Origin of the sequence: Bacillus sp. FSL W8-0519, assembly GCF_038005585.1 — a bacterium.
In the GTDB taxonomy this organism is placed as follows: Bacteria; Bacillota; Bacilli; order Bacillales; family Bacillaceae_G; genus Bacillus_A; species Bacillus_A paranthracis.
The window spans coordinates 2,521,421-2,579,091 of sequence record NZ_JBBOTL010000001.1 but is presented as its reverse complement, the minus strand read 5'-3'; the positions used below and the strand labels follow the sequence as shown (position 1 = coordinate 2,579,091).

The window sequence follows — 57,671 nt, the reverse complement described above, 5'->3', positions numbered from 1 at the left end:
TTACTAGCAATGCAATTATTACTGAAAGTGTCGTATACAACACTGTATATTGTTTTCTTATCGCATTCTCTTTCTTTCCGTTATGAAACCATAAGATAAGCATGAATAGAATAGCCACATATGCAGCACTATTTGTAATAGCAATCATTACCTTATCTAAGAGTACAGATGTACCTGCTAAATTGTTTATCCATTGAAATACTGCGTAATTCACATTACTCTCTCCTTATAATTTCTTATTTCACTTGAAATTAAGATACAAGTTTACTTGATTTACACAGTATACAACATTTACACACATTTAGATTTTCACTTTATTCATGTTACTATTTTTCATTTGACAATTATGTAACTATTTACACGCATTAAAAATATATATGATGGAAAAACCTTTAAAATCATATAACCCACTAACTAAAAGTGTATATATTACATAACATATACATATAAAAACATAGGTTATTAAATCATATTTTTATTCCATACGTAGAGCGATATTACCAAACTGTTCTCCCTGCTCCATACGTCTTAACGCTTGAATCGCTTCTTCCAACGAATAAACTTTATCCATAATTGGTTTAATCTTATATTTCTCTATAAACTTAATCATTTCATTAAATTCTTCACTGCTACCCATAGATGTCCCCATAATATCGATTTGATTATAAAATAACGCTCGTAAAGGTAATTCAATTTTATCTCCGGAGCTTGCACCAAAATTAACAATTCTCCCATTCGGTTTTAATACATCAAAGTATTTTAAGAATGTTGCTGGACCTATACTATCAATTATTAAATCTACTTTCCCTCCGCATAAACTCTCTTCCCAATTTCCAGAACTATTAAAAGAAAAATCTGCGCCATATGCTTCGGCAAATTTTCTTTTGTTCTCTACCCTTGAAGTAACACTTACTTTTGCGCCAATTGCTTTTGCAAATAACATAGCAAATGTCGCTACACCGCCGCCTATCCCAGGAATTAAAACATGTTCCCCACGCTTTAATCTACCCTTTGTAAAAAGCGCTCTATATGCAGTTAGTGCCGATAAAGATAGAACGCCAGACTCTTCCCAAGTAAGATATGACGGTTTTCCTACTACATTTTCAGCGGGCACTATTACATATTCAGCAAACGTTCCATCTTTTGGTCCCCCTAACACCTCTGGTAACTCTGGTACTTCGGCAATATTATCCCATCCAATACTAGGATTAATAATGACCTCGGTTTGTAATAAATCAGCTGAAACACCTTCTCCTATTTCTGTAACAATACCTGCACCATCTGACCCTATTACTAACGGTAGATCCATTTCTTTTCTATTATTTATAATAAATAAATCCCTATGATTTAATCCTGCTGCTTTTAACTTTACTTTTACTTCCCCGGCATTAGGATTTGTTTCAGATGAAAGTTTATATTCTAATCCCTCTACCCCTTTTTTATATTGATGTACAATAGCTTTCATTGCTTCATTCCCCCTTAATATTTTCAATGTACTAGAAATATCGAAATAAATAAACTAATCTGTCTCTAATAATTAGATGTATATCGTTATGACAAAAGAAAAAATCCCTCCCTATAAATAACGCAGGAAGGGATTTTTTAAATTTTTTCAGATAAAAATCTGTAATGTTAATTCTTTTGAGTTTTAGCTAATTCTAATATCTTTTGAATAAATGGTGCTTTTGCATTTGTATAAGAAACACGATCAAAAGGATATGTAGCTGCAAGTCTCTCTTTTAGTTCTCTATATTCTTTACGTGCCCATTCATGCTTTATTAGAAAGTCTCGAAATAAAAGATTGTTTTTCCATTCGTCACTATTATAAATATAAACATGTAAATGATGAGTACCTGCTCTCCATTTTCCCTTTCTAAAAAAACGCCAATTAGGTGTTTCTTTTGGAACATACTCATATCCGATTTTTAATAGATCATCAATCCACTTTTCGATAATTTGCAAATCTGTTACGCCAATCATCATATCAATTAAAGGTTTCGCTCCTAACCCTTGTACAGATGTGCTCCCTATATGTTCAATAGCAATACAATCTTCCCCAAATAAAGAAATAAATTTCTCTTTTTCTATTAAATACTCTTCGTGCCACTCTTTTTCATATGGTTTAATAACGATTTGTTGTTCCATTTTATCCACCTTTTTATAATTATTTATTATTATATTTATATAAATTTCATGTGATTCACATAGGATTTTTACAAAACGTGTCGAATACTGAAATATATAACTTAATTATAATAAATGCGAGGTATAATATGAAAGATATTCCAGTTGAAATTCAGTTAAATCAAGTTACATTCCAGTTAAAAGAACATCATAATTTTGATTGGCTATTGAAATTAGGAACCGTATTTGCAGTTTTTGACCAGCAAGATTCAGGTAATATAAGTTTTGGTGTTGAAAAAAATGGCCATAAAAAATTCATTAAATACGCAGGGGCACAAACAATTGCATACGAAGGAACAATAAACGACGCTATTGAACGTTTAAAAAATTCAGTTTTCCTATACGAGGAATTAAAACACAACTCGCTTATAAAACTAATTGAACACTTTCCAGTTCAATCTGGATATGTATTAATTTTCGATTGGTTTGATGGTGAATGTCTTCATTCGCACTGGAGTTTCCCGCCTCCTGAAAAATATAAAAATCCAAACTCTCCATTTTATAAATTTAAGCATTTACCTGTTAGAAAACGAGTTCAATCCTTAAATTCCATTTTTTCTTTCCATACATATGTCGAAAAGAAAAAATATGTAGCGATAGATTTTTATGATGGTAGTATTATGTATAATTTTAATACAAATGAAACGAAAATTTGTGATATTGATTTATATTCTAAAAAACCATACGTAAATAAAATGGGAAGATTATGGGGTTCCTCACGTTTTATGTCTCCTGAAGAATTTGAGCTACACGCTATAATTGATTCGAGAACAAATGTATTTAATATGGGGGCAATGGCTTTCGCGATTTTAGGTGGTGGAAAAGATCGCTCCTTTACAAAATGGGAAGCAAGTAGGGATTTATATGAAATAGTGTATCGCGCAGTAAATGAAAACCGAACCGAACGATATGCATCAGTTAAAGAATTTTATGAAGAGTGGGTAAACGTGTCGAATACTAAAAAGATATAAATCTATATTATTCAAACAAATATATAGTTTATACTATTATCATGATAATATATATGAAAAGGAAATTAAAAATAACGAGGCAAATATTATGAACTTTGTGTATATCAATCAACACGTGTTAAATAACCTTCTATACATTTTAAGTAGCATATTTATTTTTTATTTTATATATGATAGCGGGCGCAATTTGAAGAAATATAAAAAACTACTTATTATACTTTGTACGAGTATCCCTCTTATTTTATGTATGCGCTATCCTATCTATATGGATGAAAATTGTATTCATGATTTAAGACAAATACCGGTTATAGTAGGTACGCTTTATGGTGGCTTCCCTGTCGGTATAACATTGTTTGCTATTTTATTAATTACAAGATTTTCATTTTATGGATTTAGTATGTTAACAATAGTAGTGTATGGAACAATGTTTATCATTACAGCATTCGCATCCGCAAAATTTAATACGTATAATAGAAAAATTAAAGTAGCTTATGCAATGTTTTTAACATTTTTCTTAGCAATATTTACAACTGTAATTGTATTAACTTTATCAGATTTTGAAGTGAATAATTTGTACATCATTTATTTCATAATATTACCAACCGTTTTAATGTTGTTTGTAGTTTATTTTAATGAAGTTTTAAAAGATGCAGTATGCATGCGATCGAAGTTAATTAAAATGGAAAAAATGGAGATTGTTAGCCAACTCGCTGCTAGTATATCGCACGAAGTAAGAAATCCCTTAACTGTTGTAAAAGGATTTACACAACTTTTAAAAACACCAAATTTAACTCCAGAATCAATAGACGAGTATATTAAGCATATACTGGAAGAATTACATCACGCCCAAGGAATTATTGATGATTATTTAACGTTTGCCAAACCTGCTTCAGAAAAATTAGATGAGATTTCAGTAGAACAAGAATTAAATCGAGTTATTAATATGATCTTACCTTTATGTAATATGAATACAATACATATTACAAAAGATTTCTCTACGGCAACAATAGTTGGTAATAAACAGCACTTTCAGCAATGTTTTTTAAACTTATTAAAAAATGGTATTGAAGCAATGCCTAATGGCGGTACTTTACATATCTCCTCTTCTATTAGTAATAATAAAGTTATCATACGAATTGAAGATAGCGGAATTGGTATGTCACAAGAGCAAATAAATCGATTTGGCGAACCGTATTTTAGTACAAAAACGAAAGGTACAGGTTTAGGTACAATGGTTGCTGTTAAGATCATTGAAACGATGCAAGGTAATTTAAAAATCCGAAGCGTTATGAATAAAGGTACTACTTTGACAATTACATTTCCGAAATGTAATACAAACGCATCTAACAATAAATAAAAAAGGAGCAATTATGCTCCTTTTTTATCTGTTTCGATACATAAGTATCTTCTATGTTTTTTAGTTTTACATTTGTGGAGACTAACTAAAAATTAGTACCCTCCGCCCCAGCAGCTGCATCCAACGATAATTAATAAAATAAATAACACAACTAATAAAGCGAAACCTCCACCAAAACCACAAGAACCACCGTAACTCATATTTTCTCCTCCTTTTGGTTTGAAAACTAATAGGTAGTTGATCATTTTAACTGGTTCGTATTATACATTATGTAAATATCCCTTTTTTGAGCATGTCTATATAAAAATAAGTAAAAGCACTCATTTGAGAGTGCTTTAAAATGGATACCAAAAATTTTGAAATACATGTAACTTTACATATACTGCAGCAATTAAAATAAAAATACCTACAAATAAAGCAATGAAATCCTGGTTTTTCGCTTTATTTGTATAGAACCACGTACGTGTATCCTTCTTTCCGAACCCTCTTAAATCCATTGCGTTTGAAACTGTATCGATTCTCTCTAAAGAATGAATAATTAAAGGCCAAAAAATTAAGACACGGTTTTGCATGCGGATCCATAAACTTGCTTCTCCTTTTTCGAAAGCTACTCCTCTCGCCTCTTGGGCATGTTTAATAACTTTATATTCGGACTGAATATCAGGTATATAACGTAATGCAATATTTATCGCATAAGTAATTTTATAATGAATTCGAAATTTACTTAAGCTACTCACAAATTTGCTTGGATCAGTCGTATAAATAAAAATAAGTGTAAATGGTAATAACGTAAAATACTTTAACGAAAGTGTAGCTGCATAAAATAATGTTTCGTATGTAATTGTTGCATATCCAATATACATAAATGAAGTATACGATCCAGTTAATTCAGATCCATGGGTTGGTGTAATAAATAAGATCATGACAGAATTTAATAAACTAAATGTAAATATAACAGTAAAAACAATAAAAATTTTACGAAATGGAATTTTAGCAACTAAAAGTCCGATACATCCAATTATAAATACGAATAGCAATACGCGAAAATCAAAAAATAAAAAGGTAAGCGTCATACCAAAAATAAATAACAACAATTTCACTGCTCCGTCCATGCGATGGAAATATGTATTATACACCTTCCTCCCTCCTAATATCATTAAAATAAAGTTCCATAAATTTTTCAGGATTTGCAATACCACTAAATTTAACGAGTTTGAATAAAGAGCTCTCCTTTAAGTTCGCTCTTTTTAATGTTTCTGGATGCCCTAATACAGTAGACGCGGTATTATTCGCAATAATTTCCCCTTCATGTAGAACTATTGCTCTGTCCGCATATTCTGATGCGAGATTCATATCGTGTGTGATAAAAATAAATGATATTCCCTTTTTAGCTAATTTTCTAATAAACGACATAAACTGTTTATAATGATAATAATCTTGTCCCGCTGTCGGTTCATCTAATATGATAAGTTTTGGATTTGCTGTTAGTACAGATGCAATCGTTAATCTCTTTTTTTGTCCATAACTTAACGCCTGAATTGGCCAATTTCGAAATGGATACAAACCACAAATTTTTAACGCTTCCTCCGCTCTAAACTTAATTTCTTTCTTTGAAACCTTTTTTAATTTTAATGTGAATGAAACCTCTTCTATAACAGTAGGTTGTGTAATCATGTGATTTGGATTTTGCATGACATAAGATATAATCTCACCGCGTTTACGTATAGACCAAGAATTGATATTTACTCCATCAATTAAAATCCTTCCATTTTTTGTTTTGTTTATTCCTATAAGACTATGAGCTAATGTTGATTTTCCAGCTCCGTTATGGCCCAAAAGTGCTACAATTTCTCCTTCATATATGGATAATTTTACATTCTCTAATACTTTTTGTTTATTAGGATATGAAAATGATAAATTCTCTACTTTCAATAATTCTTTTTTTGTAGGAGTATCTTTACAAAAAGCTTTTTTCTCCATCCACTCTTTTATTACGCCACTAATACTTTCCTTATGAAGATTTTCAAGTGGATATATTACGTCATTATTACTATCAAAATGTAATCTTTTTAATCCTTCTATGTACATAGGTTCTCTTAATCCGATTGAGGGTAATATATTTGACGCTAAAATCTCATCTGGTGCCCCTATCGCAACAATTTCCCCTTCATCAATTAAAATAATTTTATCTAAATCCAGATTTAACATTTCTTCTATTCGATGTTCAATAATTACAATTGTTTTATTATATTGCTTATGTATATTTTTAATAAGTTCAATTGTATGTAAGCTGCTAGCTGGATCTAAATTTGCTAACGGTTCATCGAACAATAATATAGGAGCATTTGTTGTTAACAAACCCGCTAAAGAAACAGTTTGTTTTTGCCCTCCAGATAATTCATGCGGACTTTGTTTATGAAAAGTATGCATCCCTACCTTTTTTAATGACTCCGAGACAATCTTTTTCATTTCATCCTGATTTACACATTCATTTTCTAAATAAAAGGCTACATCTTCTTCTACTGTAAGACCAATAAATTGTGCATCTTGATCTTGCAAAATTGTGCCTACATGTTTACTCAGTTCAAAAACACTCTTTTTCCTCGGATCTTTTCCAGCAATTAAAATATTACCAGTACTAGTCCCTTCATAAGAAAATGGGATTAGCCCATTCATACAATGAGCTAACGTTGATTTCCCTGAACCACTTCGTCCAGCAATTAGCACTTTTTCCCCAGGATATATATGAAATGTAATGTCTTTCACAGTAGGCTGCGCTGCATGCTTATATTGAAAGTTGAATTGTTCAAAAGAAATAATTGGTTGCATTTTAATATCCCTACTTTTCAATTTTTAAATGTGTATGTTTCTTATTCGATTTAGCTAGGCCTATTGTAATTGGCAATCCAAGAACTAAAAATACAATAACGTCAGCAATTGTTGCACCTAACACTTGTATAACAATTTTGTCAAACGGTTCTCCCATTACAATAATATCGAATGCCCCAGCAAATATAATAGCAATGACAATTCCAATTAAGCCAGTAATGGCTAAATAAGAAATATCTCCCTTATTATATGTCCCGTTTTTCACACTAAAGCCAACTCTTTTTTGAATGAACCCCATTGCAAAGCCAATAATGCCTGAACTAATAACCCATCCCCACCAAATACCCCAGCCAGCGATTGTGTCTGTTACGGTATGACCGATAAGTCCTATTAACAGTCCTGCCACTGGACCAAATAACGCTCCAAAAACGGTTAAAATAGCTAATGCAGGTTTAATAAATGTATTTGGTGCAATAGAAAATCCCCAAAGTCCTAATATCCCGTATAATGCTGCTCCAATTCCGATTGCCACTACTAATTTTGTTGATAATTTGTTCATAACAATTCCCCTCTCTTATTAGTCAACTTTTATTACTCTATATTTATTTTCAAAATGAATTATGCATCGACACTCCCTTTCTATACAACAAAAAATGGCCTCTTATATAAGAGGCCATTTTCTTTCACGTTCAAGAATCCTCTTATCTTCCAAAAAACACATCGTGTTCTCTGCGGAATTAGCACCTTCCTATACATTTACATAGGGGTTGCTGAGGTTTCATAGGGCCGGTCCCTCCACCTCTCTGGATAAGTATTAATTTGTAATTCGTATTATGGCATTAAAAAGTATAAATTTCAACACTTTTCTAATTATTTTTATTTTTTGTTTAACAATACATTTAAATCATTGTATTCTTATCGGAATTATGAAATAATGAATTCAAAATAGTTACGGGAGGAATGTACGATGAAAGTAATCGGTTTAATTGGTGGACTAAGTTGGGAATCTACATCATTATATTATAAACATATTAATACACTTACACTCTCTCAATACGATCAAAATGCAAAGCTTGTTTTATATAGCATGGACTTTGGTGAAGTAACGACTTTATTACAAAATCATCAATATGAAGAAGTGAAAAACGAATTAGTTACTGTTGCAAAGAAGGTTGAAAAATCCGGAGCTGAATGTTTATTAATGTGTTCCAATACGGTCCATTTATTTGCTGAAGAAGTAGAAAGTGCAATATCCATTCCACTTCTTCACATAGGTGATGTAAGTGCTAAAGAAATGGTAGAACAGAATATAAAGCGTATCGGATTATTGGGTACGAAACAAACGATGGAACAAGACTTCTATAAATCACGTCTAGCAAACTATAACATTGAGACAATCATCCCAAATGAAGAGGAAAGAAATTTTATTCATCATGTTATTTTAAATGAATTAAGTAAAGGAATTATTTCAGAAACATCAAAAGAAAAGCTATTACAAATTACAAAATCATTAATTCAAAATGGCGCAGAAGGTATACTACTAGGTTGCACCGAAATACCGTTGCTCATTTCCCAAAACGACCTTACTGTTCCTGTTTTTGATACTGCTTTTTTACATGCAAATACTGCTGTGCAGTTTGCGGGATAATCATATAAAAGCATAAAGGTTAAGCCTCTATGCTTTTATATTACCCACACTATTTATTTAAAAGAGATGTAATCACTGTGATTGCTTCATTTGAACCACCACAATCTAAAAAACTATCCTTCAGTTTTCGTATACCATGCTTATACTTTTCATTTAAAAGTACGTCTGTTACCGCTTCTTTTAAACTTTGTACATTAACATGCTCTTTCAATAACCTATGTGCGGCTTCCAGCTCAGTTAGTCTTTGTGCTATCATCGGTTGATCTTTATCATGTGGAATGATGACAAATGGGACATTAAAATAAATAGCGTCGTGTACACTGTTCATGCCGCCATGTGTAATAAAAACATCTGCTTCATTTAATATTTCTGATTGGGGTACGTATGAAGCAATTATAAAATTGTCTGGCGCTTTCTTAATTTTAGAACGATCATTTCTATCACCAATTGCCATTACAACTACCCCTTTAAAATCTGAGAAAGTATCAATACAAGTATTAAAGAATGGTTCAAGTCCTTCAAGCAGTGTCCCCATTGAAATATAAATAACTTTCTTACCTTTAAGCAATTCAAGTGGAAACTCTACATTTGTTTTACGCTTTGAAATACTTGGTCCAATAAAAATGTTATTTTCTCCAAACAAATCGCTATTAGGTTGGAAGTAACGACTTGTGTACACAAGAGTAATATCTCCCTTGTTATGCATAAATTGAAGATTGTTTTTAGGCTTTACTCCAAATTCATGTTCCATTCGATATAGTAACTGTTCAGAAATTTCATCAGGTTGGAATGGTATTTCTGCATTAGGATGAAAAGGTAAAGTCTCCAAAAATTCAGTAGGAATTAAAAATATAGGAGAAGAAACTATGCCTAGAATTTGTAAATACTCCTTTACTAACTCTCCAGCACCAAATATATCATAAATTACGAAATCAAAATTAATGCTTTCACATAATTGTTTCGTAATTTCTAATATATATAAAGAAGTTTGAACATGTACATGAAAGAAAGAGTTCAATCCATATGAAGTTTCAGTATCAATAGAAATATCCTTTAATAAATCTGGATGGGTATATACAGTAGCTCCCAAATCTTCAATTCTGCCTTTAAAGTGTTCTGTAGTAATATAGTGTACGTGATCCCCCCGTTCAGTAAAGGCTTTGACTAAACTTAATGTCGGGTTTACATGTCCCTCTGCTGGAAAATTAATCATTAAAATATTTAGCACTTCTTTCTCACTCCTTACATTTCAACACTCTTAATAATCATACTGTAATGATTACCGTCAATCTTCCCCTAATAGTCCTAATATACTTGCTACTTTAAATTGATAAATAATTGTCAGTTATTTAATTAAAAAAGGCATCTACATAAGTAGATGCCTAACCGTGATAAGGAGTGTTCTGTGAGGTTAGAATAAGCTTTTCAGCTTGTCCTATGCTATCAATATATGATTTATTTTATAAAACGTGAATAATTGATAGAATGATTTTACCTTTCTATCACCCATTTTGAATCTATCCCTAAATTAAATGACTCTAGTTTCTATATTATTTCATATGTTTTAACCTTCTTGAGAGCTATCTATTTGTAAATTTTCTCCAGTAAATCTCTTATTTTTTAATTCAAAATAAGCATCTAAAACTTCTTTTCCAATATCAGAGTTAATACCAGATTTATCATTCATAACCCACGGCACAACTACAGAGAATGCTACTTCTGGATTATCATATGGCGCATACCCTGCTAACGTTAAGTTATAACATTCTCTTCTCTCGCCCTTTTCATTTCTTCCAATATCGCTTTCTCCACCGTAAACTGTCTGTGCTGTTCCTGTTTTACCTGCTGGTTTATAAGATGCTTTTTGGAACGCCCTTACTCCTGTTCCATCACCCTCTTGGAATACCTTTCTAAATCCTTCTTTTACTTGATTTATATATTCCTCTTTCATATCAATTTTATTTAAAATAATTGGTTCTACTGCATGCACCACTTTACCAATCTCATCTTTTTGCGACGTTTGCTCTCTTACCTCTTGTACAATTTGTGGCTTCATTCGATATCCACCGTTTGCAATTGTTGAAATATACTGTACGAGCTGAAGTGGTGTATACGTGTCATACTGACCAATTGAGTAATCTAATAAGAAACCCGGCTGATTATCTTTTTTACCAATTTGTCCAGCTGTTTCATTCGGTAAATCAATACCCGTTGGAACACCTAATCCGAATTGTCTGAAATAGTACCTCATTTTATCAAAGTATTCCTGTTTAATATTTAATGAACTATTTTTCACATAATCCACACCTGCAATTTTTAATGCTGTATGAAACATATAAACGTTTGAAGAGACTTGTAACGCTCTTAAATCATCAATGTTTCCAAACTCTTTCCAAGATTTCTTCTCCCTAGTACCTTTAAACTTCATAGGTGCATCATAAAAATAAGTACCTGGTGTTATAGCTTTCGTTTCAAATCCAGTTAAAACTGTGGCACCTTTAACTGTTGATCCCAGCTCATATGAACTAGTCATTGTACCTAATGCATAGTCTTCAATTTCTGTTTTCCCGTCTTTTTCTACAAGTCTTTTCCCAGCCATTGATAATACTTGTCCGTTTTTCGGATTCATCATTACAACGAAAGCACGGTCCAACATAGATTCAGATCCTTTATATGCCTTTAATATTTTTTCTATACTTTCTTCTACTTTTTTCTGTAATTCCATATCTATCGTTAAAGTTAAGTTCTTACCGCTCTTTCCCTCAGAAATTGTTTCCGTTCTAATTGTAGTACCTTGTTTATCTGCAACGCTTCTTACTTCTTTTTTTGTACCATGAAGTACATCTTCATATTGCTGCTCGATATAACTTTTTCCAACCCTATCATTTCGGCTATAATCACGTACTAAGTAATAATCTAATCGTTCACTTGGTAATCCTTCATCAGAATTAGAAACATTTCCAAGAACGGATCGGAATAATCCATCATTCACATACACTCTCTCCCAATCAACCGACACGTCTACACCTGGGAGATTTGCTAAACCTTCACTAATTATAGTAAATTCCTTTTCACTAACGTCTTTTTTTATAATTTGTGGAGCCATTTGATAACCAGAAGTCATCTTACTTTTAATAGCTAACACTTTTATATCTTTATCTGTTAAATCTTGAAGATTTTTATCCGTAACTCGTTTTCTTTTTAACTCTTCAATTTTTTTATCTAAATTTTTTCCGGTAATATCTTTATCTCTGAACCTATTTATTTCTTTTTTAGATACTAATTTTTCGGTTAGTGTCGGATTTAATTGCATCCAAAAATCTTTCTTATCCGTCTCAGTTAGTTTATCTATATCTTCTTTTGGTATTTCAATTATGTCTGCAAGTTGTCTTGCTGTTTTTAATATTTCTTCTGATTTTACACCTTTCATCTTTGTATATGTAATTGTACGTAAAGACTTATTATCAACTACTGGATTCCCTTCTCGGTCAAATATTTTCCCCCGCGGCACAGAAAGGCTTACGGTTGCATTTTCTCTCTTCTCCACTTCATTTTTATACGTCTCACCATCAATAATTTGTACTTTACCTAATTGTATAATCATGGCAGAAAACAATATAAATACACATAAGAATAAAATGTTTAACCGCATCGGTACTGCTCTACCGCTTTTTTTCTCTTGTTTTTTCACCTTGTCATAATCTCCTCCTTACTGTATTTCTATTAATAATTGAATCTATATATTAAAAGTAATGCACATTTTCTATACATTACTTTGCACAAATACTAATATATTGATAAAAACTTAATAGAAATTAAAGCAAATCTAAAGAAAAGGTAAAGTTTTCTAAATTAAATACAAAAATACCCAATAACGAAAAGCTTAACTTTTCGTTATTGGGTATTTAAGAATTAATAATTGAACGTATTGATTCTAATCTATCATCATAATTTGATAAAGGCTTTTTACTCTGAATTTTTGGCAAGTAAATCGTTACTGTTGTTCCGACGCCAACCTCACTCATAATACTTATATTCCCTTGATGACTTTCAATAATTTTATAACTTAACATCAATCCAATACCGGTACCTTTTTCTTTCGTACTATAGAATGGTTCACCTAATCTTTTAATTCGTTCTTCAGGTATTCCTATTCCTTTATCAATTACACTAATAATGATACCATCTTTGCCTATTTCTTTTATGTGAATTGAAATTCTCCCACCATCTGGCATAGCTTCGATTGAATTTTGCAAAATGTTAATAAATACTTGTTTCAGTTGATTTTCTGAGCATTCAATGATTATATCCTTGGAATCTGTATATAATTCAACTTGAATATTTGTCATAATTGCTTTTGTATTCATTAATGAGACGACATTTTTAAATAGTTGATAAATATTTTTCTTTTCGGTACTTATTTCGTCTGTTTTAGCAATCGACAAAAATTCTTGAAGAATCGCTTCTATTCTTTCAATTTCAGAAAGCATTAAATCAAAATATTTTTCTTGATCTTCTTTATTAATTTGGAATAATTGAATAAACCCTTTAATTACAGTTAACGGATTTCTTACTTCATGAGCTACACCAGCCGCTAATTGTCCAATTGCTGCAAGCGTATCTGATTTATTTAGCAATTCTTCTGTCTTTTTTCGCTCTGTAATATCGCGTACGATAATCATAATTTTATCCTGTAATAATGGTAAGCACCTGGCTTCAAAGAAGTCAACACTGCCATTAAGTGTAAGTGGATATTCTACTATTACATTCGTTCCTTTTTCCTTCACTTGACTAATGGCTTCCTGAAACTGCTGTGCTACTGGAGATGGTAAGACATCGTAAAACTTTTTTCCCATAAAAGCTTCTGCGGGTACGTAAAATTTTGTAGGGGATCCTGCTTTATAATCAATAATTGTGCCGTCATCTTCTGTTAAGAAACATAAGTCTGGTAAAGCTTGAAAAATTAATTCCAATTCAGACGTTTGTTGTTTTAATTTCTCTTCTATTGCTTTTAAATGTGTAATATCTACACCAACAGCCCAATAACTAAATCCACTTACAGGAAACTGTTCTGATATATTGGACCACATTATCGTTTTAATTTCACCATTTTTACATGTTAAGCGCATTTCCCAATCTCTAAAGTTCTTTCCACGAGTCAAAAATTTCTTTTGTATCTCGTGACGATAATTATGATCAGGATACAGTAAGCGAAGTGCGTTTGGATTTCCAATTACCTCTTCCGCAGTATATCCTGTTACAATTTCACATTCGCGATTCCACAAAACAAAATCTCCATTATAATCAAGTGCATCAACCATAACAGGCATGTTTTGTAAGATTGTATGTAGTTCCTCCTCTTTTCGAGTAAGTAACGTTGTATTTTTATTTTGAAATCCTTTCATTACCCCACCTATAATTAGATTTGAAAGCATTTCAAAGTATTTTTGGGAATTGAAAATTTCGCTTTTCTGAGACCATACAACAAAAGATCCTAAATATTGATTGTATAAAAAAATGGGGATTTCAATTTTGGGAAGTTTACATATTTTCTTTTCATTTATTCCAAATGAAAATATACATTCTTTTTCAGCATCAAGAAGTTGATGTGATATGTTGGTTAATTGATAAAATTGTTCTGCCATGGTTTCTATTGTACTCACATCAATAAGTTCCATTAGCCGCGCATTCATTCCTTTTTCACCTCAATATGTAAAATTCATACAAACTTTAAATTCATACTTCTCCATTATACGAAGAATGTGCCTGTAGGTATATAGCTGAAGAATAATTATTCGAACAAATTTTATTTTTCAATTAAAAACAAAAAATATATGCATGCAAATTGAAACTCTAATTAGTAAGTTTTATTCATCTCCGACTGATTATTAGCTGAGCCAATCATGATCTTTTATGTTGCATGAACTCTCCTTAACATCCTTACATTCGTTAAGTTTTGACATAGTTTTATACACACTAGTAGCAATATAAAAATACATTACATATAAAGTTCATAAAATTTTCACAATTATCATGAAAAATATAAACATTTATTCCAATATATTCTATATAATAAAATGTAATAAGGCTTCTATGAATCTCATAGAATACCTTACCCCTAATAAAAAGAAAAAAGAATCCAATTGGATTCTTTTTTTCTTTTTATGTTACATTACATATTTATATAAAGCATGTGCAACACCATGTTCTTCATTAGATAATGTTTCATATTTACACATCGCTTTTATTTCTTCAACAGCATTTCCCATTGCAATTGAAATGTTCGCTTTTTCCATCATAGAAACATCGTTTAGCCCATCACCTATCGCAACAGTATTTTCAACTGAAATATTAAGATATTCAGCTAAGGTGTATAATCCATTCCCTTTTTGAGCATCTCGATGATTAATCTCTAAATTGTGCCAATATGAAGATGTAATTGCTAAATCTGAATTATGAAGAAATGTTTCTTTTAGTTTTTTTAATTTCTCTATATCATAAGAAAATGGCAACAATTTATGCACGTGTATTTCTGTTTCTACAATTGACTTGCAACTTTCCGTACTATGAAATGCTGTATGCTCAAGGTATAATGCTGCAATTGTTTCTAATTCTTGTATATCCACATTTGTTTTTGAATTTTTCAAATTCTCAATTTCCCTGCGTACACTTTCCACTCCATATTCTGGAACATATACGCCTTTATCTGTATAAAGTTGATAATATAAACCATTCTCTTCAAGATATTCTACTATTTTAAGTGCCTGCATATTTTGAATTGGATATCTTTTCATCATTTTTTTATCTTTATATATAAGTGCACCATTTTCTGCAATGATCGGACACTCTAAATCAGCTTCTAACAATAATCGTTCAATATCGACAATAGAACGTCCTGTACAAATCGCTACAACATGGCCCGCTTCTTGACATGCTCGAATTGCTTTTGCATTCTCTGTACTAATCATTTTATTCCCTGAAAGAAGGGTTCCATCTAAATCAATTGCTATTAATTTCATTATTTCTTCACCACTTTCTAAAATACACGAGTTCTACCTATATTCAAGGTATCGTTTTCACACTGATCTCGTGAGGTTCTCTTTAGTTATAATTTATGAAAAGCGTTTCAGGTCAAGAAATAATTAAAAATAAAATCAGAAGCTTTTCTTTTTAAAGAAAAGCTTCTGATTTTATTTTTAAAGAAAAGCTTCTGATTTTAAACTATGAACTATAACTAATATATTTCGTCTCACACATGTACACATTCTTTTCTTCAGTTGGGACATATATTTTAAACTTTTCTAAACGTTTTCCGTAAACATGAATAGTGACAACGCTTTCATTTTCTGCTATTTCAAGAATATGACAATCAGCTGGTGGAATGACTTTATCTGTTTCTCCTTCTCCCAAATAAAGATTTCCTGTATGAGTTAAATAAACAAGTGAATTTTCAAGCTGCTTCGTTTGTATAAAGTTCTGCACCATTATTCTTCCTGTAAATACGCCTTCTACTCCCCATGTGCCATCATGATCATGTAAAGGAGTCGATTGTCCATCTTTCCATACAAGAGCTAATACTTCAAAACGATTTAAAGGATCTTCATAAAGCAAGTGTCGTGCATATTGAGCCGAATTCGCCTTCTGTTTTTCTAACGGAAGCCATGTTTTCTTTTCTAAAAGTTCTTCTAATAATTTTTCAATCCCACAAACAATTTGATCTTCTAACAAATTACTATTTATTAAATCCGTTACAGCTTTAATAAATGTTTGGAACGTCTTACTTCCATTACACGTTAACATAAGCATCCTCCTCTACTCTTATTCACACACTTCCATACTAAATAACCAACTAAAATTTTACAATTGAGAAATAAAAAAACAAGGTACAGTAAATTTGTACCTTGCTGAACAGTTTATTGAGTTTTAAACGAATAGGTAAGAATTTTGAATTAAATCATAATATGCTTTATCCTTCTCTTCGACGTTTTGAGAATATGGGGGCTATAACGAAAAAAGTACATACACAAGTCGGTAAGCCAAATCGAAATATGTACGACATAACTGAAACAGGAGAAGAAATCTTTTCTGAAATGTTGCGCGAGTTTCCCGAAAAACTCGCGACAAACAATATAGAATTTCTTGTTCGTATCGCGCTTTTTGAAAAGCTTGATTATGAAGCTAGAAAAGAAGTTTTAACAATACGCCAAGACATACTACATAAACAACTTACTGCTATTCAATCTTTAGATGCTAGTTCACCTTTTATTACAGAAGTAATTGAATTTAGTAAATCACGTATCGAACATGAATTGCTCTGGATTACATCACTTATGAAGAAAATATGAAAAAATAAAAGAAAAGTTAAAAACAATGAATGAAAATGAGATTTATTATCAATACTATAATTAATAAAAGGGCAACCACGATTTGGCTACCCTTCAAAAATTTATACTTCCGGATCGAAAGTTTTGCAATCTGTTTCTTCTGTAGTCGATGCTTGTTTTCCTTTATGACTTACTACATAAATTGCGTCTGCGCTACATTTATTGCCGTTAGCCCAAAATTTACAGTTGTTTACTTCACATAAAACGTCTTGTGCCATAGTATCACACCTCCTCGTTCTATTATCATTAACAAAATTCGGAGGTATGATACTTTTTGTTATGCATTTTTTATTCCCTTTTTAGCTTTCTTAATGGCTCTATATCTCCTTGTACAATAGCACCTATATTTTCAGTTATTTTTTCAATATGAAAATGCCACCATTGTATTTGCAATAATTCTTCTATTATTGCATTTGAAAATCTCTCCCTTATTTTATTTGCAGGGTTTCCACCAACAATTGTATATGGTGCAACGTCTCTAGTCACAACCGATTTAGCTGCTATTATTGCACCATCCCCTATTTTTATTCCAGGCATAATTGTTGTATCCATACCGATCCAAACGTCATTTCCTATAACTGTATCACCTTTGTAAGGTAAATCAGACAAATTAGGTGTATACTTCTCCCACCCATTTCCAAATATATTAAATGGATATGCCGAAAATCCATCCATCCGATGATTCGCTCCATTCATAATAAAGGTAACTCCATTTGCAATACAACAAAACTTTCCAATGATAAGGCGATCTCCAAGAAATTCATAATGATGTAATACTCGATCTTCAAATGTTTCTCCATCTTTCGCATCATAATATGAATAATCTCCGGAGAGTATATTAGCTTTCGTTATTGTATGTTTTATAAAGTGAACATTTTTATTTCCTTCGATAGGGTATTTAACATTTGGATTAGGATTCATGTTGCACAGCACTTCCTTTCCTATTCATTTCACTCTCTATTGCTATAACTGGCTTTAAATTGTATATAGGTAAAATAAATAATAATCCAATTATAAATAGTAAAGCTGTGCCTTCGTACATCGTACTTAATGAGAACATTTCTTTTAATGAACCAGCAATACTCATCGTTACTACCATTGAACCGGTGAATAGCGGACTTAAAATACCATTTACACGACCAATAAAATCAGTATCACTATTTTGAATAATGAGCGTATTAATACCTATTTGAATACAAGGAAGAGCTAAACCGCTAAAAAGTTGTGCTGTGAGTGTTACCCATAAATTGGTGGAATAACCTATAATACCGATGCCAATTGCCTGACCAAGCATACCGATAATTAACATCTTTTGCGGCGCAACATTTTTTGCAAACACCATCGCTAAAGCACCGCCAACAATCATTCCTGCACCATTTACTGTTAGTAACCATTGTAAACTCTCTTTTGATAATCCTAACTGCTCAGTCACAATAAAAATACCTAACGGCTGAATTAAACCAATTCCTAGTCCTGCTGCCATAAAACAAAGCCCTAGCAAAGTTAATGCTTTTTTCTTTTTCACATATTTAATACCATCAAGCATTTCCTGTAATATAGTGATTTCTTTCTTCTCATTATCATTCTCAAGATCTTTCGGAAGAAATAACAACACAGCTGCTGCAAGTAAAAAAGCGATACCTGTAATAATGATTGAAATATAAATTCCAAAACTATGAAAAATAAATGTTCCAAGAATCGGTCCTAACACCATAAATATCGCAAATATTGTTTGATAAATAGACATTGCTAATTGAATTTGTTCTGCCGATAAATGCTGTTTAAACAATTTCATGCCAGATGGCTGAGAAAATTGCGAAAGGATTGCAGAAATAAGTGTGACAAAAAACACGATTTTCCACGTTCCAAACATTAGAGTAATTAATACTGCAAATACTGATAAAGAACTTAAAGTCTCACACCATATCATAGTCCTCTTCGGCTTCCACCTATCAGCAAACGTTCCACCAATAAAGGAAAAGATGAAAATTGGAGCAAACTCCGCCACTGAAATCATCGAAATAGCAAAAGCATCACCCTTTGTCATTTCCATTACATATAGTAATACCGCAAAGTTCCGAACCCATATTCCAATTTGTAAAAATAATGCTGATGCTAGAATCCCCTGTACAAACCGGTTTTTTAATACTTGTGATACCCCATTATTTTGTTTCGTTTCTACATTTGTCGACATAAAAAAGCCCCCTATTTCATGTTCTGAACAGGAGGCAGCACAAATCATATGAAAAGACTATATTTTCGCAGAGCGAAATACATCCCTTTTCTATAAATGTACAGACTAATCCTATTCAGAAGAATATTTCGTTTTTTAACGAAGATCTCTTACAAATAGAATTAGTTGATCATTGGGATGTTTTCACCCTTCCGTTTCGAATTTAAATTACACATACATACTCTATGTAAATCATTTTCTATGTATGCATGTCTTACAATAAATATTCTAGAATGTTAATGGTAATTCCTCTAAAGAACGCATTAAATAATTACCTTGCCATTTAATGTCTTCACGATTCCCTTTTATTTGTAGTTTTGGCATTCTCTCAAACAAAGTAGTAATAGCAATTTTTGCTTCCAACCTAGCAAGTGGAGCCCCTAGGCAAAAATGGCTACCATGTCCAAAGGCAATATGGCGATTGTTCTCGCGAGTAATATCGTATACTTCCGGATTCTCAAATACTGTTTCATCACGGTTTGCAGAAGCTAAGGCAATGACAACCATATCTCCTTTTTCAATTGTTTGATCGTGAATTTGAAAAGGTTCATCTGCCCATCTTGAAGTTGTAACCTCAACCGGAGAATAATATCGTAATCCTTCCTCAATTGCTGCATCAATTAACTTTGGATTTTCTTTTAATAACTGTAATTGATCCGGATTTTCAAGAAGTGCTAATACCGTATTTGTTATTAAATTTACCGTTGTCTCATGCCCTGCAACAATTAGTAACATTATCATTGAATATAGTTCCCGAGCGTTAAGTTTATGTCCTTCACTTTCTGCAAGTATTAAAGCACTAACCAAGTCCTCTTTCGGTTCTTTTCGTTTCATATCAACTAAATATTGAAGGTATGTAATAAACTCAGATAGTTGCTTTTCAGTTTCTTTTATTTCTTCTGGTGTTTCTGGATAAGCAATGACAGCATGCGACCAAATTCTAAATTTCGCTTGATCTTCTTTTGGAATGCCGAGCATTTCACTTATTACAATGATTGGTAAAGGAAATGAATAATCATCCACAAGGTTTAATGAACCTTTCCGCTCAACTTCGTTCAATAAATCATCTGCAATATCCTGAATTCTTCCTTCCAGTTGTGCAATCATCTTCGGTGTGAAAACTTTTTGCACAAGTGATCGCAGACGATTGTGGTTAGGTGGATCTGAATTTAACATGTGCGTCGTTAAATGATCACTATTGTCAACAGTAAGAAACACATTTAATGTATCTTGAGAAAATACATTGGCCGGATCTTTTTTTAAGCGACTGTCTTTTAAAAGCGGCAAAGCATCTTCATATCTTGTAATAAGCCACTCTGCACCTAATTCAGTTTTATTCACAAATAAGATAGGTTGCATTTTACGAGATTCTTTATAAATTTCATATGCATCTTCTTTAAACTGAGCTGAAGCTAAATTGATGCCATCCTCTATTCTTAGCCCAACTTTATTTTTCATTGACATTGTATTCCCTCACTCTCATTTGTTTAAAAAAAACAACCAACATATGCATTATACGCTAATAAAAACGTGAAAATTGTAACTTTTTAATCAAAACCTTACTTCGTATATTGAAAAATAAAAAAGTGAGGGAGTAAAATCTTTCTACTCTCTCACTTTTCTTTATGCGAAGCACATGAAATTACTAATTTGTTGATAGCGATAACTTATTTTACGACGACGACCACCTTGCCACGTGTAACCTGATACTCCATTTCTTCTCACTTCGGTCGGGAAGAACCATAAATCCCTTCCGAAAGGACCAGGACGATGTAAGCGTAAATAGCCCCATCTTCCTAGACAGTTACACATCCAAGATTTCATATTACCTGGTTGTGCAGGAGAAGCAAATGTAGACGGTAACGACGGCGCTTGTGACGGAGGTGGTGACGTTGGAGCATCTTCCGCATCATCTGGTCTGTAATCTTCTTGTTCAATATCTCTCACTTCATTTGTAGGTTCATACCCGTAGTTTTGTGGATTATAATACATCGCTTGATCATATGGATAATTTTGTTGGTTATACATATTAATAAATCACCTTCTTTTCATTACCTTTACCATTCATATGTGATATGCCCTCTCTGGGAAGCTTATGTATAGCCTAAATTCAACAAAAAATAAAGCTCGTATTTTAAAAATACGAGCTTCTTCATAAACGGAATAGATGTATTATTTTCTTAATTTCACACTATAGAAACGCATTTCATCTAATGAACCTTCAAATTCAAATACTTCTTGTTTAATTAATTCCTTTAAGCGATATTCTAAAAACGTATCGCCAACTGATTGCTCTACAAGACCAAGTGCTTCACCAATTACTCTAGGAGCTTTTAGGAATTCTTGATCAGCACCTATACTTTTCGCACATTCAATAATAAATTGATCAAAATAATTTTCTTGTACAGAACGCACTTCATTGTCTGTCCAAACTCTTAAAAATCCCGTACTTTTCGAGAGACTATCCCACTCATGTTCAAACTGCATCCGATTCTCTACAGTTAAATACGGCAATTTTACAAAACTTTTTTGAATTAGAGCTAAACTTTCAGGTGGTAACTCTCCTGTTCCACGAATAACATACTCTAGTTTTAATATTTCTTTACTTGCTTCAGATGTATTCATAACGCGAATACTTTTCTTATCTTTTAATTGCGCCATTACAAAACATAGACCTACATGTTCATGTGCGTTATCGGCTTTCCAAATTGTAATAGGCGTTTCACTAGGAATAGCGTATAGTTCTTTCATAGTTTCTAAAAACCTTGGTAAATACTCTTCTTCAAAATAATTTTCATAAGCATTTAAGTTGTTTACTAACCATTCCTGTCTTGCTAGTTGCCACTTATTCATATGTAACTTGTGTATCGGCCCAATTGAAAAGAATTCAGAAAAAGCAATAACCATCTCTTCCAATCGTTCTTCTTGACTTAGCATATGCTTTAAACATCCAGCTGTTGAATCATCAAATGCAATATGAATGTGTGAGCTTTCTTTTACATTTCTTTTATAAGATGTATTACTCAGTAGTTGATTAGGAATATCCATTAAATTTTTAATAGTATCTTCACTATAGTTTTCTTCTAATAAATTTAACTGAATTAGAATGCTTTGAAGTAAATGTTTTGCTTCATCTTCGTACATATCCTCTACAACATTTTTGATTTTATCTATCATATAATTCCCTCTATTCATTTCATAAATAACGTAGATTATAGTGTATCACTTTATAATCATTCTTTAAAAGCTTTTTGGTCAAATCATGTATTACACAGATTGCTACGGCTAAAATTACTAAACATTTTGTAAATCCTTTAATTTAAATGTATAATTATATAGAAAATAAAAAATATAGGAGCTATATGTATGGAAAAAGTATTTACTAATTATAAATATTATCTAAAAAATTGGAGATTTATATTTATTTGTATATTACCTGCTGCTGCTTTATTATATACACTTGATGTTACCTTTGAACTACTGTTTCATCAAAATTTCTATTTGTCTAATTTAATAATTGCTGTCATTTTATTTTTAATATTTATTAACGTAAAAGATAAATTTAAAATCAAAAGTTAAAGAAAGCTATAATTGAAATGAAACCGTTGTAGAGCTACATTTTTCATAAAAAATAAGGGCACCCTGCTATTGGAAGCCCTAAAGTGATTAGAGGTTTTTTCTGAGTATTGATTCGGACACGAAGATCTTGTCCTACTATTTACTATATGCTTGTACTTATTTTATTGTGCATATATTAAATATCATATCTAGCTACTTCATATATCCATTGTACAATTATCATATACATAAAAAAACATCCTCCTGGATGTTTTTTATGTACACATTTTTAAGCTTCCATAAATTTAGCCGGTACACCGATTTTTTCAACTACAGAAGATATATTAGTAGGATTAATCATTACATTTTCAATACTAACTAATTTATTTTCTAGTAGCCCATTCTCTGTAGTAATAAGTTCTTCAAACCGAGCTAAAGTCATCGAGAATTTGTGTTCACTTCCACCATTCATACTGACTTTTACGTACTTCATAGTGTCACCCGCCTTTCATAATAATCTATAATTCGGTAAAAAGGCACTTACATCCTTTTATTTACTCCTAGATTTTTCACTTTTACATTTGCCAATTCACGTTTATATTATTTTGAAGAAAACAACCACTATTTTATGTTCACGCTATAATTGCTAATAAGAATGATAAAGATAAAAATACACAAAGTGGTATATATAAAGCAGTATCCATTCTAGCAAATTGGGTATCTTTTTTTCGCTTAAAAATACCAAAATAATGAAACTCACCAATTACTCTTATGAAAAATACAATCATACACACCCAGGATCCCACTCGAACAATAATATTAGGAAATGCAAAATGAACAATATTTGTTTGTTGTAATAAAATCATCGCTGCCATACTTAATAATAACGCAATGAGCAATGTCATTCCTGCACCTGGTGTAAACGCCTTTTTTCCCATTTTTGTTGGAATAACACTATTTGTCGCCCACTTACCTCCAAAAGCCCAGTAAACATGTAAAAAGCTAACTAAAAATAATATACAGACAGAAATATATGTAATAATAAGCATTTTGTCCTCCCATTATTTTATTTAACTCCTTAACTTTAAGGTATGCTATAAAGTGAAACTTTAATCAGTGGGGGTCTTACTGCCCATTAAAGCGGGATACATTTCTCATTAGCAATCAATATGTAATTACAAAAAAGCCTTCAATGATAACTCATTAAAGGCTTACTAAAGTTTCTTATGCATTATACCTATTTCTACGACGTTCCATCCTTGTTTGTCCTTGAACAGTACCTTCTTTATATTGATGTATTTGCTCTTTCAGTTCATATGTTGCAGCTGGAGCCGGTTCTTCGTAATTATGCTCACGTATTTTTTCTGGCGTTTTTCGTTTTGATACTTTTCCACCAAACTTAAATAATTGCATCCTAAATTTCGGTAATCTTGGAAGTGGAATCTTAAAGGATAATTTTTTCTGTTTCTTTTTTTGTTTAAATAGATTTATATTTTCTTTATTATCATTTTTCTCTCTGCGGTGAATTAACATCGCAAGTAATCCACCTAATATCAGTCCACCAACTAAAAGCATGATATATTTGAAATTGCTTGTCATTAAACTAGACATACGTTCAAGTATGACTAACGACTGTACTTCTTTCATATCCCATATTAAAGCGGCCCATAATGCGAATAAACCGAAAGTAAGTCCATATGTACGAAAACGAAATAAACATGGAATTAAAGCGATACAAGCGGCAATTTTCGCATTCGCTATTATTGAACTAGTTGAAATATCTTGATGCCAAATGACTAACAATAGTGTAATAAATGGTGCATACGCTATCCAACTACATATACGTGAATATATTTTTTTCGCAAAATAACTACCGAAACTAGTAAAAAATAAAAGGCCTCCAATATATAAAGATTGTTCTAGCGGGATTTGCTTTAAAATTCCTGCAACTGGAAAGAGGCCGCTCAATAGCATTAATAGCACATCTAATTTCTTCACAATTCCTCATTCCTTTCAAATTTCTTTTGAGTTAATACATATTGCTTTTCCATATGATGTAGTTTTTTATTTCTAAAAAACATCTTAATCCTGTATGGAAATAAAGTAAATATGTAAAAGAGAAGATACATGACAAAAGATATCCTTATTTACATGAAAAAATGACAAATCCTGACCTATATAATGAACAGGATTTGTCTATTATTATTTAAATTAGAATAATTGAATCTTTCTTTTCTATTTTTATAATATCTACATCCAATTCATCATCAAACTCTTTAAACTCTCTTGCATCTATATCCGTCATATCACGAATGATTTTATAAGCATTTCGCATAAGTGTGATTTCATTAACTAAAGCTATTTTCAAAGACGACATATCAGCGATAATTTACGTCTATTCCGAATAGGTGTTAGCAAGTTCGTTTGCAAACTTGTTAGCACTTTTTTATATTTCTTCTATTACATACACCTTCGCAAGAACATCATATTTAGCAGCTAACTCTTCCAATTTCTTTTCTCTATATTTCGTCACTGTAAAAAAATGAATCACTGGCATTTTCCCGTTATGCTTCTGTTTATAAATTTGGGTAAACTCTTCATATTTTTTTATCTTCTCTTCATTCACTTTCATTTTCTGCGAGCGATCTACCTCAACTGCATGAAGTATATTTTCTTCATCCCGAAACTTCACATCCGGAACTATTTTCTTTTTCTCTTTATTCTTTATATAACGTATATCCGTTTCAATCTGCCAGTTATCTGGACAAAATAAATGTAACCACGCTTCATTCCGTAATAACGCATGCGCAAGCTTCCCTCTCGAAACAACCTTACCATCATCACCAAACATCGCGTGCCCTTCGTTATTGAGATAATACACATATTCTTTCCCTTGCATGGTTTTACTCACGTATGGTTTTAAATCCCAAAATACGGTTTGCATTACGTATACCACCCATATTATGCACACTCATTAAATGTCTTCTCGTTGCAAACTGAAGCTTCCTAATCGTCGCAAGTATCGCCATCTGACGGTTGATTTTCATATGGCTCTGGATGTTCATGTTTTTCCACCTCATATTCTTTTAGATGTTTCCACATAACTATGTCATCGATATACGGCACTTGCAGTACGGTGAAGCTTTCCTTCATATATATAGCTCTTCCTGGAATAGATGGTAGTTGTTCTAATCCGGACTGATCGATTACAACCTCTGATGCGGTACGAGTCGGTAAACGGAAGCCGAGTTTCGCGTTCGCCATCTGTTTTACTACCCTTGGCAATGTATCTCCTGTAGGATATTGCGTACAGAAGACAATACGAAACCCAAGTGCCCCTCCAACACGCGCAATATGACTAATCATGTATTGGCACTCTTCCAGCATTTTATTATGAGCTCTCGGTAGCCCTTTTGCAGGTGCAAGTACTGCTCCTTCATCCACTACAATGAAATACCGGTCCTTTTCTTTCGTGTGAACAATATTCTTGATACCACGTTCTTTCATGTACTTCCCACGTTCATGCATTTTTTCCATCACTTTCAGCAGCATGCCGTGTGCTTGCTCTGAAGTTTCTACGATTTGTTCGACTTGTTTCAGTTTTTTATATTCACTAAATTCAAGTCCTTCTTCTTTTAAATCAATCAAATAAAAATGAGCATGATCAGGATTTGCTAATGATAAGGAAGCGAACATATTTTTAAGGAAGACTGTTTTCCCCATACGAATTAATCCCCCTACAGCCATATGCGGTGTTTCATCGAAATCATGATAAACAATTGTTTCTAAACTCTGGCCAACTGGAATACGCCATTTCCCTTTCGTTACTAAATCCATTGACCATGACCAGTTCTTCGGTATTTCTCTACGGAACACACGGATGTTCAATTTATAATTATCGTACTGGATACGTACTGGTTTATTTAGCCCTTCTGAAACTACATCCTCAACCTTCTGTATGATTTTACTCGGCATACCAAGCGGTAAAGTATATACATAAGTCGTACTACGATCATCATCAATTTGTTTTTGGAACTTTGGATATTGCAATTTGTCTTCATTATTTCTTTTAATCGCAATTCCAGCCACCTCAAAAAACACCTGTATTTTTCTCTTATCATCATTTTTACTTTTGAACTTTTCACCGAATAATGCCACTGTCAAACCTGCAGCTGGAACGAGTAATAATTCAATCAATTACCACCGTTTGATCTCCCAAGCTCTATGATTACAAGTGAATTTCATTACGACAGTAGTAGCTGGATAAACAGTTCACCGTTGCTACTAAAATCTGTATCTAAAGAAGCTCAAAATCTAATTACTAAAATAAACAAGAATTATAATGAAGATTTCAAATACGAAAGCGTATATATCAGCGGCGGCCAGATGGGCGATGGTGAAAGGGTAGAATTACTTTCCTCTAATCCTAATTTAGGAAAGATTTATGATTATGGACAAGGGCAACTCTATTTAGTAGGTGAGAATGAAAATGATTTCATGATTACATTTATAATTGATAAAGCTACTGTAGAGTTAGCAAAAAATTGGATTACTTTAATAAATCCAGATTTAAATCTAGATAAAGAAATTAACGATATTGTTGCATTGCCTTTCAAAAATTCAGGGGAGCGAGATTATCACGCATATTTAGATAAGGGTAACTACAAAATGGAGTTAGGCACAATGCCTGCATCAAATGGTTATGAAAGAATAGACATAAGTGTTAAAAGAAAATAATTGATAGAAATAAAAAAGAGCCGCCCAACAGGACGGCTCTTTTTTATTTCACATACACATACGCTTTATTTACAATTAAGCAGATTTTAGTTCACATAAATATTATTATACTAATCTAAAATTTCCGTATTTACATTTTTTTCTTTTTATCTCATAATTTTAATTGGGAAAGGGAGGAAAAAAATGGTTCAAATCAAAGTAACACCTGAAATGCTAGAAGAAGTGGCTAATCGTGCAAATAATACCAGAATCGCATTAGAATCTATACATAATAATTTATGTAACGAAATAGATCAATTGTGTTTTCAGTGGATTGGTGCCTCTAATCAACAGTTCATTCAAATGTTCAATGATGCGAGACCAAAAGCTTTTACATCTATCAATTCACTTGTAAAAGTAGAAGAAGACTTGAAACGGATTGCTGAAAAATTCCGCAATGCAGATAATCAAGATGTTACAATGGAAGAAGGTGCAATGTGTGGTAAACCTTCCTCTGAAGAAAAAGGTTTTGATGGCGGTAAACTAGCTCGAGATATAGCCGGTGAAATAAGTGGTGAGTATGATATTAAAAGAGCGTGGGATGGTGTTGATCCATCTACTGGTGAAAAACTATCAACCTGGGATAGAATCTTTGCGGGTGGGATGGCAGTAGCTGGTCTTACACCAGTCGGGAAACTTGCTAAAGTGGGAAAAGGCGTTAAGATGACGCATGCTGCAATAGAAAGTAAAAACCTTTTACGAGGAGAAGATTACTTAAAAGCAGCAACAAGACCAAATGGTATCGGTAAACCACATATTGGTGAGAACGGAAACCTAATCCCAGCAAATAAAGAAGGGATGTATAAAGGCCGACAAGTAACTGTAACTGAACATATCTTAGGTGGATATCGCAGAGGAGCAAAACATAATAGTCCTTATACTAGTTTCTCGATAAAACCTGAGGTTGCAAGTAATTATGGTAAAAATATTATTGATATTGATTTACCTGCTCTAAGAAAGGGGATTAGGGACGGTGAAGTAAAAGATGTTGCTATTTTAAGCCCTAAGCAAATAGAGCGTTTAATAAAGCAAGATTCCGCCACTACAGATCACTGGAAAAATCTCGCTTTAAATTGGACTAAAAGAGATACTGAATACCTTATTAGAGGAGAAATTCCTAGTAAATATTTTAACATTAAGAAATGAGAGGGATATTCGCTATGAAACTATACTTTAAAGATATACATTTAGGAGACATTTCAAATGTAAATGGTGATGGTTTTTGGATGTATGGAAATATTAATTTCACTAATAACATTTCTGATTTCAAAGAGTTTCTTAACAAAATGGTAGATGAAAATAATCCGCCTTTAGATGATGTAAATCCAATCCTATTGGATGAAAATAATTGGTTTGTATCTAAAAATAATCAATTAGAGGGAATTGGAATACCTGCCGTCTACTTTGATTCAAATGAAATAGAATGGCGTTGGAGATAAATAAAAAGGTTCTCAGTTAAGAGAACCTTTTTCACTTCACATATACATAGGTTTCATTTGCTATTACATAGTAAATCTCACTTAACTTCATACCACCCAAGAGTATGAAAGGATTGATCATTAATGAATATTCTAGAAAAATTAAACGATTCCTTCACTTTAGAAGCTCAGGAATCACCAGCGAGTAAAGAGGCCATTCAAGAATTACAAAAGTTCTCATCAATAGATGTACCATTAGATTATTTAGAAGTAATCCAAAATTGTACAAACGCAGAGATTAATGTACAAAATGAACTTTACATACGTATTTGGGGCCCTACTGATTGCATAGAGATGAATAAAGCACATGATATTCAAAAATATATACCAAATTCACTGGCAATCGGTGATGATGAAGGCGGAAAAGCATTATTATATGGAGATGGAAAAGAAGGATTCGGATTATATACAGTGGATTTTGGAGATTTAGATATTGAAGAAGCAATTAAAATAGCTCCTTCATTAAAAGCATTGTTAATAGATGGTGTCGGAGTAGAGGAATTGTTGTCATAGTTAATAAAATAACAGCCGAATCATTTATATCGAGTCGGCTGTTATTTTTGATTAAGCTATCCTTTTGTTTTACTTCAAATACTCATACCACCAATCTCTACGATCAAGGTACTCCTTCATCGCATTTAATTGAGCATCTGAAGTTGGATCAGAAATAAAATATGCTAATCCATCAGGTTGTAAAATGAACTTAGCTGTCATTTTTAACGATGTCAATGCTCCCATAACATCTTCAATATACTCTCTTGAAAATGCTCCTGATTGGATGATATTTAGTTTAGTTGTTTGAACTTGCTCTTGCACTGCTCCAGTAAACCAAGAAAGCAGCTTTCCTCCTATCAATTGATTTAAATCACAATTACCGATACCAGGTACATTTCCTGTTTCCATGTACGCCAAAAATCGCAAGGATATGCTGGCTTATTACCAACATATTACCAACTTTCTTAGCACCTCAACAGTATAACTCATCGATAAAGGCTTATATGCCGGCTCTCATATCCTCCATGGATTTGTCTATTATTATTTAAAGTAGAATAATTGAATCTTTCTTTTCTATTTTTATAATATCTACATCCAATTCATCATCAAACTCTTTAAACTCTCTTGCATCTATATCCGTCATATAGCTCTTTATTACTTTCGCCATATGCATGGAATATGGCATGTGTATATTCTTTTCCAAAAGCATACTTGAATTACAGCACATGTAATGTACCATTTTGGCAATATAGTTCCTTTCAACAGCTTTTACACCTAGAGGTAATATTTCAAGTATATATCGATGCAATGTTTCACTATCATTACACAGATACTCACCAGTGCTATAATACATTCCCTTTTGATCTATATATAAACTCGTACTATCTAATACGTCATCACATTCTATCACACCGTATTTGGGTACATCAAAAGATGTATTTATTCTTACAGCATTTAAGTTTGGAACCTTTAGCACATCTGGAACAATGTCAGGGAAAGTATCTATATCAATTTTTTCATTTTGTAACTCTTTTATCCAATGTTTTCTTACATTCGCATCTATAATGAAGTATACTTGCTCATTTTGCTCTTTTGCAGGTTGTAAAATTTCCGCTAATGTTTCAGAAACAAATTGTTTAAATTGAATGCCCATATCATTTCTTTTTGAAGGCTGCGGTAAAAAAGTGTTATGTTTATCTACATTTAATAATAAACGATCAATCGTTTGCCACTCTATATTCCCATATAATTTATATGAAATTTCTTTTCCTTTTATTTTTGAAAAAATGGGTAAGAAATCAAATTTCGAGATTCGTTCAATTGATAAATTAACATATGTACAAGGTAAATTTATCTTATTCCAACTACGTTTTAAAAATCCTTTTTGTTCTAATAAACTCAAAATACCATTTATAATCGTTTTACGAGACACACTTTGGCCTATAAATAAATTAATAAATGCTGAAATACGGTTTGTTCGTGCAAATCCTTCTCTAACAATTTGCTTTGGATCAATTTTTTCACGTCCATCACAATTTTTCATTGCAATTAACGCCAATGTCGCATCATTACGCTTACCTGCAGTAGCATAAACCGCTTTCATAACATCCTCTACTAAATTCGTTTTATACTTCTGGCAATATTGCATCTTATATGGATTTTGCAATACTTTTTCAATATTACATCTTACTATTTTTAACAACACTGGAGAATCTGCATTTAATATATATGATGACTCACTGATTTGAGCTAACACCATTTCACTTTCAAATAATGCTTGTTCTACTTCCAGCGATATTTTTTCAGACCATATTTCTAGCGTTATAGTCTCTAATCCTTTTGGTGCAATTAAAGGGAATACTTCTTTCCTATTGCCTGTTTCAATCTTTTTACATTCTGGTAGTAATGTGAAATAAGAAAATTTTTGCTGAAACCCTTTAAATAGATACTCTCTTTCTTTTGCTTTTATACCAGATCTTATTTTAGTACCTTGAACTTTATATATTCTCTCATTGTATGGAAGAAGTACCCTAAGATTTGCTCCTAGCATATAATCTTTCGGATATTGAAGAATATGATCTAATTCAACTTCTCCACCTATACGAAAATCATCTTTTAAATTTCTAAATATCTTAATCCATTTGATGCCGTTTGTAGCCTGCTGAACTTTTAGTTTTACAAATCGTAATTTCTTATTATTCAATGCAAATTCTGGAGTAGAAATTAATATCATGCCCCGTTTTCGTCTTAATAGCAAAGGGATGTCTGGATGGTTATATTCTTGATAAAATCTCCGAATTCCTATTGAAACATTTAATAATGGAATGTTCTCTCCTCCGCGCGTTATATATTCGAACCGAAATACATAGGCGAAATAGTCTTGTGTTTTTTCATCTTTAATAGGCTCTGACATCGCCTCACAAATATTTTGTGATCTAAGAGGAGAAAAATATATATCTTCTTCATTTATATTTTCTAATTGTACAGGACGTTCACAAAAAATATGTGAAATTAAAGCGGGCACCCATTTAGAATATACTTCCTTATCATGTAGTACTGTTAAATTAGAAATTAAATCGTAATGCCATTCATATTTTGGCGATCCTATTAATTTATTAGGTTTCCAATCATGAATAATCTCATACCAACTTTGAAAAATATAATCAAGTTGTTCTTTTCTAATAGGTTCTTTACATACAATCCATGGTGTATTTTCATTTAGTACATATGGATTATGCTGAATAAATAATATATCAGAAAACATATCATATAATCTTTCATTTAATCGTTTCAACTTACTCGTTAATAAAAATGTCTTATAATGTATCTCTACAATATCAAGCCATTCAATAGGAAAATATATAAATGATACGCTTTCGTTTAAAAGAGGTTCTATTATATTTTCAAATGTTAACAACTTTAATTTTCCCATAAAATGATTACTTCCTTTCTTCATTTTTCTTGATCTCAAAAAAAACTAAAGTATCATCACATAATTTAATTATTTAAAAGAGAAGCAACTACTGCTTATCCGACTTATATATTAATGACATGACTCTGATAAAAGTTAAAAGAAATTTTCATACATATCCCTCCTTTTATATAATAAACACAATATATTAAAATTATACAATATTAGTAACGTATTGTATTTGGGATTTACAATAATTTTACAAAAGATTATAAAAGAGGTATTGACCATACATATGTATATCAAATCCTCTTTTCACTATCCTATATATACACGATATAGGTCATAATAAAAAACAAATATAAAAAAGATAAAAGAAGTATTGATATAAAAGGAATAAAGGAGTATTTTTAAAATAGCCCAATATACAATTTAATGGACAAAATAGAAGTAATGAAATAAGATAGAGATAGATACTATTTAAGAGAAAAGATAATAGTAAAAGTAATCATATTAAACAAAAATAAAAGAGAGTACATAGGGAGAATTTCTTTTATGAATAAGGGGAAGTGAATGAAGTAATGGATTATAAATTTGTAAGTAAAGAAACTACTGTAAATGAAATGATTAGAGGGAAAATGAGAAATATAAAAGTGATTACAATAGGTGTACTAGAGGAAAGTACAGGTATTGTATATCCACACCCTATATCAGAATTCATAAAAAGACAGTATGAGTTTTATGGAAAATCATTAAACAGTTCGGATGCACCTGCAAGGGTAGTATGTCGCTTCTTGAATTTTTGTTTACGAAAGATTGAAGAAGGACATGAAGAGTTTATTGATTTGAAAGATAAGGGAATCAATGGATTAGAACGTAAACATGGTAGTCAATATTTAACACATTGTTCTTTAGAGGGATTGCAAAAAACAACAGTAGAACAGTATGAAAAATATCTTTCTAGACTGTATGTATTTTTGAAGAAAATGAATTGGATAGAAGAAGCTTTTCCTTTAGAGGAGAAAAAGAATTTTAATGGTGATAAAAAGGCTTATCATTCAGTATTTAGAGACCCAAGTCTAGGAACAAGATTCCCTTCGAGAAATACTAGTAAAAGAAAAGTGGCTAAGTTGAAAGATTTTGGAGAAGACCGAAATCAATTAACAACACACTTTATTCGAACAGCTATGAATGTTGCAGAAGATATAGCTCTAGGATTATGTTTTCAATTTTATGGCGGATTGAGAAGAGGGGAAGTTGTTAATGTTTCTAGAGGGGATTTGATTGTAAGCGAAGGCGAATCAATGGAAGTACAAATAAGGGATAATCGTAACAATTTCTTTTCTCGTCTAAAGGATACAAAAACAGAGAATCCAAAGAGGCTTAACTATTTACAAACAGATATGTGTCGGCAAACGATTTTAGATAATGATCTTGTTTGGGAAGTCTATCGAAAACATAAAAAAAGACTAGATTACATGATTAAGAGTGGGAAGTGTAAGAATCCGAGTGCTTTGTTCCTTGACGGTGACGGAGAAACAATGTCAGGGAAAGTGTATGATCGACGTTTTCAGAAAGTGAAAAAGGCATTTTTAGATTCATTAATGGGGCATAAGGATTATAATCTTTTAGCAGATACGTTTTGGTCAACGCATATCGGTCGAGGAGTCTTTACGAACATGTTAATTGATATGGGATTCACTCCAACGCAATTAGCCATAGCGCGTGGTGATCGAAGCCTAACTTCGGCTATGGAATACATTGACCAAACGCTTACAACGCAGCAAATAGAACAAGCTGTAAACGATTTTAAAAAGTATCCAACAGAAAAATTAGGGATTATTGATTATGACCATGTGAAAAAATGGAAAAAAACGCTATAAGGTGGGGGAACTGGTGGGGCAAGAATGGATTATAAAATCACAAGTAATCGAATGTGGAAAATACAGAAAGATTTCAACATATAATAATGGTTTTAAGCGTTGGGTTGAAGAGGGACACTTAACCGCAAAAGAAGGAAAAGCAAGTAATGGACACTCCGCAACCTTTTTAAATGTAAATGAATTAAATAATTTGATAGTGAAAATAGAAGAAATAGAAGAGGGTTATTTAAACGAAAAAGAAACTATGCAGAGTTTTGGTTTAAAAGAAACATTTACAGGAAAGAGTGTTGGGGGTCGAAAAAGAATAGCTGAACTTATTGCTTTTTGTGATTCTGCAAAAATTGAGTACAAGTACTATGAAAAGGGTTTTAATAAATATTTTTTATATGTGAATAAGAAGCAATTGTTTTACTTTTTCGAAACTCATATAAAAAGTGAAGAGTTAGCAAAAAAATATAATATAAATTTTAAACAATTTGATGTTGTAGAAAAACAAAATAATTTTAAGAGAATACGATTTACTAAATATATATGGTTCTATCGTATAGAGGACGCTAAATACTTTGAGATTTATGATACAAACCTAGATGATTATTATACATTAGAGGAAACGTTCGACATTCTTGGGATGAGTAGACATGAACTTCGGTCTATTACTAAGGAAGAAGGGATAGAACCAATTAAAATGAACAGTATGAAAATTTACTATTCGAAAGAAGATGTAAAAAAGATTACTGAAAAGGTAGAAGAAATGAAAGAAAAGTATTGTTCTCCAAAAGAAATTAAAGAAAAATTTGATATGCAAGTTAAACATGCGGAAATTTTCACACCGATAAAAACAAATGCCATTATGAGACATGTTTTTGGGACGATAGGGAAATATGTTTACTCGGTGGATGAAGTGCAAGAATATAAAAAGAAAATTGATATGCAAGATCAAATAAACAGAATACTTTTAAAAGAAACACCAATAAGAGCATTTGAAAAGTGGTTAGCATTGAAAGAAATTTCATTTTCTAACAATAGTCAATACACTGAACGAGAATGGTATGCACACTGTAAAGAAAAATTAATGTTGGCTACAAGAAGTCGAAAATCTATGAGGTGTTTAATAAGAGATTTTGTTGATTGCACAGAATATTTATCAAACTTGACACTAGAAAAAGAATTATATTCGTTAACTTCTAATGAAATCAACTTAAAATTGTTTAACCATTCAATAGGTGTAGTAAAACAAGAGCGGTTATATGCTTTTTTAAGAGAATTTCATGCGAAATTAAGTGTATATACAAAGAAAAAAGAAGAACGAAAAAAAACATTTGATATAGATAAGGTTATTAATCCTAGTCAGTATGAATCTGAGGAGCGTACAAAAGAAGTATATGAGTATGACGAGTACATAAAAGTATACAAGTATGTCCAAAAAGAGGAACATAAGCATAAAGCGATTTCTGATGCAGAAAAGATTATAAATGGCGATGATGAAAAAAGAATAACTTATTACGCTTCTGCTTGGTTATATGTACTGGCACATATGGGAAATGCCTGGCGACATGGGGATATAATGGACATACCGATGGTTGATTTCGAATCAGTTGGTATTAATTCTCTAGATACATTAAAAGTAAGAGATTTGACAAAAGAAGAAGCAAATTCAATCATTAACCAAATCAAACGAAAAAAATTGATAGTGAATAAAACTGGGGTAACCAATCGTTTCAATTGTCCAGAGGAATTGGTTATTCCATTTGCTACAGCAGTTATTATCTGTTCGATTATTGCTAAAGAACGGACAAGTCTTATCATTTCTGCAAATACTACTGATGCAAGAATCATAGATTTTGGTATACAAGTTGATGACAAGTTCGGTCAAAAGGCTCACAAAGCTTTCTTTGATAATTTTGAAATCAAAGGATTTCAATTTCAAAACCGAAAAATGAATCGCACAGTATTAGTATTAATATACATGGTTCTTGTAAAGAAAGGGAAAGGTAGCGCAGCTTTAGAAATGGCTCAAAGATTACGAGCACATGAGAATTTTGAAACTACTAACATCTATCTGGTGATTCCACAGAATGAACTCGATGCATTAAGTGAAAGTTTGTTTAACCGCAAAAATTTTGGCTACATTCCTGATTTAATGGCTGATATTTTACTTGGGTATACCGAAGATAGAGAGAGAAGAACACAAGAAATAGTAGCAATCAATACAACGTTTGGTGGCATTCATAAACTCGAATCAACGTCTGGATTTATGAATAGGGTTTTAACCGAAAGAAAAAAAGTAGCGGATCAAATTTTCAACATGGGTATAGATAAAGTTACAGATTTAATGTTTGATTTGGAAGTCAATGCTCTTACGAGCAATGAAGAAAATTACCAATGTCTTGTTTCTCCAAACTGTCAAAAACCACATTTGGAATCTTGTAAGGATTGCCCATTCGCTATTCCAAACTTTTATTCACTCTCTTCTCTCGTAGAAGGTTTTAAAACGTCCATTTTGGAGTTTGTTAAAGATTTCGACCCAAATACCTTTGACGGTGAAAAAACGCGTCTTATGAACGTGTTATATAAAGATTTAGACCATGTAGAACGTGCCATGCAAAAGTTTGGGGAAGAGGAAGTATTTCATTTCTTCGAAAGAGGAAAAGAAGAATATAACGAATTAGTAGATTTGATTGGGGAAGTACAAACAAAAACGGGTGAAGATTTTGAAGCGTACCTAACATACAATCCAATTTATTTATCGTAGTGTAGGGGGAACTAGTATGTCCGTAACGGATACAGTAAAAGAAATAGAACTTGATATAGATGTTTTCTCTGATGAAGGATTTAATATAAAACAAAGTGTTATTGAGGCTAAAGAAATTATACAAAAACTTGTAGAAGAAAATCGTTGGCTTCAAGGGGAATTTGAAGACGATCATTGGGTAGTTAATACGGTTTTGTATAGTGAGATGTCTAATCATTATAAATTTAATGCTTTTGATTCCGCACAATTTAATCATAAATTGCCACAAGAGTTTAAAACTATCATAAAGTGCTGGATTATTAATCTTATTGATCGACATAAAACAATGGCAATTCATTGCTTGATTCATTTGACGAAAGGTTACGAAGTAACCAACGGTTTCAAAGCAATCGAGGTAGAAACTCTTATGAATTATCTTGAATATGGGGGATACAGCCATAATTATAGACGAGAGATTGTAAGTACGTTGTGTAATTTTTTTGATTATAGTGATTTAGAAATAGCAGATGATTACCTTCCTGCTCTTGTAGAACTAAAAGATAAAATGCCTAGACAAAAAAGTAATATAAGAGTATTGCCACCTTCACAGTATGTATTATCTTTTTCGTATTACTTGGAAAAACATTTTGAAACATTGATGGAAAGCTTTATCGATAAAGAAAAATTTGATAAGGAATTACTTATGGTATATCCACTCGCAATATGGTGGAGGTTAACAACAATCATTCCAATGCGTGCTTCGGAGTTTTGTTTGATAAAACGAGATTGTTTAAGTGTAGATAAAGATAAATATTATCTACACTTGCCGAGAACGAAACAGAATACAAAGAGAGTACAAATTATGGATAAAGTGTTAATAGATGAAGAAATGTATCAATTAATTAGTCGTTATATTGATTTAACGAATCAATATGGTAAAACAGATACTTTGATTTCATTTCGTTCAATTATGAGTGTGGAAAACGATAATCGTGGGTATATGCAAAAAAATACAAGTCAATTCAATAGACAAAATCTAGAAACGTTAATTCCTAGTTTTTATAGAACAATAGAACAAGTATATGATTTTAAAGTAGAACCAGAACATCAGCTTCGACCTAACGATACACGACATTTGGCTTTTATGTCATTGATGATGCAAGGGTATAGTCCTGTGGAAATCGCACGTTTAGGAGGACACAAAACAATTCAAACACAATTGCATTACTCTAACCATAAAGAGTACTGGGTGGATTGTGAAGTGTTTAAGCTAATGAAAAAAGTAAAAAACACTAGTCTCTCAACAGTGTCAGCGGGTACTATTCCTGATGAAGTAAAGCTGAAAGTATATGGAAACGAAGGAACGTATAAACAAAAAATGAACATAGGATTTTGTAAAGACGAAGAACAAAAATGTGAATCCAAACGTTGTTATTTCTGTTCTCATTGGGGAATTGAACTAGAAGAGTATTTGGAAAAGAAAGACACAATCCAAAAGGAAATACTTGAAATGAGAAACAACGTAAATGAAATGACAGCAGCCTTACAAAACCTAAATAAACAATTTCTACAAGACGAATTATCAAGAAGAAATCCAGAAATGTTAACGAAGATAAAAACGAAAGCAAATGCTATCCAGAGCGATATATACAAAATGGCATTACTAAGTTCTAAATTAGAAGAAATGGACGGAGGGAGAATGTCACATGACTAAAAGAGTGGGCCGTAAATCAAAATTAACTGAGGAAGAAGTACGAAAAGTAATCTTGATGTTTAGAGAGAATATACAAGGTATGGGGAATATCAGTTATTCAGAGATTCACCGTTATGCGAATGAACTTCATGAACAAGGAGTCATATCAGCTTCTACCTCTGATGCATTTTGGAGAAAAGAAGGTCGTCTCGGTCGAATTGAAGTAGAAAAAGCAAATGAGGTTTTTAGTGAAACGGTAACTGTTTCCAACGGAAAAGAAGTAAAAGTGCCAAACGTAGTTGATTTGGTCAATAAAAGATATAAAGATAAAGATGATCTGTTAAAGCATTTACTCTTCATGGAAAAGCAATTTCATGAGTCGCTAGATAGAGAGAAGAAATTACAGAAAGACTTATCTAAGTTACAAGAAAGTCATGACAAGGCAAAAGAAGATTTGAAGAAAGAAAAAGAAAGTAAGGACAAGCTACAAGGTGTGGTATACAGACTGTATAGAACGCTAATGGGACATTCTAACGAAGAAGTGGATAAAAAGGTGGACTATGCCATGAAAACGGCGTTTAAGGACCCTACGGCTTTCTTAGAGACGTTTAAAGAGAAGGAAGAGGTACAAGAAGGGCCGAAGGTTCTGTCAATCGATAAGAAGCCAGTAAAGTCTTCGTTTGCAAGCAAGTTTCGTAAATAGGATTAAAAGTAACAAAATAACAAATTAAATTATTAATAATATTAAAACAACTGAATTTAATTATAGAAAGAAGCCTACTCGCTTATATGAGTAGGCTTTAGTATTTATTTTGAGAATTTTTTTGGAACTTTAGAGCTACATTTACAAGAACAATTAATACAGGGACTTCTACTAATGGACCAATAACTGCCGTAAAAGCCGCACTTGAATGAATGCCAAATACCAGACTGCAACAGCGATAGCTAATTCAAAGTTATTACTTGCTACTGTGAATGATAAGAAGTTGCAACAGGATAACTTGTTCCCATTTAATAGGATAATGTTATTAAATCATTATTTAAAACGGTTAAAGGGAAATGTAATTATATTTTAGAATTAAATCAATGAAGGATGCATGTTGGAATATATTATATCAAAAGGTTAAGAGGATGAACCTAAATAATCAGTTTGGAGGAGAAAATGAAAAAATTGTTCTTCGCTGTGATTCTATTTTTGATTGTTATTACTGCCTTCGGTTGTTCAAATAATAAAAGCTATAGTTCCAAGGAAGCAATAAAAAGAGGTGACATTGTGTATCAACAAAGCAAAGTTGCTAATTTAACAAGATTTGAACAGTTCTTAACAAACCTCTCTAATAAAAAAGAAGATACGATACGAGTGACAAGCTATACACATGAAGGAGACCCCATATTTCAAGATTTGCAATTTAATGGGAAAGTCTTGAAATATACTCACGACAATTCAAACGATGCGTATGCTGGAAACGATAAAGGTATAGAAAAAGATGTTTGCACAGAAATAATTAAGAAGGAAAATGAACAAGGTCAAGTGGATTTCTTTGTAAGTGGTTGTGCAAAACAGCAGGATTCCTTTCTTTTCCGTGTAGAAAAAAGTAAATTAAAACATGATTGAGTAATGATATAAGAAATGATATTACGCAATAGAAAAACATCTGACGCATAGGCAGATGTTTTTCTTACTATATATTTATTATTTTATTTACAGCACTCTGATTTATTATCAGTGTTGTTAGAAGTTGAATCATTCTTTTCTTCTTTTACTTCCTCAATTTTAATACTGCAACAATCTTTTTCTTTGCTCTGAAATAGTTTTTTAAAGATACTCATGGTAATTCCTCCTCTGTTTTATATGAAATAAAATAAAAATCCTGAAAGTGTTGCCATACTCATTACTGAAAGAATAAATGCTACGACTAATTTCTTTTTGAAAATACTGTTTAGCAATGTTATCTCTGGTAAACTTGCACCCGCAGAACTAATCATTAATGCCATAACTGGACCTAATGCCATTCCTTTTGCAATCATGATTTGCGAGATTGGAATCATCGTAGAAAGACGAATATATAATGGGATACCAATAATAGCAGCAATCGGAACAAGCCACCAATTATCACCTCCTAAATAGTTTGTAATCCATTCAGTAGGTACAGCTCCGTGAATAACAGCTCCAATTAGTGCACCAAAGATTAGGTAAGGATATACTGTCTTCATTAATTGAAACACTTCAACAAAAGCATTTTTTAAGCTAAATGATTGCGTTTTTTCTTCATATCCACTCATAATTACCTGTTTGACTTCTTTTTCGAATCCTAATTTTTCAAGTGTGTAGCCAATGATAATGGATAATAGGGATGTAATGACCGTATATGTAAGCGTCACTTTTACACCTAGCGTTGCAGTCATAAGTGTTAATATCGTTGGATCAAGGACTGGTGAAGAAAACAGAAATACCATAACTGTTCCAAATCGAATTTTTTTGTTTAATAAGTTCACAACAATTGGAATCGTTGAACAAGAACAAAATGGTGTAATAAAAGCAAATACGATAGCAATGAAAGAACTGTATAGAAAGTTTGATTTAGAGAGCAATACGTCTAGCTTGTCGTATGGCAAAAAGCTTTGAATGACTTGAATAAAGAATGAAATACCAACAAATAAGAGAGTTAGTTCAAGTGCGATAGAAAAGAAATCGCGAAGAATGGTTTCCCACATGTTAATTCCCCCTTTTAAAATAGTTGCATTTTGCAAGTATTAGTTTAAAATAAAGAGCAAAATACTTTGCTCAAGCAAGTGGCTTACAGCAAACATCAGTATCTTGCATTGCGTTGTTTAACAACTGAATAGAATTTAATATCATATCTTTTTCAAATGGACTCATTTTTGAGAACACTTCATTTAAATATTGATTCATTTGTTCATTGATTGTAGCAACAGCAAATGTTCCTTCTGTGGTTAGGGATAAAGTATGAATTCTTCGGTCTTGTGAAGAAGGCGTTTTTGTAACAAATTTCTCTTTCACAAGTGTTTGGATTTGTCTGCTAAATGTTGTAATATCCATGCCTAGAGTTTCTGATACGGTTTGCATAGAGGGTTGATCACGTTTGCTAATTTCATATAAGATGTGGCTTTGAACAAGTGAAATCTCTACCCCGCCAATACTACAACAGTTTTTATTTAAAAAACCAAAACGTCTTGCGAATACTTGAAATAGTTCTCTTGCATCATTCATTACGAATTCCTCCTTTGCTATATTTATACTATACAATAATATTTGCAAAATGCAACTATTTTCCTTTATAATTTTCTTATAAATTTGAAAAAGGGGTATGAATATGGAGATAAGGAAGTGTCAAAGTACTGATATTGAAGCAATCACACGCATTTATAACCAAGGAATAAAAGATCGAATTGCTACATTAGAAGAAAATGAGAAGACTATTCATGATATGGAAGAGTGGTTTGTAAATCGTGGAGAACGATATGCCGTATTAGTGGCGGAAATGAAAGGAGAAATTGTAGGGTGGGTGTCTTTAAACCCCTATTCTCACCGTTGTGCGTATAACGGTGTTGCTGATTTATCTATTTACATTGACCGAGAGCAACGAGGAAAAGGGATAGGAAAACGGCTATTACAAAAGATTGAAGAGGTTGCTGTACAAAATACATTTTATAAAATTGTTTTGTTTACATTTCCTTTTAATGCATTAGGTCAAAGTTTATATCGTTCTATGGGTTATCGTGAAGTAGGTGTTTTTGAAAATCAAGGTAAGTTAGACGGAGAATTTGTTGATGTTATGGCAATGGAAAAAAATATTGATTTATAAAAAGAAAAAATGCCTTCGAATTAAATTATTCGGAGGCATTTTAATATTAGTATCCTAGTTCTTTTTTTAATCTAGCTGTTTTTTCTTTGAGGACTTTTAGTTTGTCTTCAAATACTTGTTGTTCTTGTTTTCGTTGTTCGCGTCGTAGTTTTACATACTCTGAAATGGGGATTGTTTTTAATTCAATTCCTTCATCCTCGTCTTCTTCTAGAAAATTGTCCTCTTCATTAAGAGACATAAAAAGTCCCTCCTAGTCATGCAGGACGACCAACCCAGTAACAGTATATGCGTTACCAGTAAAAAGTGTCCCAGTGTTAATGCAGGACCTCCACAGTACACATTATATGTGTTACCAATAAAGAGTATCCTAACAAAATACAGGATGCCCAGTCCAATAATAGTATATGTGTATTTGTACTTAAAAGTGAGTTGAAAATAGAGGTTTTAGAAGGCGTTAATAATTCATTTCGACCAATAGGTGTTGGGCGAAATGTAAATAACCTATGAGGCACAAGGGGAAATTAAAAGTGACCAAGAAAAAACGTACCTATAATGTTTCATTACCTTTTTCGCTTCTTTATTCACTGACCACTGCTCTAATGTATAAGTCATTTCCCAAAATGAATATTCATATTGGCTGCTAATAATAAAATGCTGTTTCACTGCGGTACGTACCATCTTTCTGTACGTTTCTTTTTAATTCTCGTGCAATAGAGGAGTGATGTCGCTTCAGAATGGCACCAATTTCTCTCGTTGAATGACCTAATTTATGAAGTGCTTCTAGTTATCCACATTCAAACGTAGTAACATGGGAATAGCCCATACTCGTCCTCCGTGTAAGTAAGTGGGGTGGTAACTTCTACTTTACACGAAGCGAGGTGAGTTTTTTGTTTTTTTAGGTGTCGCACTTAATAATACAATTCGTCAAATTAAAAAAAGACGCACTTAGATTGATGCGTCTTTTTACGATACTTCTTTTGTTAAATCATATACATAAGTATGATTCATACCTGTAAATAGCAATACCTCTTCTCTTTACCCTATTACGTTTTTCTCTTCTGTACTTATCGGCCACTTTTCTAAAGTATAAGCCATTTCCCAAAATGAATATTCATATTGACTGCTAATAATAAAATGTTGTTTCATTCGTTTACGGTCTGCCTCTGTTACTTGTTCAGCGATAGTATCTAACCTTGTAATTTGCTCTTCAACTAATGTTCGGAACCAATCAGATCCATAAGCAGAAATCCATTCGTTATAAATCGGCTCTTCTGGCTTACACTCTTTTAAACGCTCACCAATTTCATAATACAACCAATAGCAAGGTAAAATTGCTGCAATAATATCGCCTAAATGTCCTTCATACGCAGCACGATACATATGTGAAGTGTACGCATATGCAGTTGGAGCAGGGATAAAATTATCTTTTTCTTCTTGTGTTATCCCTAATTTCTTCGCAAAATTCTCATGTAAAGATAATTCCGCTTCATATGTATTTTGAGCATGGTGTGCCATACGAGCTGTCGTTTCTAATTCTAGTGCTTTTGCAGCTCCTAAAGTTTGTACTCTAGCAAAGTGACTTAAATAATACGAATCTTGAAGCACATAATAGCGAAAACTAGCTAAATTTAACGTTCCTTCACCAAGTTTTTTTACAAAAGGATGATGAAAACTAGCTTCCCAAATTGAGTCTACTTCTTTACGTAATGATTGTGAAAAAGTCATGTAAATCCCTCCAATTATGTATGAAATTTAAGTATTTACCCACCATTATTAAATCTGTAAAACAAAAAAACTTTCTTTACAGGCGTAAAGAAAGTGAAATTGACAGTATTTATACATGAAACAGCAATGTCTTTCCCACTTCCCTACGCTGGCATTAACCAGATCAGGTACTAAGAGTCTCAAATTCCAATTTGATCTCAGCCTATAATAGGCCCCCCTAGTGGATAAAATATTTAATTTTCGTATTGTATTCATCATAACATACTTCATGTAACTGTCAAAAGTTATTCATGATACCACTACTTAAAATCCTTCGTCTTTTCTTACTCTTAATGAAGTTTCAATAATCATATCTAATAGTTTACTATATTCAATTCCCGCTGCAGCTGCACTTTTTGGTAGTAAACTCGCTTGCGTCATCCCTGGTAATGTATTAATCTCCATTACATATGGAATACCATCCTTCACCATCATATCCACCCTTGCATAAACGCTGCATTTTAATGCTTTATAGCAAGCCAGTGACGCTTTGTTTACACGTTCCTTAAGTTCAGCTGGAAGTTCAATAACTTCTTCAATTGTACTAGTATCATCATATTTCGCATTGTAATCAAAGAACTCAGCCGCATGTCGAATTGAAATGATAGGTAACTGTTTTCCATCAAAAATGGAACATGTAATCTCATCACCTTTAATATACTTTTCTATTACTACTTCAGAATCCCATTCGAACACAGTTTCCAGCATTGAAATTAGTTCGTCTTTATCATAGACAATCTTTACCCCCACACTCGAACCACCAGAGTTTGGTTTTACCACTAATGGAAATCCTAACTTATCTAATTCATCAACATTTAGATCCTCCATTTTTGTAAGTTCAATCCAATCTGGTGTTTCTATTCCTTCATAACGTAAAATCTTTTTTGACATGTTTTTGTCCATACATATACCACTAGATAACATATTACTTCCGCTATAAGGAATACCTAAACTTTCAAGCGTTCCTTGAACAGTTCCATCTTCTCCGTATTTTCCGTGTAATGCGAGCAGCGCAAAATCAATGTCTTTCGCTTTTTCGATTAAATCCATTTTTTCATTTAATGTAATTGGGACAATTTCATATTTATTTTTATCTAAATTTGCAATCATTTCATTTCCAGTCATAATGGATACTTGTTTTTCAGAGGATACTCCTCCCATAATAACGCCAATTCTCATTTCCTCAACTCCAAATTTCGTTTTTTATCCCGCATTAACGAGCAGTAAGACCCCCACCTCAAAATTCAGCGGAAGCAATGCAGTTAGGTGGGGGATCAACTGCCCGTAAAAGCCCGATTGGTGAGGGCTAATAATCAGTGGGGAATGAACACCCCCCCACTGATTAAAGTTTCACTTTATTGTATCACCGATTATTTTGATTCCCCGAACTATTTCTTCTTCTTTCAAACGTGAAAATCCTAATCGAAACGTGTTCGCTCCTCCTCCATCAGAATAAAACACATCTCCAGGAGAAAAAGTAACCCCTTGCTCATAACACTTTTGCAAAAGTGTGCGGGCATGAATTTTTTCTTCTAACTCTATAAATAAATGAAGTCCACCATCACCGGTCATTCTTTGAAACGGAATGTACTCGTTACACGCCCCAACAGCTAACTCATATTTTTTCTTATAAACAGACCTTGCCTTTTTTAAATATTTTTCAAAATATCCTTCATGTAAATATTGAAATAGGACAGCTTGATCTAAAGTAGATGTGTGAATAGTTCTTGCTCTTTTCACACTTTCTAAATAATGAATTAGTTCTTTATCTGCAATGATCCAACCTACACGCAAGCCAGGGAAAAGTACCTTTGAAAAGCTACTAATATAAATCACATTATTACCAGCACCAGCAAAAGTTAATAATGGTGCTAAATGTGAACCTGAATAACGTAACTCTTCATTAAATCCATCTTCTATAATAGGAATCTTATATTTTGAAAATAATCTCATCAGTTCCGTTCTTTTCTCTGAACTCGTCACAATGCCGGTTGGATTATGATAGGAAGGAATTAAATACGCAAAATCAAACTCTTTTTCACGCAAGCTTTTTTCAACTTGATTCGTATCAATACCATCTTCATTCATATCAATACCATGAACTTCAAGGCCATGTAAGCGGAATAGCTTCAGCGCAGCATGGTGAGTTGGATTCTCACAAATAACTCGACCTGATTTCTTTGATAACGAGGATAGAACAATATCTAACCCTTCAGTAAATCCATTTGTAATTAAAATATCTTTGTTCGAAATATCTACACCTTTCATTTCCATATAATGAAGTAGATATTTCATTAACGGTCTATAGCCTTTTGCGTATCCGTAATTTAATACGACATCACCTTCAATGGACATACGAGTAAGAAAAGCTCTTTTGAAATTTTCCACATCAAATAGCTTTTCGTCCGGAGCAATACTGTTAAAAACAATCATTTCTTTTTCCCAACGAACACCATGTTTCATTAAATCTAATTCATCCGCTAATAAAGTAACTGTATTAAGTTTATTTTTCCAATCTATTTCAACAGACGAAGTGTTCGATATATCAACCTTCGCAACAAAATTCCCTTTTCCTTTAACTGCATAAATGAGCCCTTCTTGCTCTAAATCTGCATAAGCAGCGAGTACAGTGTTTCTGCTTACACTAAGTAATTCACTTAGTTCCCTTGTTGAAGGAATTTTTTGATCCCCGAGCAAATGCCCTTTCATAATCATCTTCTTTAAATAATCTTTTAATTGAATATAAACGGGACGATCTTTCACAACTTTAAAATCTTTAAACAATTCCTTACCCCCTGCAATCATTTTTGCATAATTATTTCATTCTTAAAAGGTCCACTACATATGTATTTTTTATAAAGGGCGGTACGGTTTTATAAAGTGAAACTTTAATCAATTAGTAACTTTACTCCCCGTTAATACGTGACAAATCTTTACGATATAAATTAATTATATCTTTTAAAGCTGCTGCTGCGGCTCCGCGTGGATTTGATGCACCACCAATTGTAGTAACTTGGCCCATCGTATCTGTAAAGAACGTAATCCCTTTTTCTGTCCCATTTACATTTGCTAGCGGATGATCTTTATCTATTTTGCACGGTTCAACATTTAAATTTACATTGCCATCCTCATCTTTATATGCTGATGCAATTAATTTAATAAATTTATTTTGTTCCTTAGCATTTCGAATTTGTTGTTTTGTAACATGTTCAATTCCTTTTATATGTATATCTGTAAGCATATGCTCTGTTCCCATTAAACTGTTTGTCAAAAGTAACAATTTACACGCACTATCAGAACCACTTACATCTAATATTGGGTTCGTTTCAGCAATTCCTTTACGTTGCGCTTCTTTCAGTGCTTCTTCAAACGTAATATTTTCCTCATTCATTTTCGTCAGAATATAATTTGTTGTCCCGTTTAATATTCCTTCTATTTTTTCAATATGGCAACCAGCTAAACTAAATTGACCAATATCAAGTGTAGGTAATGCGGCCGCAGTTGCACCACTATATCGAATTCGTACATTCGCAATTTTTGCTGCTTCATTTATTTCTCTCCAGTTTGTAACAAGCGCACCTTTTGAAATTGCTACTATATCCATTTGTTTCTCAATCGCTTGTTTTATATATTGTTTCCCTGGATTTCCATCTTTAAGGTTTGTAACTGTTGATTCTACCAGCACTGTACCACTTATGTTATCTGTTGCACGTTCCTTCGGATGATATTCTATATACTTTTCAATTGCACAGCTACCGCCACCATATCTTAATAAATGATGAATAGATACTCCATCTTCATTATGTATTGCAACATTTCTGCCTAATACACCGCTTACCACTAAATCTATTCCATACGTTTCATTTATATATAAATATTTTTCGTTTAATAATTTTATAAACTCTTTTCCTACTGTTCCATATCCTGATAGTACAACTTTAATTTTCATAATATCCCCCCATATTTTTCTACCAAAGCCCTCTTTCAATATAATATAAAGCGCCCTCGAATTCCATCGAGAGCGCTTTATTACTATCTATTTCGGTAAACGTGATAACTTTTCAGCAATTGCTCTATAAAACTCTTGAATGCTAGAAAAACCTAACGTGTCCGAAACACTTAATCCTACCATGTCGAGATGGTCCCAATTTGCTTTCGTTTCGATATGATTCCATTTCCCAATCTGTAATGACTCGTTATTATTTACAGTAGCATGAGATGATGGTGCAATCATAGAATTTGTATTTACTACACCATCATTTTGCCACCAAGTAGTATCAATTAATGGACGATTTTCTTCATACCTTGCATAGGAACCTAAGAAAAATGCATTCCCCATTAACACCTTATTCATTGTTATATGAGGCAAATGTAAACCTGTTATAGGTGCTGCTTGTGATGCATGTCCACTATAGGATAAGTAATACACATTTGGTTGCGTCTTTACCCAATTATTTAACTCCTTTGCACCATCTGTACTTAAATCCCATTGACTTATATCTTTTGTATTTTTCCAAATTGAACTATTTAGAATACGATCAGTATATTGTAAAGAGGACTCTCCAGCATTCTTCTTTAACCCCCATTGATCCAATTTAAAATCATATAGTGATAAATTATCGTTTCCTCCAAAACTTGCAGCTGTAATGAGTAAATCTTTAACGAACGGTAGTAGAAGACTACCATCCGCAAGTGTTGTACCGTTGTGAGGAGTTGCTAATGTTGTAACACTATGAACATATGATTTCTCGCCCTCAAATAGTGGTGATATTTTGGTGTTTGGGTGATTTTTTACATAATTTTTTTCTTCATAACTGCCTTCTTTTAATATCTGTACCAATGTTCTAATTGTTTGTCCACCCATGCTATGTCCAACTAAATGTACTTTATTTGTTTCACTCCAACTCTGCGTGAAACCATTATAAGTTCTTCCAAAACGATTATGTCCATGTTTCTCAGCGTGTGCGGCACCGTAGTCTACTGTTCCACCGTTAATTTGGGCATATAATTCACATGCACGATCCCAATTACTAGAAACTGGCCCAACGGCTGCGGTATGAACTGTATAACCATTGCGTTTCAAATCTTCCTGTATATCATGAACACCACCCCAATATTTAACCCCTAGCATTTCCTCTCTACCCCATCCGGCAAATCCGTTTACTAAAATGATCGGATAATTATTTTGTTGACTCTCTTCAGCGTATATTACTTTCGTGGCGAATGAACATACAGTCATCAATGCAAAAAAACATATTTTTAAAAATAACTTCCCCATACTTCCTCCCCCTAATAAAACGTTTACATTTTTTAAATTTACAGCATGCTTTAATAACTTAAACATAATGTAAAGTATTTTATATACGTTGTATATATAGAAAACATATACAAATGTTGATAAATATTTACTTTTTACAATACATCTTGTAAATCTGTTTATTTGAATTTATAATTAGATATAGTTTCCTCATGTTAAAAAGATTTAAAAACCATAAGAAAACTAATCTCATTGCTTCAAAAGGAGGAAAAATCATGCAAATCGGATCAAATATTCATACATTGTCTCAACCTACTAAAATAACTCCATCTAATCTTGAGCATAATACTATCTCTTCTACTAAACTTGAAAGTAAGAAAGTAAATGATCCCATCAAGTTCGATATTCGTTCATCCGAAAAAGAAATGAAACAGCCAGAGCATAAATTTAATGAATTAGATTTATGGAAGATGCTAAAAGATAAAGGTGTTCCTTTATGGATCATCCTTGAAATGCTACAAAAAGTTCGTAAAGAAAAAGAAGCTCAAAATAATTCGACTCAAAATACTAATGCGATTGAGGAAACAAACGAGACTCGATTAAATGAAGTAATGTAATCTTTTTTATATAAATAGTCTATAAACTAAAAAGAGTTCAAGCTTGATAAAGTTTCTATCAAGCTCGAACTCTTTTTTAAGATTTTTCTCCAATCGTTACAAACTGAAAAGATACTTCTCCTTCCAAACCTTTAATTAGCTTTTTTACTTTGACATTTTCATTAATCATTGTATTATCTGTCGACATTTTAGGTTTTTCGTCACCTATAGATTTTTTAAATTGAAGAAGATGCATTTTTGTTTCATTTGCTTTTATTTCCTTATATACGCTATTTTTTGCTACAATCACATACCATTGTGTTGGATAAATACGCTTGTTACCTATCCAAGCGTCACTATTGTATATGACAGGAATCTCTTTCCCTTCTAGTTTAATACTTTTCAAAGTCTTTTCGTCGTCTTGCGCAAACAGTAGCGAACCCTCTTTTGGGAATTTCGGTAACGTATTTACAGGTATATAATTAGAGCCATTGTCTCGTTCACGAAAAACTTTAGCTTTAATCAATGCTTGTGCTGTAGACTCATTTAAAATTAATACCTGTCCGTTTCCAACTTTACCTTTTTTTACAGAAAATACTTCATTTTCTTTCGTAATTTCCTGATAACGATTAATAATTGGTGAAATTTTATTTTCATCTCCAATGATTAATATACCGTTTGCAGGAAATAGATTCTCCTTTTTAGAACATGCACTAAAACTTATTAATAGTAGTATCGTTAACATAAAAATAGTTAGAGTTCTTTTCATCGCGTTTCCTTTCATCATACAGTTGATTTTTCACATACTTTCATATAGTCTTACAAGCTAATAAACTCTATTGTTCCATAACCTTATAAAGCTTTTGCAGGTAACGCCAACGGGTTATAAAGAAATATAAAACTTGTATACAAATAAATGAAATTAAAATTACGATAGAACTATTCATAATAGAAAAATCGAGTAATTGTTGTAATGCCATATAAGCGACTACGGTATGTATCACTGCAATGATAATCGGTAAGAAGAACATTAATAATAACTGTCTCGTTACAACTTTCTTTAGCTCGCGTTTACCTAATCCCATTTTCGAAATCATTTTATATTGCTGTTGATCACGATCCAAATCCGTATATAATCGGAAATAGATAAAACTAGCAGCGAATGTAAAGAAGACGATTCCGACTAAAACACTTGCCATAAGTAATAGTCCATTCGTTTGCTTCGCACTTAACAAATCTAGAGTTAAAGCTCGAAATTGAAAACTACCTTCTTCTTTCGCGAATGTACTAATTAATTCGTTTGAAATTCTCTTCGTTTTTATCCAATCGTCTACAACAAATCCGTAAGTACGATATGGAATATGAATATTATTTGGATCACTAGTAATAGGTATTTCATCATATACTTGATCCTGAACAGCGATATATATTTTTCTAGTATCATGTGGTAAAACTAAATTTTCTACAGCTTTTTCCACTTGAAATGTCTTTGTCCATTCACCTTGAATGACTTCTATACTTTTTTTATAGTCGCCATTTTTAAATTCGTGTTTTTGTGATACGACTCCAGGAATTAATAAAGTTTCACCTTCATTTTCAATTGTTTCTTGTTGATATCCAAGTGCTTTAGCAAGATCGTTATATTCGCTTAACTTCATTACAATTACATTACTTTCTGTGTATATATATGAAGCTGAAGCCATTCGATATGGAATATTAGCATCAGCAAGATGTTTTTTTATAATAGAAAGATTTTTATTTAATGCTTTATTGTTTTCAAAATCCTCATATAAAAATGTATACGGATTTGTCATCCTTACTAAATCTTTACTTCCAATTGCAGCTGTTGTACCAATCGCTGTAAATGCAACTGCTGAAACAATAGAAACTATAAAAAACATTGTTGCATTATCTTTCATACGGTAAATTAATTCAGAAATCGTTAATATATTTGTTCTCTTTAAAAAGAAAGATTCTCTCCTTTTAGCAAGATGTAATATATACACGCTACACTGTGTATATAAAAAGTACGTTCCTATAATTACTAGTAGGACACCCATTCCGAGCGTAGTAAAACTGGAACTTGAAATGAAACGAAATACTAAGAAATATCCATATCCTATACTAATTAAAGAAAGTAGTGATAATAAAATTGAAGATTTCGGTTCAGGTTTTGGTTTTTCCTCTGCTCGAATAAGTTCCACAAGTTCCGTTATTTTTACCATTTTAAATGTAAATAGTGAAACAATGAAAAATAAGAAAAGAAAAGTGATAATCGTTAATAATACAGCTTTCACTGGTGTATAAAAAGGCAAACCATTATTAATCATTAATACACTTGCGCTTATCAATAAGACTAGTTTAGAAAATATGAGTCCAATGAAAATCCCTATACAAATTGAACCAAATCCAATCAACATATTTTCAATTAATAATAATTTCTTAAATTGTCTCATTGACATACCTTGCATCATTAATATGCCAAATTCTTTCTTACGAGTTTTTAAAAATGAACTAACTGAATATAGGATAAAGAAAAATGAAAATACAAAAATCAAACCTTGCGAAATTGTAAATCCCATCGTACCATATGCACTTATTGTTGCACTTGTTGATTTTAATTCCCCTTGTAAATCAGGATGAAATAATAAAAGGGCATATGTAAAGAAAATCATAATAGAAAATGCACTACTTAAAAAATGAGCAGCATATGTACGCTTATTCCGAAAAATATTATTAAATGCGAACTGACGAAAAGTCATGCCTTTTCCCTCCTAACAAAGAAAGGACATCCATAATCTTTTGATAAAAAGTTTGCCGACTTTCACCACGATAAATTTCGTTATACAGTTGACCATCTTTTATGAAGATTACTCGGCTGCAAAAACTAGCTGCATACGGATCATGTGTAACTAACATCATCGTTGCCTTTTCTTCCTTATTAAGCGTATCCAGCATCTCCATTACATCATTTGAAGATTTAGAATCTAAATTCCCGGTCGGTTCATCAGCAAGTAATAATTGCGGCTTATGAACAATTGCACGAGCAATTGCTGTTCTTTGAGCTTGTCCCCCTGAAATTTCAAACGTTCTTTTATTCAAGATATCTGTAATATTTAATTTCTCTGCAATTTCTTCTACTCGTTTGTTCATTTCTTGCACAGAAACACCATCTAATGTCATCGGCAATACGATATTTTCCTTCACTGTAAGCGTACTAAGTAAATTAAATGATTGGAATACAAATCCTAATTGTTTTCTACGGAATAAAGCCAAATCTTCAGATGATAACTGGAAAGGATTCGTACCATTTATTACTATTTCTCCCGATGTTGGAGAGTCAATAGTAGATACCATATTTAATAACGTTGTTTTCCCGCTACCAGATGGCCCCATGATCCCTATAAATTCACCTTCTTGAATTGATAAATCAATATCTACTAATGCTTTAAAAGGTATTTTCCCTTTATATACTTTACTAATATTTTTCGCATGTAAAATTCCCATTTCTATTCTCCCTTCATTTGCACGTCTCATAACAGAGTGTAAATGAATTGTCTTACAGTTCATATTGATTCTTCTTTCATTTATCTTACACGCTTGTAAGATTTCTAAAAAAACTGATAATAACATTATTTACAAATTAAAATTAACGCATAACTATCTTATAATAATTGTATAGTGGTAGGAAATACAATCTCCTATCTTTATTATACGAAAAAGAAAAGACCGATAATGGTCTTTTCCTTCCCGAAGTTATATTTTTAACTTACGCCTTTAATTGAAATGTATTTGATAAATACTCTCTGCATCACTGATCGTAAACTCTTGTAGGTATAGATCTCCACAATCTATTTTAAATAACTTAGTGAATCTATCTTCTTCCATGTTAATCCCCCTTACTTATATTAAAGCTCCTTAATCTGCTTCGTAAGTTCCATAAATCGTTCATCCAGAGCTTTATATTCTTTATCTTTAGAAGTTAAAAAGCTTAATTTACCTAATACTTCTTGTCTTTCTGTTTCTAATGTTAAACGTAGCTCTTCGATTTCGTCTCTTGTTTTCGTAGGTTCTTCGAGCTGCTTTTGTATTGTATTGTTTACAAACACAAGCTTTGTATTAGTTGTTTTCTCCAGAAAATATCGATCGTGAGAAACGATAACGAGCGTTCCGTTATACTCAGCTAATGTATTTTCAAGCTGTTCACGTGAAGGAAGATCAAGGTGATTCGTAGGTTCATCTAAAATAAGTACATCTTTTTCATCTAAAATATAAGCCATTAGCTTACATTTTACTCGTTCACCCATACTCATATATCGAATCGGCTCTTTCCATTGGGAAGATTCAAACCCTAAATGTTTCATTAAATTTTGGACTTTTCCTCTTTCTTCAAACGTCTCTTTGAAAAATAAATCTTCTGGTGTTTTTTCCAGCGGTAAATCAAATACTTCTTGTGTTAAATAACCGATGTTTGCTGAAGGTGAAATCCATACTTCTCCTTCAGCAGTTTCGTTTCCCATAATCATCTTCAGTAAAGTTGTTTTCCCGCTACCGTTTGGTCCAACAATCGCAATCTTCTCACCGTGTTGAATTGTAAAATTAACGTTTTCAAATAATATTCGATTATTAAATTCTTTCCGCAATTGTTTTACTTCTAAGAAACGTTTCCCTACTTTTTTACTCGCTTGAATAGAAAATTCAACCGAATAATCTTCTTTCACACGTTCAACTTTCGTTTTCTCAAGCTCTTTTTCAAGACGTTTTCGTTTCGATTTTACTTGCGCATCCATTCGCTTCGCCTTTACACGATAAAACTCTTTCACACCTTCTTGTTTTGTGGACTGCGCATGTGCCTTTTGTGACCATGAGCTTAATTCTTTTATATGAGTTTCTACTTGTTCTATCTTTTTTTGTTGTTTTTCATATTCACGCTGCTGCGCCATTCTTTTATGTTCACGCGCTTTCATATAACTCGTATAATTCCCGCTATGATCAATTAATTTCTTATCCTCAATTGACCATATTCTAGTCGCAACAACATCTAAAAAATATCGATCATGCGATACGACGATAACTGTACCTTTCATATTTTTTATTTGTTTAATAAGAAATTCCGTACTCATCTCATCTAGATGATTTGTCGGTTCGTCTAATATTAAGACATTAGGATTTTCAGCAAATCCTTTTGCTAATCGAACTTTTAGCTTTTCACCACCACTTAAAGTAAGAAAATCATTCGTTGGCACGCCCCATTTCGCAAGAAGTTCTGCTTCTTTTGCAATTATATCCTTACTAACAAAAGATTCTTTTTCTTGTTCAACATATGCTGTTGTCATGTTCATTTGCATCCATTCAACAGTACCTTTTGAAGGCTCAATCTTCCCATTTATTAATTGAAGTAACGTTGATTTACCGGCACCATTTTTACCAATTAATCCGATAACATCCCCTTGTTTTACTGTCACATTCATTTTCTCTAACAACATATTTTCCTTTATTTCAACATAAACATCATTTAATTTTAATAGTTCTTTCATAATACCGATCCCTTTCATTAAGGGAGAATAAAAAAATCCTCCCAAATAAATTTGGCAGGATTAGTCGTTAAAATATTTATACCCAAATAAGCTATTGCGCAACATAAATAGCAATACCGTTGTATGGAAATTGGGCAGACTAATCCTATTTTTTAGAAATTGAAATGTATTGAATTTCAACATTTAAAAATAAGATTAGTTAATCATCGTCCACCCATCATTCCTTTCTGTCGTTAATAACCATATTGTACCATACTAGTACTGTATGAGTAAATGTAATTATATGTGCTGTTAAAAAGATTGCTTTCTTTTAGATTTATTTATCATTCCTTAACTTCATGTTGAATAAGCACAAATTACATTGATTGTAATACGTCCTTTAGGTTTCCCCAGTAATAAATTTTATATAAAAACAAAATCTTATTCGTTATCCAATAACCACTTATTGTTTTTCGATAAATTTTTATTGATTATTCCCTTGTAATAAGCTATTATATCTTTACAGAAAATATTAATGTAAGGATTGAATTTATGGACAGGACATTAGAAATCACAAAGTTAAATATGTTTGTAAGGATTTTTATCCTCCCGATTATAGTAGGGATACTTGTTGGTATACTAACGAAATTGGGGCAAGGTATACTTCCAGGAAATTGGCATTCATTAGCTAACTTAGGAAGCGTTTGGTTAGTTCCATCCTTTTTCGTGGCTAGCTTTAGTTATTCTAAGCGTACAGCTATGCTTTCTGGTATCCTTGCACTACTCGGTATGGTATTAGGCTATTATGGTTATGCAATAGTTATTAAAAATGTAGCTCACTCTATTTATTTTATATCTGTATGGATTGTATGTGCATGTATAGGAGGAACGATCTTTGGAATTGCAGGTTTTCTATGGAAAGATACTACAAATCCACTTCATAAATTCGGAAGCGCACTTTTAAGTGGAGTTTTTGTAACGGACGGACTTCACATTCTATTAAACTTTGAAGATTACAGTCACATGTTACCTGTTGGATATACGGAAGTGATAGTCGGAATTATCTTGATTCTTGTATTAGAACGCTCTAATGCTTATCGTGTGTCTTCTTTCTTAATGATGATTCCTATCACTATTTTAGGATTAATTGGGTATAAATTATTAAGTTTGTTTACTTAATTACAATACTGTATCATGAAAAAACAAAAGACTAATTGTATTATAGTCCACAAAACATATCACGTATTCGAACATTACACTTATACATAGGATAGATCCATGAAGCTATCTCTTTCAAAGGGGTGGCTTTTTTCTTACAAAAATATTTATCAGCTTTTTATTAAATCCTTCAAATTTAACAATCGTATTTATTAGTGTGTCATTATACATACTAATATAACGTTTTATCATTTCATATAACCGCTATAAAAAAAGGCTAAAAAACTTATTTCCAAAGCTCTTTAGCCTAGATCACTTATTTATACATTATAAAATTTAATTCGTACAACCGTACCTTTACCAACTTCTGAATGGATTTCTACACTATGTCCTAATTGCTTCGTAATTTCATATACGAGATA

At 32.2% G+C, this 57,671-nt stretch carries 55 protein-coding genes, 5 pseudogenes and 2 riboswitches (2 of these 62 running past the window's edge); of the genes and pseudogenes, 17 read left to right on the top strand and 43 right to left on the bottom strand.

Translation table 11 applies throughout. The features are described from left to right. From NST14_RS13475 to NST14_RS13465, 3 genes are all read right to left on the bottom strand, one after another. Nucleotides 1–214 carry the 5' portion of an undecaprenyl-diphosphatase gene (locus NST14_RS13475; RefSeq protein ID WP_001104979.1) on the bottom strand. The gene continues 386 nt to the left of window position 1, outside the view, so only the first 214 of its 600 coding nucleotides appear in the window; the start codon lies at nt 212–214; its stop codon lies beyond the left edge, outside the window. A gap of 261 nt (nt 215–475) precedes the next feature. Next, complete coding sequence (locus NST14_RS13470) at nt 476–1,465, bottom strand: zinc-binding dehydrogenase (protein WP_000644542.1); 990 nt, start codon at nt 1,463–1,465, stop codon at nt 476–478. Nucleotides 1,466–1,632: 167 nt separating this feature from the next. Then, the gene (locus NST14_RS13465) at nt 1,633–2,145 is read right to left on the bottom strand and encodes a GrpB family protein (protein ID WP_000437685.1); all 513 of its coding nucleotides are present in this window, start codon (nt 2,143–2,145) and stop codon (nt 1,633–1,635) included. A gap of 128 nt (nt 2,146–2,273) precedes the next feature. Here NST14_RS13465 and NST14_RS13460 point away from each other — a divergent pair, with 128 nt between their 5' ends. After that, complete coding sequence (locus NST14_RS13460; protein WP_000651948.1) at nt 2,274–3,155, top strand: serine/threonine protein kinase; 882 nt, start codon at nt 2,274–2,276, stop codon at nt 3,153–3,155. An 88-nt stretch (nt 3,156–3,243) separates the two neighbouring features. Beyond that, nucleotides 3,244–4,512 (top strand): sensor histidine kinase, encoded by a 1,269-nt coding sequence (locus NST14_RS13455; protein ID WP_229142743.1) that lies wholly within the window; start codon nt 3,244–3,246, stop codon nt 4,510–4,512. 92 nt (nt 4,513–4,604) lie between these two features. On the opposite strand, the gene NST14_RS13450 is transcribed toward NST14_RS13455, so the two are convergent. The 4 genes from NST14_RS13450 to NST14_RS13435 form a co-directional block, all read right to left on the bottom strand. Next, nucleotides 4,605–4,712, bottom strand: a complete 108-nt coding sequence (locus tag NST14_RS13450; protein WP_000120182.1) for a YjcZ family sporulation protein — start codon at nt 4,710–4,712, stop codon at nt 4,605–4,607. 135 nt (nt 4,713–4,847) lie between these two features. Beyond that, nucleotides 4,848–5,648, bottom strand: a complete 801-nt coding sequence (locus NST14_RS13445) for an energy-coupling factor transporter transmembrane component T family protein (protein ID WP_061536454.1) — start codon at nt 5,646–5,648, stop codon at nt 4,848–4,850. Further along, the gene (locus NST14_RS13440) at nt 5,641–7,341 is read right to left on the bottom strand and encodes an ABC transporter ATP-binding protein (protein ID WP_061536455.1); all 1,701 of its coding nucleotides are present in this window, start codon (nt 7,339–7,341) and stop codon (nt 5,641–5,643) included. Before NST14_RS13440 ends, NST14_RS13445 begins: the two co-directional genes overlap by 8 nt. 10 nt (nt 7,342–7,351) lie before the next feature. After that, nucleotides 7,352–7,900, bottom strand: coding sequence for an ECF-type riboflavin transporter substrate-binding protein (locus NST14_RS13435; protein WP_001038200.1), 549 nt, complete (start codon nt 7,898–7,900; stop codon nt 7,352–7,354). A 139-nt stretch (nt 7,901–8,039) separates the two neighbouring features. Then, a riboswitch (SAM riboswitch) is annotated at nt 8,040–8,155 on the bottom strand. A 153-nt stretch (nt 8,156–8,308) separates the two neighbouring features. Here NST14_RS13435 and NST14_RS13430 point away from each other — a divergent pair. After that, complete coding sequence (locus NST14_RS13430; protein WP_000864406.1) at nt 8,309–8,989, top strand: aspartate/glutamate racemase family protein; 681 nt, start codon at nt 8,309–8,311, stop codon at nt 8,987–8,989. 49 nt (nt 8,990–9,038) lie between these two features. Here NST14_RS13430 and NST14_RS13425 read toward each other — a convergent pair whose 3' ends face one another. The 5 genes from NST14_RS13425 to NST14_RS13405 form a co-directional block, all read right to left on the bottom strand. Further along, on the bottom strand, nt 9,039–10,217 hold the full coding sequence (locus tag NST14_RS13425) for a macrolide family glycosyltransferase (protein WP_229142742.1): 1,179 nt from the start codon (nt 10,215–10,217) through the stop codon (nt 9,039–9,041). 336 nt (nt 10,218–10,553) lie between these two features. Then, entirely contained in the window at nt 10,554–12,680 is a 2,127-nt protein-coding gene (locus tag NST14_RS13420) for a peptidoglycan D,D-transpeptidase FtsI family protein (protein ID WP_061536456.1), read from the bottom strand. A gap of 214 nt (nt 12,681–12,894) precedes the next feature. Next, the gene (locus NST14_RS13415; RefSeq protein ID WP_069297266.1) at nt 12,895–14,682 is read right to left on the bottom strand and encodes a PAS domain-containing sensor histidine kinase; all 1,788 of its coding nucleotides are present in this window, start codon (nt 14,680–14,682) and stop codon (nt 12,895–12,897) included. 474 nt (nt 14,683–15,156) lie between these two features. Then, nucleotides 15,157–16,008: a Cof-type HAD-IIB family hydrolase gene (locus NST14_RS13410; protein WP_229142741.1), complete on the bottom strand. Its 852-nt coding sequence runs from the start codon at nt 16,006–16,008 to the stop codon at nt 15,157–15,159. A 202-nt stretch (nt 16,009–16,210) separates the two neighbouring features. Beyond that, a complete protein-coding gene (locus NST14_RS13405) occupies nt 16,211–16,789 on the bottom strand; it encodes a cysteine dioxygenase family protein (protein ID WP_000954454.1) in 579 nt (192 codons plus the stop codon). Nucleotides 16,790–16,905: 116 nt separating this feature from the next. On the opposite strand from NST14_RS13405, the gene NST14_RS13400 reads away from it, so the two are divergent. After that, nucleotides 16,906–17,334 (top strand): PadR family transcriptional regulator, encoded by a 429-nt coding sequence (locus NST14_RS13400; protein WP_229142740.1) that lies wholly within the window; start codon nt 16,906–16,908, stop codon nt 17,332–17,334. Between the two features lie 101 nt (nt 17,335–17,435). Here the strand turns inward: NST14_RS13400 and NST14_RS13395 are convergent, their stop codons facing one another. From NST14_RS13395 to NST14_RS13370, 6 genes are all read right to left on the bottom strand, one after another. After that, on the bottom strand, nt 17,436–17,591 hold the full coding sequence (locus NST14_RS13395; protein ID WP_000046091.1) for a DUF1540 domain-containing protein: 156 nt from the start codon (nt 17,589–17,591) through the stop codon (nt 17,436–17,438). 70 nt (nt 17,592–17,661) lie between these two features. Beyond that, the gene (locus NST14_RS13390) at nt 17,662–18,294 is read right to left on the bottom strand and encodes a Vat family streptogramin A O-acetyltransferase (RefSeq protein WP_229142739.1); all 633 of its coding nucleotides are present in this window, start codon (nt 18,292–18,294) and stop codon (nt 17,662–17,664) included. Beyond that, nucleotides 18,284–19,567 carry an MFS transporter gene (locus tag NST14_RS13385; RefSeq protein ID WP_000106380.1) on the bottom strand — a complete coding sequence of 428 codons (1,284 nt, stop codon included), beginning with the start codon at nt 19,565–19,567 and terminating at the stop codon, nt 18,284–18,286. The genes NST14_RS13390 and NST14_RS13385 overlap by 11 nt, the downstream gene beginning before the upstream one ends. 267 nt (nt 19,568–19,834) lie before the next feature. After that, nucleotides 19,835–21,070, bottom strand: coding sequence for a cytochrome P450 (gene cypA, locus NST14_RS13380; RefSeq protein ID WP_000062106.1), 1,236 nt, complete (start codon nt 21,068–21,070; stop codon nt 19,835–19,837). Nucleotides 21,071–21,229: 159 nt separating this feature from the next. After that, nucleotides 21,230–21,634, bottom strand: a complete 405-nt coding sequence (locus tag NST14_RS13375) for a hypothetical protein (protein ID WP_000282686.1) — start codon at nt 21,632–21,634, stop codon at nt 21,230–21,232. Nucleotides 21,635–21,778: 144 nt separating this feature from the next. Beyond that, nucleotides 21,779–22,783 carry a DUF1835 domain-containing protein gene (locus tag NST14_RS13370; protein WP_000565723.1) on the bottom strand — a complete coding sequence of 335 codons (1,005 nt, stop codon included), beginning with the start codon at nt 22,781–22,783 and terminating at the stop codon, nt 21,779–21,781. 189 nt (nt 22,784–22,972) lie between these two features. On the opposite strand from NST14_RS13370, the gene NST14_RS13365 reads away from it, so the two are divergent. Then, entirely contained in the window at nt 22,973–23,185 is a 213-nt protein-coding gene (locus NST14_RS13365) for a hypothetical protein (protein WP_000416572.1), read from the top strand. A 268-nt stretch (nt 23,186–23,453) separates the two neighbouring features. Here the strand turns inward: NST14_RS13365 and NST14_RS13360 are convergent, their stop codons facing one another. From NST14_RS13360 to NST14_RS13335, 6 genes and pseudogenes are all read right to left on the bottom strand, one after another. After that, entirely contained in the window at nt 23,454–23,657 is a 204-nt protein-coding gene (locus NST14_RS13360) for a hypothetical protein (protein ID WP_000878365.1), read from the bottom strand. A gap of 139 nt (nt 23,658–23,796) precedes the next feature. Next, nucleotides 23,797–24,213 (bottom strand): DUF3995 domain-containing protein, encoded by a 417-nt coding sequence (locus NST14_RS13355; RefSeq protein ID WP_000905588.1) that lies wholly within the window; start codon nt 24,211–24,213, stop codon nt 23,797–23,799. 175 nt (nt 24,214–24,388) lie between these two features. Continuing rightward, entirely contained in the window at nt 24,389–25,162 is a 774-nt protein-coding gene (locus NST14_RS13350) for a DUF3959 family protein (RefSeq protein WP_000732208.1), read from the bottom strand. Nucleotides 25,163–25,370: 208 nt separating this feature from the next. Further along, on the bottom strand, nt 25,371–25,499 hold the full coding sequence (locus NST14_RS13345; protein ID WP_255256521.1) for a hypothetical protein: 129 nt from the start codon (nt 25,497–25,499) through the stop codon (nt 25,371–25,373). A gap of 111 nt (nt 25,500–25,610) precedes the next feature. After that, nucleotides 25,611–26,139: pseudogene (locus tag NST14_RS13340) on the bottom strand (replication-relaxation family protein). Nucleotides 26,140–26,170: 31 nt separating this feature from the next. Continuing rightward, nucleotides 26,171–27,361 carry an FtsK/SpoIIIE domain-containing protein gene (locus NST14_RS13335; protein WP_000571535.1) on the bottom strand — a complete coding sequence of 397 codons (1,191 nt, stop codon included), beginning with the start codon at nt 27,359–27,361 and terminating at the stop codon, nt 26,171–26,173. Nucleotides 27,362–27,388: 27 nt separating this feature from the next. Here NST14_RS13335 and NST14_RS13330 point away from each other — a divergent pair, with 27 nt between their 5' ends. The 4 genes from NST14_RS13330 (at nt 27,389) to NST14_RS13315 (ending at nt 29,931) form a co-directional block, all read left to right on the top strand. Next, a complete protein-coding gene (locus NST14_RS13330; protein WP_227494869.1) occupies nt 27,389–27,901 on the top strand; it encodes a hypothetical protein in 513 nt (170 codons plus the stop codon). A 183-nt stretch (nt 27,902–28,084) separates the two neighbouring features. Continuing rightward, the gene (locus NST14_RS13325; protein WP_000249924.1) at nt 28,085–29,086 is read left to right on the top strand and encodes a WXG100 family type VII secretion target; all 1,002 of its coding nucleotides are present in this window, start codon (nt 28,085–28,087) and stop codon (nt 29,084–29,086) included. 14 nt (nt 29,087–29,100) lie between these two features. Then, a complete protein-coding gene (locus NST14_RS13320) occupies nt 29,101–29,379 on the top strand; it encodes a hypothetical protein (protein ID WP_001997557.1) in 279 nt (92 codons plus the stop codon). A gap of 123 nt (nt 29,380–29,502) precedes the next feature. After that, entirely contained in the window at nt 29,503–29,931 is a 429-nt protein-coding gene (locus NST14_RS13315) for an SMI1/KNR4 family protein (RefSeq protein ID WP_001022908.1), read from the top strand. 69 nt (nt 29,932–30,000) lie between these two features. Here the strand turns inward: NST14_RS13315 and NST14_RS13310 are convergent. Beyond that, nucleotides 30,001–30,365: pseudogene (locus tag NST14_RS13310) on the bottom strand (N-acetylmuramoyl-L-alanine amidase C-terminal domain-containing protein); the annotation flags it as partial. Between the two features lie 92 nt (nt 30,366–30,457). Continuing rightward, entirely contained in the window at nt 30,458–32,845 is a 2,388-nt protein-coding gene (locus tag NST14_RS13305) for an RNaseH domain-containing protein (protein ID WP_048557859.1), read from the bottom strand. A gap of 560 nt (nt 32,846–33,405) precedes the next feature. On the opposite strand from NST14_RS13305, the gene NST14_RS13300 reads away from it, so the two are divergent. The 4 genes from NST14_RS13300 to NST14_RS13285 are packed head-to-tail and all read left to right on the top strand — an operon-like array spanning nt 33,406 to nt 39,834. Next, nucleotides 33,406–34,707, top strand: coding sequence for a site-specific integrase (locus NST14_RS13300; protein ID WP_086720001.1), 1,302 nt, complete (start codon nt 33,406–33,408; stop codon nt 34,705–34,707). Nucleotides 34,708–34,720: 13 nt separating this feature from the next. Next, the gene (locus tag NST14_RS13295) at nt 34,721–37,459 is read left to right on the top strand and encodes a MerR family transcriptional regulator (RefSeq protein WP_086719999.1); all 2,739 of its coding nucleotides are present in this window, start codon (nt 34,721–34,723) and stop codon (nt 37,457–37,459) included. A gap of 16 nt (nt 37,460–37,475) precedes the next feature. After that, nucleotides 37,476–39,152, top strand: a complete 1,677-nt coding sequence (locus NST14_RS13290) for a site-specific integrase (RefSeq protein WP_229142864.1) — start codon at nt 37,476–37,478, stop codon at nt 39,150–39,152. After that, nucleotides 39,145–39,834, top strand: coding sequence for a hypothetical protein (locus NST14_RS13285; protein WP_086719995.1), 690 nt, complete (start codon nt 39,145–39,147; stop codon nt 39,832–39,834). The genes NST14_RS13290 and NST14_RS13285 overlap by 8 nt, the downstream gene beginning before the upstream one ends. A 97-nt stretch (nt 39,835–39,931) precedes the next feature. On the opposite strand, the pseudogene NST14_RS13280 reads toward NST14_RS13285, so the two are convergent. Continuing rightward, nucleotides 39,932–40,113: pseudogene (locus NST14_RS13280) on the bottom strand (arsenic resistance protein); the annotation flags it as partial. A gap of 180 nt (nt 40,114–40,293) precedes the next feature. Between NST14_RS13280 and NST14_RS13275 the strand changes: the two are divergent. Beyond that, nucleotides 40,294–40,746 carry a DUF4362 domain-containing protein gene (locus NST14_RS13275; RefSeq protein ID WP_086719993.1) on the top strand — a complete coding sequence of 151 codons (453 nt, stop codon included), beginning with the start codon at nt 40,294–40,296 and terminating at the stop codon, nt 40,744–40,746. An 83-nt stretch (nt 40,747–40,829) separates the two neighbouring features. Here NST14_RS13275 and NST14_RS13270 read toward each other — a convergent pair whose 3' ends face one another. The 3 genes from NST14_RS13270 to NST14_RS13260 form a co-directional block, all read right to left on the bottom strand. Next, nucleotides 40,830–40,961, bottom strand: coding sequence for a hypothetical protein (locus NST14_RS13270; protein WP_088883293.1), 132 nt, complete (start codon nt 40,959–40,961; stop codon nt 40,830–40,832). Nucleotides 40,962–40,979: 18 nt separating this feature from the next. After that, a complete protein-coding gene (locus NST14_RS13265; protein WP_086719991.1) occupies nt 40,980–41,846 on the bottom strand; it encodes a permease in 867 nt (288 codons plus the stop codon). Between the two features lie 70 nt (nt 41,847–41,916). Continuing rightward, nucleotides 41,917–42,363: a MarR family winged helix-turn-helix transcriptional regulator gene (locus tag NST14_RS13260; protein WP_086719989.1), complete on the bottom strand. Its 447-nt coding sequence runs from the start codon at nt 42,361–42,363 to the stop codon at nt 41,917–41,919. Between the two features lie 103 nt (nt 42,364–42,466). Between NST14_RS13260 and NST14_RS13255 the strand changes: the two genes are divergently transcribed. Continuing rightward, complete coding sequence (locus tag NST14_RS13255) at nt 42,467–42,958, top strand: arsinothricin resistance N-acetyltransferase ArsN1 family A (protein ID WP_176359724.1); 492 nt, start codon at nt 42,467–42,469, stop codon at nt 42,956–42,958. 46 nt (nt 42,959–43,004) lie between these two features. Here the strand turns inward: NST14_RS13255 and NST14_RS13250 are convergent, their stop codons facing one another. The 7 genes and pseudogenes from NST14_RS13250 to NST14_RS13220 form a co-directional block, all read right to left on the bottom strand. Continuing rightward, nucleotides 43,005–43,196, bottom strand: coding sequence for a hypothetical protein (locus tag NST14_RS13250; protein ID WP_086719986.1), 192 nt, complete (start codon nt 43,194–43,196; stop codon nt 43,005–43,007). A gap of 414 nt (nt 43,197–43,610) precedes the next feature. Beyond that, a pseudogene (locus NST14_RS13245) lies at nt 43,611–43,781 on the bottom strand (helix-turn-helix domain-containing protein); the annotation flags it as partial. A 212-nt stretch (nt 43,782–43,993) separates the two neighbouring features. Continuing rightward, nucleotides 43,994–44,683, bottom strand: a complete 690-nt coding sequence (gene tenA / locus NST14_RS13240) for a thiaminase II (protein ID WP_000144503.1) — start codon at nt 44,681–44,683, stop codon at nt 43,994–43,996. Nucleotides 44,684–44,806: 123 nt separating this feature from the next. After that, nucleotides 44,807–44,912: riboswitch (TPP riboswitch) on the bottom strand. A 74-nt stretch (nt 44,913–44,986) separates the two neighbouring features. Then, on the bottom strand, nt 44,987–45,901 hold the full coding sequence (gene ddlB / locus NST14_RS13235; RefSeq protein WP_001219732.1) for a D-alanine--D-alanine ligase: 915 nt from the start codon (nt 45,899–45,901) through the stop codon (nt 44,987–44,989). 171 nt (nt 45,902–46,072) lie between these two features. After that, nucleotides 46,073–47,506: a MocR-like pyridoxine biosynthesis transcription factor PdxR gene (gene pdxR, locus NST14_RS13230; protein WP_000471615.1), complete on the bottom strand. Its 1,434-nt coding sequence runs from the start codon at nt 47,504–47,506 to the stop codon at nt 46,073–46,075. A gap of 121 nt (nt 47,507–47,627) precedes the next feature. Beyond that, nucleotides 47,628–48,671 (bottom strand): homoserine dehydrogenase, encoded by a 1,044-nt coding sequence (locus NST14_RS13225; RefSeq protein WP_000695906.1) that lies wholly within the window; start codon nt 48,669–48,671, stop codon nt 47,628–47,630. Between the two features lie 87 nt (nt 48,672–48,758). Then, entirely contained in the window at nt 48,759–50,000 is a 1,242-nt protein-coding gene (locus NST14_RS13220; protein ID WP_000517043.1) for an esterase/lipase family protein, read from the bottom strand. A gap of 254 nt (nt 50,001–50,254) precedes the next feature. On the opposite strand from NST14_RS13220, the gene NST14_RS13215 reads away from it, so the two are divergent. After that, nucleotides 50,255–50,596: a DUF3914 domain-containing protein gene (locus tag NST14_RS13215; RefSeq protein WP_001165503.1), complete on the top strand. Its 342-nt coding sequence runs from the start codon at nt 50,255–50,257 to the stop codon at nt 50,594–50,596. A gap of 76 nt (nt 50,597–50,672) precedes the next feature. On the opposite strand, the gene NST14_RS13210 is transcribed toward NST14_RS13215, so the two are convergent. The 5 genes and pseudogenes from NST14_RS13210 to abc-f all read right to left on the bottom strand — a co-directional run bounded on the left by NST14_RS13210 (nt 50,673) and on the right by abc-f (nt 56,112). Then, complete coding sequence (locus tag NST14_RS13210) at nt 50,673–51,344, bottom strand: lipoprotein BA_5634 family protein (RefSeq protein WP_002163634.1); 672 nt, start codon at nt 51,342–51,344, stop codon at nt 50,673–50,675. A 67-nt stretch (nt 51,345–51,411) separates the two neighbouring features. Then, a complete protein-coding gene (locus NST14_RS13205; protein ID WP_000144167.1) occupies nt 51,412–53,337 on the bottom strand; it encodes an ABC transporter permease in 1,926 nt (641 codons plus the stop codon). Next, on the bottom strand, nt 53,312–54,082 hold the full coding sequence (locus tag NST14_RS13200; protein ID WP_000511813.1) for an ABC transporter ATP-binding protein: 771 nt from the start codon (nt 54,080–54,082) through the stop codon (nt 53,312–53,314). The genes NST14_RS13205 and NST14_RS13200 overlap by 26 nt, the downstream gene beginning before the upstream one ends. A 282-nt stretch (nt 54,083–54,364) precedes the next feature. Continuing rightward, nucleotides 54,365–54,463: pseudogene (locus tag NST14_RS13195) on the bottom strand (acetyltransferase); the annotation flags it as partial. 20 nt (nt 54,464–54,483) lie between these two features. Beyond that, nucleotides 54,484–56,112 (bottom strand): ribosomal protection-like ABC-F family protein, encoded by a 1,629-nt coding sequence (gene abc-f, locus NST14_RS13190; protein WP_002170234.1) that lies wholly within the window; start codon nt 56,110–56,112, stop codon nt 54,484–54,486. A 531-nt stretch (nt 56,113–56,643) separates the two neighbouring features. Here abc-f and NST14_RS13185 point away from each other — a divergent pair. Beyond that, the gene (locus tag NST14_RS13185; protein ID WP_000376248.1) at nt 56,644–57,270 is read left to right on the top strand and encodes a DUF6518 family protein; all 627 of its coding nucleotides are present in this window, start codon (nt 56,644–56,646) and stop codon (nt 57,268–57,270) included. Nucleotides 57,271–57,569: 299 nt separating this feature from the next. On the opposite strand, the gene NST14_RS13180 is transcribed toward NST14_RS13185, so the two are convergent. Beyond that, nucleotides 57,570–57,671, bottom strand: partial view of a sensor histidine kinase gene (locus tag NST14_RS13180; RefSeq protein ID WP_002163637.1) — the end only. Its footprint extends 882 nt past the window's final position; 102 of the gene's 984 nt are visible here — the last part of the coding sequence; its start codon lies off the right edge, out of view — the gene reads right to left on this strand; its stop codon occupies nt 57,570–57,572.

What these genes read in the sequence shown, in the direction of transcription:
- NST14_RS13390 (WP_229142739.1), bottom strand. Translation starts at nt 18,294, where the DNA reads ATGAATCCTAATCCAAATGTTAAATACCCTATCGAAGGAAATAAAAAT.
- NST14_RS13285 (WP_086719995.1), top strand. Translation starts at nt 39,145, where the DNA reads ATGACTAAAAGAGTGGGCCGTAAATCAAAATTAACTGAGGAAGAAGTA.
- NST14_RS13270 (WP_088883293.1), bottom strand. Translation starts at nt 40,961, where the DNA reads ATGAGTATCTTTAAAAAACTATTTCAGAGCAAAGAAAAAGATTGTTGC.
- NST14_RS13370 (WP_000565723.1), bottom strand. Translation starts at nt 22,783, where the DNA reads ATGATAGATAAAATCAAAAATGTTGTAGAGGATATGTACGAAGATGAA.
- NST14_RS13300 (WP_086720001.1), top strand. Translation starts at nt 33,406, where the DNA reads ATGGATTATAAATTTGTAAGTAAAGAAACTACTGTAAATGAAATGATT.
- NST14_RS13385 (WP_000106380.1), bottom strand. Translation starts at nt 19,567, where the DNA reads ATGTCGACAAATGTAGAAACGAAACAAAATAATGGGGTATCACAAGTA.
- NST14_RS13200 (WP_000511813.1), bottom strand. Translation starts at nt 54,082, where the DNA reads ATGGGAATTTTACATGCGAAAAATATTAGTAAAGTATATAAAGGGAAA.
- NST14_RS13415 (WP_069297266.1), bottom strand. Translation starts at nt 14,682, where the DNA reads ATGAATGCGCGGCTAATGGAACTTATTGATGTGAGTACAATAGAAACC.
- NST14_RS13345 (WP_255256521.1), bottom strand. Translation starts at nt 25,499, where the DNA reads ATGCGAAATGCTTATAAAATCATTCGTGATATGACGGATATAGATGCA.
- NST14_RS13435 (WP_001038200.1), bottom strand. Translation starts at nt 7,900, where the DNA reads ATGAACAAATTATCAACAAAATTAGTAGTGGCAATCGGAATTGGAGCA.
- NST14_RS13430 (WP_000864406.1), top strand. Translation starts at nt 8,309, where the DNA reads ATGAAAGTAATCGGTTTAATTGGTGGACTAAGTTGGGAATCTACATCA.
- NST14_RS13355 (WP_000905588.1), bottom strand. Translation starts at nt 24,213, where the DNA reads ATGCTTATTATTACATATATTTCTGTCTGTATATTATTTTTAGTTAGC.
- NST14_RS13360 (WP_000878365.1), bottom strand. Translation starts at nt 23,657, where the DNA reads ATGAAGTACGTAAAAGTCAGTATGAATGGTGGAAGTGAACACAAATTC.
- abc-f (WP_002170234.1), bottom strand. Translation starts at nt 56,112, where the DNA reads ATGAAAGAACTATTAAAATTAAATGATGTTTATGTTGAAATAAAGGAA.
- cypA (WP_000062106.1), bottom strand. Translation starts at nt 21,070, where the DNA reads ATGTCAATGAAAAATAAAGTTGGGCTAAGAATAGAGGATGGCATCAAT.
- tenA (WP_000144503.1), bottom strand. Translation starts at nt 44,683, where the DNA reads ATGACTTTTTCACAATCATTACGTAAAGAAGTAGACTCAATTTGGGAA.
- NST14_RS13470 (WP_000644542.1), bottom strand. Translation starts at nt 1,465, where the DNA reads ATGAAAGCTATTGTACATCAATATAAAAAAGGGGTAGAGGGATTAGAA.
- NST14_RS13315 (WP_001022908.1), top strand. Translation starts at nt 29,503, where the DNA reads ATGAATATTCTAGAAAAATTAAACGATTCCTTCACTTTAGAAGCTCAG.
- NST14_RS13465 (WP_000437685.1), bottom strand. Translation starts at nt 2,145, where the DNA reads ATGGAACAACAAATCGTTATTAAACCATATGAAAAAGAGTGGCACGAA.
- NST14_RS13410 (WP_229142741.1), bottom strand. Translation starts at nt 16,008, where the DNA reads ATGAAATTAATAGCAATTGATTTAGATGGAACCCTTCTTTCAGGGAAT.
- NST14_RS13225 (WP_000695906.1), bottom strand. Translation starts at nt 48,671, where the DNA reads ATGAAAATTAAAGTTGTACTATCAGGATATGGAACAGTAGGAAAAGAG.
- NST14_RS13250 (WP_086719986.1), bottom strand. Translation starts at nt 43,196, where the DNA reads ATGTCTCTTAATGAAGAGGACAATTTTCTAGAAGAAGACGAGGATGAA.
- NST14_RS13290 (WP_229142864.1), top strand. Translation starts at nt 37,476, where the DNA reads ATGTCCGTAACGGATACAGTAAAAGAAATAGAACTTGATATAGATGTT.
- NST14_RS13455 (WP_229142743.1), top strand. Translation starts at nt 3,244, where the DNA reads ATGAACTTTGTGTATATCAATCAACACGTGTTAAATAACCTTCTATAC.
- NST14_RS13305 (WP_048557859.1), bottom strand. Translation starts at nt 32,845, where the DNA reads ATGGGAAAATTAAAGTTGTTAACATTTGAAAATATAATAGAACCTCTT.
- NST14_RS13440 (WP_061536455.1), bottom strand. Translation starts at nt 7,341, where the DNA reads ATGCAACCAATTATTTCTTTTGAACAATTCAACTTTCAATATAAGCAT.
- NST14_RS13405 (WP_000954454.1), bottom strand. Translation starts at nt 16,789, where the DNA reads ATGTTAACGTGTAATGGAAGTAAGACGTTCCAAACATTTATTAAAGCT.
- NST14_RS13460 (WP_000651948.1), top strand. Translation starts at nt 2,274, where the DNA reads ATGAAAGATATTCCAGTTGAAATTCAGTTAAATCAAGTTACATTCCAG.
- NST14_RS13215 (WP_001165503.1), top strand. Translation starts at nt 50,255, where the DNA reads ATGCAAATCGGATCAAATATTCATACATTGTCTCAACCTACTAAAATA.
- NST14_RS13210 (WP_002163634.1), bottom strand. Translation starts at nt 51,344, where the DNA reads ATGAAAAGAACTCTAACTATTTTTATGTTAACGATACTACTATTAATA.
- ddlB (WP_001219732.1), bottom strand. Translation starts at nt 45,901, where the DNA reads ATGAGAATTGGCGTTATTATGGGAGGAGTATCCTCTGAAAAACAAGTA.
- NST14_RS13205 (WP_000144167.1), bottom strand. Translation starts at nt 53,337, where the DNA reads ATGACTTTTCGTCAGTTCGCATTTAATAATATTTTTCGGAATAAGCGT.
- NST14_RS13320 (WP_001997557.1), top strand. Translation starts at nt 29,101, where the DNA reads ATGAAACTATACTTTAAAGATATACATTTAGGAGACATTTCAAATGTA.
- NST14_RS13275 (WP_086719993.1), top strand. Translation starts at nt 40,294, where the DNA reads ATGAAAAAATTGTTCTTCGCTGTGATTCTATTTTTGATTGTTATTACT.
- NST14_RS13325 (WP_000249924.1), top strand. Translation starts at nt 28,085, where the DNA reads ATGGTTCAAATCAAAGTAACACCTGAAATGCTAGAAGAAGTGGCTAAT.
- NST14_RS13330 (WP_227494869.1), top strand. Translation starts at nt 27,389, where the DNA reads ATGATTACAAGTGAATTTCATTACGACAGTAGTAGCTGGATAAACAGT.
- NST14_RS13365 (WP_000416572.1), top strand. Translation starts at nt 22,973, where the DNA reads ATGGAAAAAGTATTTACTAATTATAAATATTATCTAAAAAATTGGAGA.
- NST14_RS13220 (WP_000517043.1), bottom strand. Translation starts at nt 50,000, where the DNA reads ATGGGGAAGTTATTTTTAAAAATATGTTTTTTTGCATTGATGACTGTA.
- NST14_RS13375 (WP_000282686.1), bottom strand. Translation starts at nt 21,634, where the DNA reads ATGTATAACCAACAAAATTATCCATATGATCAAGCGATGTATTATAAT.
- NST14_RS13265 (WP_086719991.1), bottom strand. Translation starts at nt 41,846, where the DNA reads ATGTGGGAAACCATTCTTCGCGATTTCTTTTCTATCGCACTTGAACTA.
- NST14_RS13185 (WP_000376248.1), top strand. Translation starts at nt 56,644, where the DNA reads ATGGACAGGACATTAGAAATCACAAAGTTAAATATGTTTGTAAGGATT.
- NST14_RS13395 (WP_000046091.1), bottom strand. Translation starts at nt 17,591, where the DNA reads ATGGCACAAGACGTTTTATGTGAAGTAAACAACTGTAAATTTTGGGCT.
- NST14_RS13260 (WP_086719989.1), bottom strand. Translation starts at nt 42,363, where the DNA reads ATGAATGATGCAAGAGAACTATTTCAAGTATTCGCAAGACGTTTTGGT.
- NST14_RS13450 (WP_000120182.1), bottom strand. Translation starts at nt 4,712, where the DNA reads ATGAGTTACGGTGGTTCTTGTGGTTTTGGTGGAGGTTTCGCTTTATTA.
- NST14_RS13255 (WP_176359724.1), top strand. Translation starts at nt 42,467, where the DNA reads ATGGAGATAAGGAAGTGTCAAAGTACTGATATTGAAGCAATCACACGC.